At 72.2% G+C, this 57,482-nt stretch carries 47 protein-coding genes, 1 pseudogene and 1 riboswitch (2 of these 49 only partly in view); of the genes and pseudogenes, 20 read left to right on the forward strand and 28 right to left on the reverse strand.

Annotated features, from left to right (window positions below):
* Positions 1–396, forward strand: partial view of a PepSY-associated TM helix domain-containing protein gene (locus ACZ6BB_RS05455; RefSeq protein WP_471613986.1) — the end only. Its footprint begins 1,014 nt before the window's first position; only the last 396 of its 1,410 coding nucleotides appear in the window; the start codon falls outside the window, past its left edge; the stop codon is at positions 394–396.
* A 163-nt stretch (positions 397–559) separates the two neighbouring features.
* Here the strand turns inward: ACZ6BB_RS05455 and ACZ6BB_RS05460 are convergent, their stop codons facing one another.
* Positions 560–907, reverse strand: a complete 348-nt coding sequence (locus ACZ6BB_RS05460) for a tetratricopeptide repeat protein (protein WP_471613987.1) — start codon at positions 905–907, stop codon at positions 560–562.
* 121 nt (positions 908–1,028) lie between these two features.
* Between ACZ6BB_RS05460 and ACZ6BB_RS05465 the strand changes: the two genes are divergently transcribed.
* Entirely contained in the window at positions 1,029–1,994 is a 966-nt protein-coding gene (locus ACZ6BB_RS05465) for a pirin family protein (RefSeq protein WP_471613988.1), read from the forward strand.
* Between the two features lie 778 nt (positions 1,995–2,772).
* Here the strand turns inward: ACZ6BB_RS05465 and serA are convergent.
* The 6 genes from serA to ACZ6BB_RS05495 all read right to left on the reverse strand — a co-directional run bounded on the left by serA (position 2,773) and on the right by ACZ6BB_RS05495 (position 10,723).
* Positions 2,773–4,365, reverse strand: a complete 1,593-nt coding sequence (gene serA, locus ACZ6BB_RS05470) for a phosphoglycerate dehydrogenase (protein WP_471613989.1) — start codon at positions 4,363–4,365, stop codon at positions 2,773–2,775.
* A gap of 343 nt (positions 4,366–4,708) precedes the next feature.
* Positions 4,709–6,007: an MDR family MFS transporter gene (locus ACZ6BB_RS05475; protein WP_471613990.1), complete on the reverse strand. Its 1,299-nt coding sequence runs from the start codon at positions 6,005–6,007 to the stop codon at positions 4,709–4,711.
* Positions 6,004–7,218 (reverse strand): PLP-dependent cysteine synthase family protein, encoded by a 1,215-nt coding sequence (locus ACZ6BB_RS05480; protein ID WP_471613991.1) that lies wholly within the window; start codon positions 7,216–7,218, stop codon positions 6,004–6,006. Before ACZ6BB_RS05480 ends, ACZ6BB_RS05475 begins: the two co-directional genes overlap by 4 nt.
* Before the next feature lie 758 nt (positions 7,219–7,976).
* Positions 7,977–8,441 carry a DUF6153 family protein gene (locus ACZ6BB_RS05485; protein WP_471613992.1) on the reverse strand — a complete coding sequence of 155 codons (465 nt, stop codon included), beginning with the start codon at positions 8,439–8,441 and terminating at the stop codon, positions 7,977–7,979.
* Positions 8,442–8,798: 357 nt separating this feature from the next.
* Entirely contained in the window at positions 8,799–9,767 is a 969-nt protein-coding gene (locus ACZ6BB_RS05490) for a glycoside hydrolase family 113 (protein ID WP_471613993.1), read from the reverse strand.
* Positions 9,761–10,723 carry a hypothetical protein gene (locus ACZ6BB_RS05495; protein ID WP_471613994.1) on the reverse strand — a complete coding sequence of 321 codons (963 nt, stop codon included), beginning with the start codon at positions 10,721–10,723 and terminating at the stop codon, positions 9,761–9,763. The genes ACZ6BB_RS05490 and ACZ6BB_RS05495 overlap by 7 nt, the downstream gene beginning before the upstream one ends.
* A gap of 418 nt (positions 10,724–11,141) precedes the next feature.
* Here ACZ6BB_RS05495 and ACZ6BB_RS05500 point away from each other — a divergent pair, with 418 nt between their 5' ends.
* Both ACZ6BB_RS05500 and ACZ6BB_RS05505 read left to right on the forward strand, forming a co-directional pair.
* Positions 11,142–11,342: a hypothetical protein gene (locus tag ACZ6BB_RS05500; protein WP_471613995.1), complete on the forward strand. Its 201-nt coding sequence runs from the start codon at positions 11,142–11,144 to the stop codon at positions 11,340–11,342.
* 448 nt (positions 11,343–11,790) lie between these two features.
* Positions 11,791–12,651: a hypothetical protein gene (locus tag ACZ6BB_RS05505; protein WP_471613996.1), complete on the forward strand. Its 861-nt coding sequence runs from the start codon at positions 11,791–11,793 to the stop codon at positions 12,649–12,651.
* Here the strand turns inward: ACZ6BB_RS05505 and ACZ6BB_RS05510 are convergent.
* Positions 12,644–15,565 carry a helix-turn-helix transcriptional regulator gene (locus ACZ6BB_RS05510; RefSeq protein ID WP_471613997.1) on the reverse strand — a complete coding sequence of 974 codons (2,922 nt, stop codon included), beginning with the start codon at positions 15,563–15,565 and terminating at the stop codon, positions 12,644–12,646. The genes ACZ6BB_RS05505 and ACZ6BB_RS05510 overlap by 8 nt on opposite strands.
* Positions 15,566–16,020: 455 nt before the next feature.
* Positions 16,021–16,317, reverse strand: a complete 297-nt coding sequence (locus ACZ6BB_RS05515; protein WP_471613998.1) for a DUF2218 domain-containing protein — start codon at positions 16,315–16,317, stop codon at positions 16,021–16,023.
* A 221-nt stretch (positions 16,318–16,538) separates the two neighbouring features.
* Here ACZ6BB_RS05515 and ACZ6BB_RS05520 point away from each other — a divergent pair, with 221 nt between their 5' ends.
* The 6 genes from ACZ6BB_RS05520 to ACZ6BB_RS05545 all read left to right on the forward strand — a co-directional run bounded on the left by ACZ6BB_RS05520 (position 16,539) and on the right by ACZ6BB_RS05545 (position 22,965).
* The gene (locus ACZ6BB_RS05520) at positions 16,539–17,504 is read left to right on the forward strand and encodes a D-2-hydroxyacid dehydrogenase family protein (protein WP_471613999.1); all 966 of its coding nucleotides are present in this window, start codon (positions 16,539–16,541) and stop codon (positions 17,502–17,504) included.
* Between the two features lie 158 nt (positions 17,505–17,662).
* Positions 17,663–18,940: a precorrin-6y C5,15-methyltransferase (decarboxylating) subunit CbiE gene (cbiE, locus tag ACZ6BB_RS05525; protein ID WP_471614000.1), complete on the forward strand. Its 1,278-nt coding sequence runs from the start codon at positions 17,663–17,665 to the stop codon at positions 18,938–18,940.
* Positions 18,937–19,686, forward strand: a complete 750-nt coding sequence (gene cobM / locus ACZ6BB_RS05530) for a precorrin-4 C(11)-methyltransferase (protein ID WP_471614001.1) — start codon at positions 18,937–18,939, stop codon at positions 19,684–19,686. Before cbiE ends, cobM begins: the two co-directional genes overlap by 4 nt.
* A 389-nt stretch (positions 19,687–20,075) precedes the next feature.
* Positions 20,076–21,131: a FecCD family ABC transporter permease gene (locus ACZ6BB_RS05535; RefSeq protein ID WP_471614002.1), complete on the forward strand. Its 1,056-nt coding sequence runs from the start codon at positions 20,076–20,078 to the stop codon at positions 21,129–21,131.
* A 1-nt stretch (position 21,132) separates the two neighbouring features.
* A complete protein-coding gene (locus tag ACZ6BB_RS05540; RefSeq protein ID WP_471614003.1) occupies positions 21,133–21,900 on the forward strand; it encodes an ABC transporter ATP-binding protein in 768 nt (255 codons plus the stop codon).
* Positions 21,901–21,957: 57 nt separating this feature from the next.
* The gene (locus tag ACZ6BB_RS05545) at positions 21,958–22,965 is read left to right on the forward strand and encodes an ABC transporter substrate-binding protein (RefSeq protein WP_471614004.1); all 1,008 of its coding nucleotides are present in this window, start codon (positions 21,958–21,960) and stop codon (positions 22,963–22,965) included.
* On the opposite strand, the gene ACZ6BB_RS05550 is transcribed toward ACZ6BB_RS05545, so the two are convergent.
* Positions 22,962–24,113 (reverse strand): cobalt-precorrin-5B (C(1))-methyltransferase, encoded by a 1,152-nt coding sequence (locus ACZ6BB_RS05550; protein ID WP_471614005.1) that lies wholly within the window; start codon positions 24,111–24,113, stop codon positions 22,962–22,964. The two genes, ACZ6BB_RS05545 and ACZ6BB_RS05550, sit on opposite strands and share 4 nt — an antisense overlap.
* Before the next feature lie 18 nt (positions 24,114–24,131).
* Between ACZ6BB_RS05550 and ACZ6BB_RS05555 the strand changes: the two genes are divergently transcribed.
* Positions 24,132–24,875 carry a cobalt-precorrin-6A reductase gene (locus ACZ6BB_RS05555; RefSeq protein WP_471614006.1) on the forward strand — a complete coding sequence of 248 codons (744 nt, stop codon included), beginning with the start codon at positions 24,132–24,134 and terminating at the stop codon, positions 24,873–24,875.
* 31 nt (positions 24,876–24,906) lie between these two features.
* On the opposite strand, the gene ACZ6BB_RS05560 is transcribed toward ACZ6BB_RS05555, so the two are convergent.
* The 3 genes from ACZ6BB_RS05560 to cobG form a co-directional block, all read right to left on the reverse strand.
* Positions 24,907–26,397: a precorrin-2 C(20)-methyltransferase gene (locus ACZ6BB_RS05560; protein WP_471614007.1), complete on the reverse strand. Its 1,491-nt coding sequence runs from the start codon at positions 26,395–26,397 to the stop codon at positions 24,907–24,909.
* A complete protein-coding gene (locus tag ACZ6BB_RS05565) occupies positions 26,394–27,026 on the reverse strand; it encodes a precorrin-8X methylmutase (RefSeq protein ID WP_471614125.1) in 633 nt (210 codons plus the stop codon). The genes ACZ6BB_RS05560 and ACZ6BB_RS05565 overlap by 4 nt, the downstream gene beginning before the upstream one ends.
* 112 nt (positions 27,027–27,138) lie before the next feature.
* Positions 27,139–28,467 (reverse strand): precorrin-3B synthase, encoded by a 1,329-nt coding sequence (gene cobG / locus ACZ6BB_RS05570; RefSeq protein WP_471614008.1) that lies wholly within the window; start codon positions 28,465–28,467, stop codon positions 27,139–27,141.
* Positions 28,468–28,556: 89 nt separating this feature from the next.
* A riboswitch (cobalamin riboswitch) is annotated at positions 28,557–28,633 on the forward strand.
* A 91-nt stretch (positions 28,634–28,724) separates the two neighbouring features.
* On the opposite strand from cobG, the gene cobN reads away from it, so the two are divergent.
* Entirely contained in the window at positions 28,725–32,351 is a 3,627-nt protein-coding gene (cobN, locus tag ACZ6BB_RS05575; protein ID WP_471614009.1) for a cobaltochelatase subunit CobN, read from the forward strand.
* Between the two features lie 36 nt (positions 32,352–32,387).
* Here cobN and ACZ6BB_RS05580 read toward each other — a convergent pair whose 3' ends face one another.
* The 10 genes from ACZ6BB_RS05580 to ACZ6BB_RS05625 form a co-directional block, all read right to left on the reverse strand.
* The gene (locus tag ACZ6BB_RS05580) at positions 32,388–33,089 is read right to left on the reverse strand and encodes a gamma-glutamyl-gamma-aminobutyrate hydrolase family protein (protein ID WP_471614010.1); all 702 of its coding nucleotides are present in this window, start codon (positions 33,087–33,089) and stop codon (positions 32,388–32,390) included.
* The gene (locus ACZ6BB_RS05585) at positions 33,086–34,579 is read right to left on the reverse strand and encodes an aldehyde dehydrogenase (RefSeq protein ID WP_471614011.1); all 1,494 of its coding nucleotides are present in this window, start codon (positions 34,577–34,579) and stop codon (positions 33,086–33,088) included. Before ACZ6BB_RS05585 ends, ACZ6BB_RS05580 begins: the two co-directional genes overlap by 4 nt.
* Positions 34,580–34,696: 117 nt before the next feature.
* A complete protein-coding gene (locus ACZ6BB_RS05590; protein ID WP_471614012.1) occupies positions 34,697–36,154 on the reverse strand; it encodes an APC family permease in 1,458 nt (485 codons plus the stop codon).
* A 205-nt stretch (positions 36,155–36,359) separates the two neighbouring features.
* Entirely contained in the window at positions 36,360–37,010 is a 651-nt protein-coding gene (locus tag ACZ6BB_RS05595) for a TetR/AcrR family transcriptional regulator (RefSeq protein WP_471614013.1), read from the reverse strand.
* Positions 37,011–37,067: 57 nt separating this feature from the next.
* The gene (locus ACZ6BB_RS05600; RefSeq protein ID WP_471614014.1) at positions 37,068–37,913 is read right to left on the reverse strand and encodes a fumarylacetoacetate hydrolase family protein; all 846 of its coding nucleotides are present in this window, start codon (positions 37,911–37,913) and stop codon (positions 37,068–37,070) included.
* An 11-nt stretch (positions 37,914–37,924) separates the two neighbouring features.
* The gene (locus ACZ6BB_RS05605; protein ID WP_471614015.1) at positions 37,925–38,830 is read right to left on the reverse strand and encodes a 3,4-dihydroxyphenylacetate 2,3-dioxygenase; all 906 of its coding nucleotides are present in this window, start codon (positions 38,828–38,830) and stop codon (positions 37,925–37,927) included.
* Entirely contained in the window at positions 38,823–40,283 is a 1,461-nt protein-coding gene (locus ACZ6BB_RS05610) for an aldehyde dehydrogenase (protein ID WP_471614016.1), read from the reverse strand. Before ACZ6BB_RS05610 ends, ACZ6BB_RS05605 begins: the two co-directional genes overlap by 8 nt.
* A 122-nt stretch (positions 40,284–40,405) precedes the next feature.
* Positions 40,406–41,218: an acetoacetate decarboxylase family protein gene (locus ACZ6BB_RS05615; RefSeq protein WP_471614017.1), complete on the reverse strand. Its 813-nt coding sequence runs from the start codon at positions 41,216–41,218 to the stop codon at positions 40,406–40,408.
* Between the two features lie 14 nt (positions 41,219–41,232).
* Complete coding sequence (locus tag ACZ6BB_RS05620) at positions 41,233–42,423, reverse strand: NAD(P)/FAD-dependent oxidoreductase (RefSeq protein ID WP_471614018.1); 1,191 nt, start codon at positions 42,421–42,423, stop codon at positions 41,233–41,235.
* Between the two features lie 5 nt (positions 42,424–42,428).
* Positions 42,429–42,617, reverse strand: coding sequence for a ferredoxin (locus tag ACZ6BB_RS05625; RefSeq protein WP_012998879.1), 189 nt, complete (start codon positions 42,615–42,617; stop codon positions 42,429–42,431).
* Positions 42,618–42,828: 211 nt separating this feature from the next.
* Here ACZ6BB_RS05625 and ACZ6BB_RS05630 point away from each other — a divergent pair, with 211 nt between their 5' ends.
* Together ACZ6BB_RS05630 and ACZ6BB_RS05635 are read left to right on the forward strand one after the other, a co-directional pair.
* The gene (locus tag ACZ6BB_RS05630; RefSeq protein WP_471614019.1) at positions 42,829–44,184 is read left to right on the forward strand and encodes a glutamine synthetase family protein; all 1,356 of its coding nucleotides are present in this window, start codon (positions 42,829–42,831) and stop codon (positions 44,182–44,184) included.
* Between the two features lie 20 nt (positions 44,185–44,204).
* On the forward strand, positions 44,205–45,509 hold the full coding sequence (locus tag ACZ6BB_RS05635) for a cytochrome P450 (protein WP_471614020.1): 1,305 nt from the start codon (positions 44,205–44,207) through the stop codon (positions 45,507–45,509).
* A 186-nt stretch (positions 45,510–45,695) separates the two neighbouring features.
* Here ACZ6BB_RS05635 and sigJ read toward each other — a convergent pair whose 3' ends face one another.
* The gene (gene sigJ, locus ACZ6BB_RS05640) at positions 45,696–46,631 is read right to left on the reverse strand and encodes an RNA polymerase sigma factor SigJ (RefSeq protein WP_471614021.1); all 936 of its coding nucleotides are present in this window, start codon (positions 46,629–46,631) and stop codon (positions 45,696–45,698) included.
* Between the two features lie 113 nt (positions 46,632–46,744).
* On the opposite strand from sigJ, the gene ACZ6BB_RS05645 reads away from it, so the two are divergent.
* From ACZ6BB_RS05645 to ACZ6BB_RS05655, 3 genes are all read left to right on the forward strand, one after another.
* Positions 46,745–47,119 carry a hypothetical protein gene (locus ACZ6BB_RS05645; RefSeq protein WP_471614126.1) on the forward strand — a complete coding sequence of 125 codons (375 nt, stop codon included), beginning with the start codon at positions 46,745–46,747 and terminating at the stop codon, positions 47,117–47,119.
* A 94-nt stretch (positions 47,120–47,213) separates the two neighbouring features.
* Positions 47,214–48,080: an AraC family transcriptional regulator gene (locus ACZ6BB_RS05650; RefSeq protein WP_471614022.1), complete on the forward strand. Its 867-nt coding sequence runs from the start codon at positions 47,214–47,216 to the stop codon at positions 48,078–48,080.
* A gap of 154 nt (positions 48,081–48,234) precedes the next feature.
* A complete protein-coding gene (locus ACZ6BB_RS05655; protein ID WP_471614023.1) occupies positions 48,235–48,408 on the forward strand; it encodes a hypothetical protein in 174 nt (57 codons plus the stop codon).
* Positions 48,409–48,528: 120 nt separating this feature from the next.
* Here the strand turns inward: ACZ6BB_RS05655 and ACZ6BB_RS05660 are convergent, their stop codons facing one another.
* Positions 48,529–49,194, reverse strand: coding sequence for a DUF6215 domain-containing protein (locus tag ACZ6BB_RS05660; RefSeq protein ID WP_471614024.1), 666 nt, complete (start codon positions 49,192–49,194; stop codon positions 48,529–48,531).
* Between the two features lie 242 nt (positions 49,195–49,436).
* Between ACZ6BB_RS05660 and ACZ6BB_RS05665 the strand changes: the two genes are divergently transcribed.
* Positions 49,437–50,498 carry a Gfo/Idh/MocA family protein gene (locus ACZ6BB_RS05665; protein ID WP_471614025.1) on the forward strand — a complete coding sequence of 354 codons (1,062 nt, stop codon included), beginning with the start codon at positions 49,437–49,439 and terminating at the stop codon, positions 50,496–50,498.
* 156 nt (positions 50,499–50,654) lie between these two features.
* Positions 50,655–52,868, forward strand: coding sequence for an alpha-L-fucosidase (locus tag ACZ6BB_RS05670; RefSeq protein ID WP_471614026.1), 2,214 nt, complete (start codon positions 50,655–50,657; stop codon positions 52,866–52,868).
* A 7-nt stretch (positions 52,869–52,875) separates the two neighbouring features.
* Here ACZ6BB_RS05670 and ACZ6BB_RS05675 read toward each other — a convergent pair whose 3' ends face one another.
* Together ACZ6BB_RS05675 and ACZ6BB_RS05680 are read right to left on the reverse strand one after the other, a co-directional pair.
* Positions 52,876–53,916, reverse strand: coding sequence for an L-idonate 5-dehydrogenase (locus tag ACZ6BB_RS05675; protein WP_471614027.1), 1,041 nt, complete (start codon positions 53,914–53,916; stop codon positions 52,876–52,878).
* 26 nt (positions 53,917–53,942) lie between these two features.
* Positions 53,943–54,380: pseudogene (locus tag ACZ6BB_RS05680) on the reverse strand (SDR family oxidoreductase); the annotation flags it as partial.
* 203 nt (positions 54,381–54,583) lie between these two features.
* On the opposite strand from ACZ6BB_RS05680, the gene ACZ6BB_RS05685 reads away from it, so the two are divergent.
* Positions 54,584–55,357 carry an SDR family oxidoreductase gene (locus tag ACZ6BB_RS05685; RefSeq protein ID WP_471614028.1) on the forward strand — a complete coding sequence of 258 codons (774 nt, stop codon included), beginning with the start codon at positions 54,584–54,586 and terminating at the stop codon, positions 55,355–55,357.
* 305 nt (positions 55,358–55,662) lie between these two features.
* On the opposite strand, the gene katG is transcribed toward ACZ6BB_RS05685, so the two are convergent.
* Positions 55,663–57,482 carry the 3' portion of a catalase/peroxidase HPI gene (gene katG, locus ACZ6BB_RS05690; RefSeq protein WP_471614029.1) on the reverse strand. 397 nt of this gene lie beyond the right edge of the window, so the window shows 1,820 of its 2,217 coding nt (coding positions 398–2,217); its start codon lies beyond the right edge, outside the window; it ends in the stop codon at positions 55,663–55,665.

Genomic DNA, 57,482 nt, shown 5'->3' on the forward strand with positions numbered 1-57,482 from the left:
GTCACCGACACCCTCCGGTTCGCCGACTTCCCGGTCCTCGCCAAGCTCTCCCGCTGGGGCATCGACGGTCACACGGGCGTGCTGTTCGGGCTGGCCAACCAGCTCCTGCTGATGGCCCTGGCGGCCTCCCTGGTCGTCCTGATCATCTGGGGCTACCGGATGTGGTGGCAGCGCGGCCGTGCCTCGTCGTTCGGCCGCCCGATCCCGCGCGGGGCCTGGCAACAGGTGCCGCCGCAGATCCTGGTCCCGGCCCTCGCCCTCGTCGCCGTCCTCGGCTACTTCGTCCCCCTCCTCGGCATCCCGCTCGCCGTGTTCATCGCGGTGGACGTCGTCCTGGGCGAGATCGCGCACCGGCGCGGCAAGCGGTCGTACGGCGGCCGGGCGGAGGCGAAGTAGGGCGCTCGGCGCGGTCGGGCGCCGTAGGCGCGGCCATCGCGGCCGGCGCAGACATGACGCGGCGCCCGGGGGTGGCGAAGCGATGGAGTGAGGGGGCGCGTCCGGTCCGGACGCGCCCCCTCACTCCATGTGTACGTGTACGTCGCCCGAATCCCCGCGTTCCCTACGGCTGCTCGAAGTCGCCCGCGAGCGCCGAGGCGATCCGCAGGTGGGACTCCGCCTCCTGGTACCGGGACTGCCGCTCCAGCGTGCGGCCCAGCATCAGCCGGGCGTACTGCTCCACCGGGTCCCGCTCCACGAGCACGCGCAACTCGGCCTCGGCCCTGCGCAGTTGGGCCGAGTGGTAGTAGGCGCGGGCCAGCAGCAGCCGCGGACCGGTCTGCTCCGGAACCTCCTCGACCAGCGGGCCGAGGACGCGCGCCGCGGCGGCGTAGTCCTTGGCGTCGAAGAACATCCGGGCGCGCTCCCAGCGCTCGGCGGGTGTTCCGTGGTCGTAGTACGTCGTGTCCACCGGTGCCTCCTTCGAGGCGCACAACCCCCGCTTGCTGTTGAATATTCCACTACTTCCGGGTGGGTGCATGGCTGACGGGGATGGCTGACGAGGGGAGCCGGACGGGTCTAGGTTGTGCAGCATGAGCAATCTTGATCGCGAGCCGGTGCCGGCGGTGTGCGGCGGCCGGGGCTTCGTGGTGGCCGAACCGGTGCGTGAACTCCTCAGCCCTCGACGGGTGAAGCTCGGTGAGTCCACCGAGGTGCGGCGGCTGCTGCCCAACCTGGGCCGCCGCATGGTCGGCGCCTGGGCCTTCGTCGATCACTACGGTCCCGACGACATCGCCGACGAGCCCGGAATGCAGGTGCCGCCGCACCCGCACATGGGCCTGCAGACGGTCAGCTGGCTGCACCAGGGCGAGGTGCTGCACCGCGACTCCACGGGCAGCCTGCAGACGATCCGCCCGCGCGAACTGGGCCTGATGACCTCCGGGCGGGCCATCAGCCACTCGGAGGAGAGCCCGCGGTCGCACGCCCGCTACCTGCACGGCGCCCAGCTCTGGGTCGCCCTGCCGGACAGCCACCGGCACACCGACCCGCGCTTCGAGCACCACGCCGAACTGCCGGTCGTCACGGCCCCCGGCCTGAGCGCCACCCTCATCCTCGGCACCCTGGACGGGGCCACCTCGCCCGGCACGACCTTCACACCGATCGTCGGCGCCGACCTCACGCTGGCCTCCGGCGCCGACGTGCGCCTCCCGCTCGAACCCGACTTCGAGTACGCCGTCCTCGCCATGGCCGGCGAGGCCCATGTCGACGGAGTCCCCGTCCTCCCCGGTTCCATGCTCTACCTCGGCTGCGGCCGCACCGAACTCCCCCTGCGCACCGACGCGGACGCCTCCCTCATGCTCCTCGGCGGCGAGCCTTTCGAGGAGGAGCTGATCATGTTCTGGAACTGGATCGGGCGGTCCCAGGAGGAGATCGAACAGGCCCGTCGGGACTGGATGGAAGGGACGCGGTTCGGCGAGGTGAAGGGGTACGACGGTGCTCCGCTGCCCGCTCCGGAACTGCCGCCGGTGGCGTTGAAGCCACGGGGAAGGGTGCGCTGACCTGCGGAAACGCGTGGGCATTGGTGGCCGCGGGTCGGAAGACGGTCGGGCCGTTCTCGCTGTCTTCCACCTGTTGCCGGAAGGCGTCCAAACAGCCGGCTGGCTCAGGCCGGTGCGGTTGGCGATTCCACGGTGTGGCCGTCTGTGGGTGGCTGTGGCAGGACTCTTGCTGACCTGATGCTGACTTTGCTGACGCCTTGTCAGGCTGGGATGCGAGGTCCTCCTTTTCCCAGCTTCAGCGCATGTGTAGGCGTTTGCAGGTTCGGTGGTGTCCAGACCGATGCTGACCCGGCCGGCGGCCGAGTCGGGCGTTGCGGAGGGACGGCGTCGCTCACACTGCCGCCTTGTTGAGATTCCACAAGGTTCCGATGTCATCGCTTTCTGTCGGCAGTGCCGCTCGTGTCCGTCCGAAAAGCGCTGCGCCGGAGAGGGGCTGGCAGGTTCTCGGTCTGACGGTCGTACGCCCGGCATGGTGATCTGACCAGGTAGGCGCTCAGCTCAGGGACGTGAGCGCTCAGTGGCAGCTGCGGGTGTTCGGCCAGCATGCCGGAGACAGCTACGTCGCTGGGGAGACCGAGGCGGCACATGCTTCGCGGGAACGTTTCATCCGCACGCTTTCCGCGGAACCCGACCGTCACTCAGTCGCGGATGACTTCGTGGGCCTCCGGCCTCGTGCCCGGGCTGTCCGTCTTCGGGTACTCCCGCGGGACGGCACTCAGGCCGAGCTCACCGCTGCGGCGGTGCGCCCGGGCCCGAGTCCGTTCGGTTGTGCTGTCAGTCAGTTCTCCAGGCTGACCGAATGCGCCGAGGTGGCACCGGTCTCTTGGGCGATCTCGGCAAGGACGTCAGCCGGGACGTTGCTGTCGACGTTCAGGACCACCAGAGCCTCGCCGCCAGGAGCCGCCCTGGAGACCTGCATTCCGGCGATGTTCAGGTCCGCCTCGCCGAGTACGTGACCGATGGTGCCGATGACACCGGGGCGGTCGGTGTAGCGCACGAGAACCAGGTGGTCGGACATCGTCAGGTCGGTGTCGTGATGACCCACCGACACGATTTTCTGCACGTGCTTGGGGCCGACGAGGGTGCCGGAGACCGAGACCTCCTCACCATCTGCGAGTGTTCCGCGGACGGTCATCATGTCGCGGTGGTCAGTGGACTTGGAGCTGGTGGTCACGCGGAGTCCGACGCCGCGCTCCTGCGCGAAGAGTGGGGCGTTCACGTAGGAGACCGTCTCGTCGACGACGTCCCGGAAGACACCCTTGAGCGCGGAGAGTTGGAGGACCTTGACGTCGTGCCGGATGATCTCGCCGTACACTTCGACGTCGAGTCGGATGGCAACCTCCCCCGCCAAGGCGGTGAAGATCCGGCCGAGTTTCTCAGCGAGTGGCAGCCAGGCCCGTACGTCTTCCGCGATGACGCCGCTCTGTACGTTGACCGCGTCGGGGACCGGCTCGCCCGCGAGCGCGAGCCGGACAGAACTGGCGACGGCGACGCCCGCCTTCTCCTGTGCCTCGTCCGTGGAGGCGCCGAGGTGCGGGGTGCACACGACCTGGTCGAACTGGAAGAGCGGCGAGTCCGTGCAGGGCTCGTGCGCGTACACGTCCAGGCCCGCGCCCGCGACCCGGCCCTCCTTCAGCGCGTTGAACAACGCCTGCTCGTCCACAATGTCACCGCGCGCGGCGTTGACGATCCGGACGTGCGGCCGGACCTTGTGCAGCGCCTCCTCGCCGATCAGGCCCAGCGTCTCGGGGGTCTTGGGCAGGTGCACGGTGATGAAGTCCGAGACCCCGAGCAGCTCGTCCAGTGAGAGCAGCTTGACGCCCATCTGTGCCGCCGCCGCGGGCCGTACGTACGGGTCGTAGGCGACGATCTTCATGCCGAAGGCGGACATGCGCTGGGCCACCAGGGCACCGATGCGGCCGAGGCCGACGACGCCGAGAGTCTTCTCGCTCAGCTCCACGCCCGTGTACGTGCCGCGCTTCCACTCGCCGTTCTTCAGGGCCGTGTTCGCCTGCGGGATGTTGCGGGCCGTGGCGATCAGAAGCCCGCAGGCGAGCTCGGCGGCCGTGACGATGTTGGACGTGGGGGCGTTGACCACCATCACGCCGGCCTTGGTCGCGGCGGAGACGTCCACGTTGTCCAGGCCGACACCGGCGCGGGCGACGACCTTCAGTTTCCTGGCCGCGGCGAGGGCCTCGGCGTCCACCTTGGTCGCGCTGCGCACGAGGATGGCGTCGGCGTCGGCGATCGCCGGGATGAGTTCGGCTCGGTCAGCGCCGTTGCAGTGCCGGATCTCGAAGTCCGGACCGAGTGCGTCGACGGTGGCGGGCGACAGCTCTTCAGCGATCAGTACGGTGGGTTTCGGGCTCACTTGGTCTTCAGTCCTTACCTATTGCTTCGCGGACGGCCGTCTCTGTGGCCGAAGGCGGCGGTGACGTGCGATGTGGTTCTGCGGGTTCTGGAGGAGTGCGGCCGACAAGGAGATGCGATGCGTGCGCGCCTCACGCACTGGCCGGCTTTCGCGTGATGACGCGGGTGCGTCCTGACGGCAGGTGAAGTGCGGGCCGGACGGTCGTGGCACGGGCGAGTGTCCGGCCGATGCCGATGCCGATGCCGATGTCCGTGGGCGCACACGCCCAGCCGTCGACGTGGGCGTGACCGACCGGAGGGGACGGAAGTCGACTCGTCCGCCCCCTCCGGCACAGGGCGTCGTGTTACGCGTTCGCGGGCTCCGGCTGCGCCTCGCGCACTGGTGGTGCCAGCCGGCCCGTGCGGTGGAGCCCGTAGAGGGCGGCCGCGCACGCCAGGCCGAGTGCCGACAGCGCCACCCACGGCAGCGCGGACATCCCGGCGGCCCGGGCGGCGTCGAGCGCCGCACCTGTCAGCAGGTTTCCGAGGGTGATGCCGATGCCACAGACGGTGTTGTACAGGCCGTAGTGGGTGGCGACGAGGCGGTTGCCGGAGAGGCGGACGATGGTGTCCATCTCGAAGGGGTACGCGATCATCGTGCCGATCGCGAGGAGCAGCGCGGAGAGTGCCGGTGGCACTGCCGCAAGCAGCCACAGCCCCACCCCGCCGTCCGGTACCGGGACCGCGGTGGCCACCAGCAGCGGAACAAACCCCAGCCCCATGGTCAGCAGCCCCCAGGTCAGTGCGCGGCCCGGTTCCATGCGGGCCTTGCACCAGGCGGTCACCTTGGTCTGGAAGAGGATGGTGCTCAGGCCCGAGACGGCGAACAGCACGGCCACCGCCCCCGTGCCGAAGGTCCCGTCGCCGCCCAGGCGGCGCACCTCCAGCGGCAGTGCGAGATAGACCTGGAACTGCATGACGTAGAAGCCGATCATGGCGACCGAGAACAGCAGGAACGGCCGGTTGGCCACGATGCCCCGCCACTGGGACAGCACGCCCTCCTGGCCCTGGCCGCGCTCGGCGTCGTCGCCCCGACGGGCGGGCAGGGCCCTGATCTGGACGATGCTCAGCAGAGCGAAGATTCCCGCCGCGACAAGGCATGTGACGCGGAAGCTCACGCCGGTCAGCAGCATGCCCACCAGCGGGCCGAGCAGGATCCCGGCCTGGTAGAAGACGTTGAACAGCGCGAAGGCCTCGACCCGGCGTTCACCCGCGTCCGCCGCGACATAGGCGCGTACGGCGGGATTGAACAGCGCTCCGGCCAGGCCCGTAGCCGCCGAAGCGGCCAGCAGGGCGGGCACGGACTCCGCCAGCCCGAGGGTCGCGAAGCCGATGATGCGCAGCATCAGCCCGGCTATGATCATGGGCTTGTATCCGAGCCGGTCGGCCAGCGTTCCGCCGAGCAGGAACATGCCCTGCTGGCTGAAGTTGCGTACGCCGAGGATCAGCCCGACCAGCCAGCCGGCCAGCCCCACGGGACCTGCCAGATGCGCGGCCAGGTACGGCATCAGCATGTAGAACCCGAGGTTGATGGTGAACTGATTCACCATCAGCAGCTGGACGCTGCGTTCGTAGGAACGCACCTGGGCGATGGTCGTCCTCACTGGTTCCCCTCCGCGAGCACATCGCTGCCGTCAAGCCGTTCGGCGGCGTCGCTGTCCACGGACACGTCGGCTTGCGCGTCGTATGCGTCGAGTGGACCGGCCGTGCCGGACCGCGGTTCCGAGCCTGTCGGCGCGAGCGGGTCGACGACGTTCTCGCACCGCGTCCAGCGGGTGACCTCCTTCTCGTCCAGGCGGCCGATCACCTCCGGTTCGAGTGCGGGAGGGGCGTCGAGCAGTCCGTGAGCCGCGCAGTAGTCGTCGTCGTAGACCGTGCCGAGGTAGCGCTGCGGGCCGTCGGGGAAGATCGCCGCGATCCGGGTGTCGGCGGGCAGCGTGCGGGCCAGCCAGCCGGCGACCATCGCCACCGCGCCGACGCTCCAGCCGCCTGTGGCGTAGTGCGAGGCAGCCAGCCGGCGGCAGTTCCACACTGCCTCCACCGGGGCGACCCAGTGCACCTCGCTGAAGTTGTCGTAGGCGACATTGCGCGGGTAGATGCTGGAGCCCAGGCCCCGCATCAGGCGGGGACGGGCGGGCTGGCCGAAGATCGTCGACCCGATGGTGTCGACGCCGACGAGTTTGAGGTCCGGGTAGAGCTGCTGCAGTACGCGGGAGACTCCGGCGGAGTGTCCGCCTGTTCCCACGCTGCACACCAGTACGTCGATGTGGCCGAGTTCGGTGGCCAGTTCGAGGGCGAGCGGGGTGTAGGCGGTGGTGTTGTCGGGGTTGTTGTACTGGTCCGGGCACCACGAGCCGGGGTGCTGATGCATCAGCTGGGTGACCCGGTCGCGGCGGGCCTGCTGCCAGCCCCCGGTGGGGTGCGGTTCGGAGACGAGATTGACCTGAGCCCCGTACGCGGTCAGCAGACGGGTCATGGACATCTCCAGACCCGGGTCGGTGACCAGCGTGACGGGGTGCCCGTGGACCATCCCGGCCAGGGCGAGCCCCAGGCCGAGGGTGCCGCTGGTCGACTCGATGATCCTGGCACCCGGCTGGAGTTCGCCGCGGGCGCGAGCGCGCTCGACCATGTGCAGGCCCGGACGGTCCTTGATGCCGCCGGGGTTGAAGCCTTCCAGCTTCGCCCAGAACCCGCGGTCCGGCTCGGTGAAGGGCTGGGAGACGCGGAGGAGCGGGGTGTTGCCGACAAGCCCCCGTAAGGCGGAGCCCGAGCCGGAGCCGGCGGGAGTGAGGTCACTCTTGGTCATGGAGTGCATGTTGTCTTCGCTCTCGAATCGGTATGGATGTGTGCGGATGCTCATCTCGCGCGACGGGTTGAGCCGCGCGGCGGGGCGACCAAAGGCAGCCCGTGGGTGGCTCCTATATGCGCCACCTGCAGTTGGCCGTGAGAGCGGTCCGACCGCCGCTCGGCAGCGGTCTTCGGACGGCGCCAAGGAGTGGGCGCACGGATGCCGCCGTGTCGTCCGTCAGCGACAGCACGGCGAGGGCGCGCGGTGGGAGCCGAGGACACGACTGCGGGAAGACGGCCTTCCCGTGGCAAGGGTCGAGGCAGCGATCGGGGGGCTCGGACGGGTCAAGATTCCCGCAGTCGGAGCTCTCCGCAGGCAGCGGGGCATCAGTCGACGCAGCGGCTGAACGAGCGGACGACTCCAGTGCATCGCGGTGATCACCAAGGCACGTCAGCAGTACGAACAGCAGAGCGTACAGCGTGCTCCGGGCGAACAGACTCCTCCGGAGTGCGCGTACACATGGGACATCGGCATGTGAAAGGGCAGGGGTGGGCGGCACAGTTCCTCCGCGCGGCGGTCACTGCCCGTGCGGGAATTCTCCCGGTCCGGGCAGCGATCGGTTGGGGGGTGGGGAAGAGAGCCGTCGACCGTCTCCGCGCCACGCTGTGGGGCGGTGCGCGCAGGAGGTCAGACGCCATGGACCGGTCGCCGGGAGGAGGCGTGACACGGCCTTGGGCCGAGTCAGAAGTCCCGGGAAGGGGCGACCGGTTCGGGAACGCGCTGACCTAGATGCGAAGAATCGCGGAGTCCGCCGCCTGCGTTCTTGGAGCCGCGGAATCGCGTGCCGCGGTGGCGAGCCGGGCGGGCGCGGCGCCGGGCGCCTCGTCGCCGCTCTCAGAACTCAGCGGAGACAGGCAGGGCACAGCCACAGCGGGGCCCTGGGAGGGCTGCCCGACCGCACAGGTTTCACCTGCGTGCGGCTGTCCGTGGCTGTCGTTATGGCCTTCCGGCCCCCCTGCCGACTGCCGCGACGTGGCACCCGCAACGTTTTCGTGTTCGGCAGTTGGCTCGAAATGCTCGCCCGCCGCCACGACGCCCTTGTCGGAGGCGAGGTGACTCACCGTCGTGTCAGGGCTGACGGCATGCGTATACAGCAGGCCGAAGAGGAGCAGACCCAGCCCCAGCACACGCACCAGAGCCGCTGATGAGCGGCTCCTCGGCGTGTAGGAAGGAGACCAGGTCGTCATCATGTCGTGATCCTAACCCGATCGCCGAGCCCCGGCGCGCCACCTCAGGAGAACATCGCGTGAACCCAGCCACATGACAGATCAGAGGCGCCAGGTGGCGCCAACTATCCCGAACGGCCGAGGACTTCAACGTTCGCAAACGCCTTTGGTGGGCTCTGCACGACCGCTGCGAAGAACGGGGAACGGTGCGGCCGGGCCGCAGTCCGCACCGCCCGGCCGCACCACTTCTGTCGCTGGTCAGCTCTTGCCGAGCGTCTCTTGCGGGGTGGTCTCGGATCCGCGTCGTCGGTTCATGGTGCGATGTTTGCGTGGCTGGTTCGGGGGTCCGGTGTGGGATGCCTGGCTGCTCATCTCGCTCGGTCATTCCTCCACGGCTATGTCGCCGTAGCGCCGCGCGACCTCGTGGAACGCCTCCTTGGGTGTGCACGCACCGTCGCCGGTCACCGCCACGACCCCGAAGCCGGCCTTGTCGAGGTCGAGACGAGGATCGTCGTGGTGCGGGAAGCCGGGCATGGCGAAGGTGAACACGAAGCAGCCGTGCACGCCCTCCGTGTCGTACTGGTCGATGAGTTCACCGAGGTAGCGGGCCTGAACGGCCTCGTCGCGGGGGTGGTCGCCGCGGATGCGCGGGGGTACGGCGAACCAGTTGACGATCCAGAAGGAACCGGCTCCCCGCTGGTCGGCTCCGGTGAAGGCACCACACCCGAACTCGGTGATGACGACGGGCTTGTCGTGATCGCGAACCAGTCTGCGCAGGCGGTCCGCGTAGGTGGTGCGGTTGCGGCGGGAGCGGTAGAAGCTGACGCCGACCAGGTCGAACAGCGACCAGTCGACGTGTTCCCACCCGGCCGCGGAGTAGGTGACCGGCCCGCCGAAGCGACGCCGCGCCGTGGTCACGGCGATGGTGAGCAGCCTGTGGAGCCGCCGGTCGATTCTTCGCCGCAGCACGCGGTGGAAACGCACGATGAGCTTCAAGCGCAGGAACGACCGAGGTCCGGGGACGATGCCGGGCACGGTGTGGGAGAACTCGCTGCCGACCAGAAGCGTCACCCGGTCCGGGTGTTCCCGGCGAAGTTCTTCGGCCGCCTCGGCGACGGCGTCCAGGTGCTCCAGCAGCTTCGGCTGAGGCAACTCGGAAACGCTGGGCCGGATGTAGACGCCGAGACCGATCTCGAGGGCCGTGCGGGCGGCATCGATCAACCGCTTGCCGTCCCCGATGAGCATCACCGTGGTGCAGTGCAGATCCCGGGCGATGACCTCCAGGTCCCGCCGCACGTCATCGGTGCCTGCCTCGCCGACCAGGTAGGAGATTCCGCGGACGGTCAGCATGCGCTCGGTTCCTGTCGACGTAGACGATGGGAGGCCATGAGAAGAAGGGCGGCGACACCACTGAGCATCGCGGCGTTGACCGCGTACTTCACCGTGAAATCCACGTTGTCGCCGAGCGGTTCGACCAGGAAGGACAGCCCGGCACGGACGACGAGGGCACTGCCCGCGGCGGCCAGTACGTGCCGACGGCTCCAGCCCCGGCGGCGCGACCAGCGCAGCAGCAGCCAGGCCAGTGCGACCATGGCGACGACGTTCACCGCCACCCCCGCCCAGGTCGCCGGCAGCAGCTGATTGGCACACCATGCGACTCCCGTGACAGCGCCGACCAGCCACCACGACGGCGCCTTCGCAGACAACCGGGTCCTCGCGGGCCGGACAGTGAACGCGGCGGCGATCAAGGCAACGGCGACCACTGCGGCGCCGATCAGCTGCGCCGGGCTGGCGGTGGAGTCCGGCGCTGCCGTGTCGTTGTGGACCAGCGCGGCGCTCAGCGCCCACAGCAGCACCATGACGCCGACGCCGACCGAGCCCAGCCACCGCCGGTCCGCTATGCGCGGGGCACAGGATTCGACCACCGCGATCGGAGCGGCGAAACTCCAGATCACATGCCCCCCGACATAGTTGAGCAGGTTCGCCGCGTCGACCCCCAGGCCCGGGATGATGGTGACCAGCGCCTGGGTCGCCCAGTCGGGGCCATCGGCGTCGACCTCGATGTCGAACAGGGTCTGGTCGATCAAGCCGGCCTGGATCACCCCGAAGGCCGCGCTCAACAGCAGGATCGTCGGCCAGCCGCGCCCCGTGCGCCGAGTGATCTCGCGGATGAGCACCGCAACGGTTCCGTAGAGCGGCGCGAGGATGAGCAGGCCCGCCACGAGCTCCAGCGGCCGACCAGTGCTGTCGCCGTAGCCGATGAGGTACTCCGCGCTGATCGGGGAAAGCACCAGCAAGCCGGCCACGGCGCCCCAGCGGAGCCGAAACCGCGGCAGTGCGGCAGGGGCGGACGGTGCGGGCATGAGAATCCTCCGCGTGGTGGTCCAGGAAGGCCGGGTCGTCACCGGTCCGGTCGACACTAGAGAGACCGCCGACAGCCGGACATCCGTCTTTCGTCCACGAGCGCATGACTTCCGTCTAGAAGTGCGCAGCCTTCCGGCCACACTCACTCCAACTCCGCTTCGCCGTGCGGAATCTGACACCGTGCTCGCGCATCAGGGCGTGACCTTGGCCTTCGGTGGCGCCCATCGCACCCTCATCCCGCGGAGCGCATCATCGAGCCCTCGCGCACGTAGCGCTCGCAGGACCAGGCGTAGGAGGTGTAGGAGAGCCCGATTCCGTGGCGGCGTCCGACAGTGTCCAGGAGCGGCGATCCTGGAGGGCGTGCTGGAACGGCCCGTTGAGATCACCGACACGAATGCGCTCGACCACCTGCCGGCCGGGATGAGCACGGGCATCGGCTGGGCACGCGCCGGCGGTGCGGCCTACGTCACCGATCACGTGCGGCACGTGCTCGGCCGACCCGCGGGGACGTTCGAGCAATGGGCACGCGACCATCGGGAGGCATTTACGACAACGCCTTAGGACTCCTCACGACGCGCCGCTGACACCTGCGCGCAGGGAACGTCGACGACATGTACGTACCTGGAATACGTACTCCTACCGACGCGCCCTCGACAACCGTGCCGTTTCCTTGCGTTCATGACGACAGCGGGCGGGGAAGCGCGGACGCCGGGGAACGCCGGGCGGGCGGTGGTGGGGGCGGAGGGGTGGGCCGTGCCGGCCTCGACGGTCGGTGTACCGCCGGGCTTCGGACTCGCCCACGCCCGGCCGCGGGGGCTCGTTCCCGCCGCAGCCGGCGGGCGGTTCGAACAGTGAGGTGGTGAACACGCCGTACCGGGCCGCGGCCGACGGCCTCCACCCGGCACCCGGCCACCGCTCCGCAGGCGAACCGGCCCGCGCGTCACATCAACAGGCCCCGCCACCACGGCAGTCCCGCAGGGGCCGTCCGACCTCATCCTGGGGGAATCACATGCGCGTACACAGCATCGCGGCCACCGTCGTCTCCGGCGCGGCCGTCCTCTCGACCCTCGTTCTTCCGGGCACCGCCCAGGCGGCGGAGCACTCCGGGGCGGCGAGGGATCTCAGAGCCTTCACGTCGGAGCGCGTCCGGCCGCAGGACGCGATCGGCGGCACCACCTTCAAGAACGGGGTCGTCAACAAGGGCAGGGACATCGTGCTCGGCGTGACGGGCAAGAAGGCCGTCCCCGTCACCTTCACCGCCTTCGACGAGGAGGGCGTAGCCCTCACCCAGGCCTTCCTCTGGCAGGGCACCGACAGTTCGGACACGGACACCATCACCGGCGCCCTGGGGACGGACGACTACCCCGCCTGCACGGAGACACCGGTCCAGAACGGCTACAGCTACAGCTGCCGGACGGTCTTCACCATCGACCCCGCCGTCGACTTCAAGGACGGCAACGGCACCGCCGGGACCTGGAAACTCTTCCTGGGTGCCTACGACCTCTACGCGAACGTCAGTGTCGACGACGACGTCGCCCGGGCCAAGATCAAGCGTGCGGCCAAGCTGACCACCGACGCCTCCCCGGAGCCGGTGACGGCAGGCAGGAACATCAAGGTCACCGGCAAGCTGAGCCGCGCCAACTGGGCCACGGGCAAGAACGCGGGATACGCGGACCAGCCGGTGCAGCTGCAGTTCCGCAAGCGGGGCACCAGCACCTACACCACCCTCAAGACGGTCAGGACCAGCAGCAGCGGCACCCTGAGCACCACCACCCGGGCCCGCTCCGACGGCTACTTCCGCTTCGTCTTCGGCGGCACCACCACGACCGGCTCCGCGACCGCCCCCGGCGACTACGTCGACGTCAGGTAGCCGGCCCGGCGTCCCCGAATCGGCCCCCGGCACGGCGGCGGGCCATCAGCGCGGCCAGGGCCGTGCGCGAGGAGACCCCGGTCTTGCGGAAGGTGCGGGAAACATGGGTCTCGACGGTACGCCGGCTGACGAACAGCAGGTCCGCGATGGCCTGGCTGGTGAGCCCCCGCGCCACCAGTTCGGCTATCTCCAGCTCCCGGGCGGTCAGGGTGGCCAGCCGTTCGGTGAGTTCGGCGCGGTCCGGGGAGCCGTACGGCGCCACCGGGCCGCCGCCGGGCGGACGGGTGGCGTCGGCGAGGCCGACCAGCATGCCGCTGCCGCCCGTCTCGGCGAGCCGGCGCCCCCTGAGCCAGGCGTGCGTGCCGGCCCGGCCGCGGCCCGCGGCCGCTTCCAGAGGGGCGCCCAGCAACAGGGACTGGGCCTCCCAGAAGACCGCGCCGCAGCGGGCGCTCTCCGCCGCGGCCTCCGCGAACAGGTCCGCCGCCGCCGCGATGTCCCCCTGCGCCAGCGGCAGATGGGCGGCGCTGCGCAGCGCGGACGCCCGCTGCATCGGCAGCCCCAGCTGTTCCGCCTCCTTCCGGGCCCGCTCGGCCCAGCCGCGGGCCTCCTCCGGCATCCCCGTCAACAGAGCGGCCGTGACCAGGATCTCCAGGTAGAGCGGCCGCATCGAGGGCTGGATCCGCTGCAGTTCGGGGCCACCCGCCTGGAGCATCGCGTCCCGGGCCCGGACCGGATCGCCGGCCATGAGCGCGGCCCAGCCGAAGATGCACCAGGCCGTGGAGGCCCACCAGTCGACCCCGCTGCCGGCCGCGGCCACCGCCTCCTCGGCGACGGCCAGGGGGCGCGGATCGCCCGGCGGGCAGCCGGCGACGAGCGCCGCGGCCCTGCTCGCCAGGACGAACGCGAGCAACTGGTCGCTGCCGATCCCGCGCGCGATGTCCTCGGCCCGGTCGGCGAGTTCCAGCGCGGAGGGGATCCGGCAGGTCTGGACCCGGACATGGGAGAGGCACAGCAGCAGGTGGGGCACGACATAGAGCTGACCGCTGCGGCGGGCGATGTCGAGGCCGCGTTCGGCGTGCCGCTCCGCGTCCGGGTAGTGCTCCAGGAACGCCTCCGCCCAGCCGAGCCGGGCCAGTGGTTCGCACAGCGCGGTGAGGTCGTTGTCGGGCAGGGAGTCGACCAGGGCGGCGGCCTGCCGGGCGAGCCGGTGTGCCGCGCTCATGTTGCCCTCGTACGCCTCTCCGAGGGCCGCGACGGCGAGGACACCCGCCTCCCCGACCTCGTCCCCCGTGGACCGGGCCGCCGCGAGGGCCGCCTCGACCTCGGTGCGCACCCGGGCGTAGGAGGTGTCGCTGTCCAGGGGCGCGGCCGAGCCGAGCTCCAGGCCGAGCCGTACGACGTGGGCCGGTGCGGGGTCGCGGGCCAGTTCGCGGCGCAACACCGCGACGGCCTCGGTGGAGCGCCCCAGATGGCGTTCCACCACCGCGCACAGGACGACCGCGCGCATTCTGAGGCCCTGGTCCTCCTCGGCCGTCGGCCCGTCGGCCGACCGCCGCGGGGTGGCGATCAGCTCCTGGAGCAGGTCGCGGCTCTCGCGCAGGCCACCGCACGCCGCGAGCGCACGAGCCCGTCTCAGGGTCAGCTCCCTGCGCCGAGCGGCGTGTTCGGAGGTGTGCGGGAGATGGCGCAGTGCCACGTCGAGCCAGTGGGCGCAGCTCGCCGGGGCTGTTCGGGCCGTCTGGGCGGCGGCCTCGTCGAGTACGGCCACCGCCGCCGGGTCCCAGGCGGTCAGCGACCGTTCCACGTGATGGGCCCGCTCGGCGGCCGAGGCGCCGACGCGGGCCAGTTCCCGCGCGGCGAGCCGGTGGATCTCGGCGCGTCTCAGGAAGGGCGTGCTCTCGTGGACGAGGGTGCGCACGACCGGATGCCGCAGGGTCAGCAGGCCCTGCGGAGTGGTGCGCAGCAGGTCGCGGCGGGTGAGCGCGTGGACGTCGTCGGCGAACGCGGTGCCGGCCCGGTCCGTCACCTGGCTCACCATCGCGGGGATGGCGTGCTCGCCCAGGACCGCCACGGCCTCGACGATGCCGCGCCGGGAAGGGGCGAGCACGGTCAGCTCGTCCAGCAGCAGGGTGCCGAGCCCGGGCGGTGCCGAGGAATCGGGCGTCGTACCGTGCCGGCGGGCCTGGAGGAGGGTCAGGAAGTAGAACGGATTGCCCTCGCTCGCGGCGTGCAGCGCGGCGCTCTCGGCGGGCGGCAGGCCGGGGCCGGCCAGTTCGGCGCAGTCGCCCGCGCTCAGCGGTCGCAGGCCGAGCCTGACGACCGTGCCGGTGTCGACTCCCCGGGTGAGCCCGGCGGCGAGGGCCTCGGGCCCCTGCCGGTCACGACGTGTCACGGCCAGGACGACGGGGGCGTGCGGGGGATGGCGTACGAGGTGGTCCAGCAGCTCCAGTGACGCGGGGTCCGCCCAGTGCAGGTCGTCGAGAGCCAGCAGCAGCCCGGACGGGGCGGCGAGCCGGGCGAGCAGGGCGGCCGTGGACCGGTGCAGTCCGAAACGGTCGACCGCGCCGCTCCGCCGGAGCAGGGGAGCCACCGCGTCGGTGTCCCGGATGCCGTCCGGGGTGTCCTGGGCGTGCGGGTCGAGGTGGGCGAGCGCGTCGGCGAACACCTGGAAGGGCACCCGCCGTTCGTACTCCGTGGCCCTGCCGCGCAGGACCGTCATCCCGCGTCGGCGCGCCCGTGCGCAGACCTCGCCGAGCAGGCGGCTCTTGCCGATACCTGCCTCGCCGGTGATGTCGACGAGCCGGGAACCTCCGCCGTCACGGGACTCCTCGCCCGCCGCCGTACCGCGCGCGTCGGCTGCCGCACGGTCGAGCAGCGCGTCGAACCGGGCGAGTTCGGAGGAACGGCCCAGCAAAGGAGTTCCGTTCCCGCCCGCCCCAACTGCCGCGTCGGCTCCCACAGTTGCCCCCTCTTCTTTACATCCCCCTCGCAAGTCATTCTCTCTCCGAACCTGGCCTCGACGGTCGCGTTGGTCCCGTAGGCGCGATTGCCGGCCAGCCGGGTCAGCGCGGTGGCCGTGAGAGTGAGCCGGTTGCATGGGTGTCCCTGAACAAGAGTTGTGTCAGGGAAGGAGTGCTCGGACAGTTTCGTCCGCCCGTCCTGCCGCACCCCGTCCTGCCGCGTCGACGATCAGCTGCCGAAGCCGTCGAAGCCGTCGAAGCAGTCGAAACTGCCGAAGCGCTTCACTTGTCCTCCGGAACCAGTAGGCCGCAGGCGCCACGCGCGGGTGGGCCCGACGGACATTCGGTCGGGCCCACCCGTGGCTCGGCGCCGGTGCCCCCTTCGGGGCGGGACGCGCCGGTCGGCGTGTCAGTCGTCGGAGGGCTCGTCCCAGGTGACCGACAGCTCGTTGCTCCGGCCGAAGCGTTCGAGGTGGCTGCCCACGACCTCCCTGATGGTGGTGAGCGCGGACGCGTCCGGCGCGGTCACACGGATCAGGAGGTGGTCCGCGGCGGGCTGGAGCAGGACGTCGGTCTGCTGGAACGTGAGGCGCCGGCCGCCGTCGGGGGTCTCCTCGCTGGGAATCTTCCGGCCGAAGTGCGAGGCGAGTTGCTTGGCGTAGCGGGGGGCGGCGTCGGTGGAGGCGCGACCGAGGGAGGTGGGCATGGGGGAACTCCTGGGTGCGAGCGAAGGAGGCCGCCTGCCGGTGCGGTGGACACGGCTCCGCCTCGCCGATCGGCTGCCCTTGCTTCAAATTTCAATCCAAACAGTGGTGCCGACCCTAGTCCGGTCTGATTCAAATTTGAAGCAAGCGTGGTGTCGCGTGGCTCACACCCGCTGCCCGCCCCGCATCCACCCCGCGCGCCGGGCAACGGCACACTGCCCGTATGACCCTCCACTGCGCAGTGCTGGACGACTATCAGGGCGCCGCCCCGGCCATGGCCGACTGGAGCCCCCTCGCCGACCGGGTCGAGGTGCGCACGCTCCGCGAGAACATCGCCGACCGCGACGCGCTCGTGGCCGAACTGGACGACTGCGAGATCGTCGTGGCCATGCGGGAACGCACCCCCTTCGACGCCGCCTTGCTGCGCAGGCTGCCCCGGCTGCGCCTGCTGGTGACCACCGGCATGCGCAACGCCTCCATCGATCTCGCCGCGGCGCGCGCCCAGGGCGTCACCGTGTGCGGTACGGCGAGCAGCCCCACCCCGCCCGTCGAACTGACCTGGGCGCTCCTCCTCGGCCTGGCCCGCCACATCACCACCGAGAACCGGGGTCTGCGGGAGGGCGGCCCGTGGCAGTCGACCGTCGGCCAGGATCTGCACGGTCGCACCCTGGGCCTCCTCGGACTCGGCAAGATCGGCACCCGGGTGGCCCGGGTGGCCACCGCCTTCGGCATGGAGGTCCTCGCCTGGAGTCAGAACCTCACCGCCGAACGGGCGGCCGAGGCGGGAGCGCGACTCGCCGACGGCAAGGAGGACCTGCTCGCCCGCAGCGACTTCGTGTCCGTCCACCTCGTGCTGTCCGACCGCACCCGCGGCCTGCTCGGCGAGCCGGAACTGCGTGCCATGCGCCCGCACGCCCACCTCGTCAACACCTCCCGCGCCGCCGTCGTCGACCGGGCCGCCCTCGTCCGCGCCCTGCGCGAGGGCTGGATCGCCGGCGCCGGCCTCGACGTCTTCGAGACCGAACCGCTCCCCGCCGAAGACCCCCTGCGCTCGCTGCCGAACGTGCTCGCCACCCCGCACCTCGGCTACGTCACCGAGCGCAACTACCGCACCTTCTACACGGAGGCGGTCGAGGACATCACCGCCTTCCTCGCCGGCACGCCGGTCCGGACGCTGACCCCCGCCTGAGTGGGTACGGTCGGGGGCCGGCACGGTCGTGTGCGACGAGGGGAGCCGTCGGGCGGCCGGTTCCCGCGCACCCGGGCACGGGCGCGCAGGTCACCGCCCAGTAGAGTGCGCCTTCGTCGTCCCCGAGAGCCGCCCCCGATCCGCCGAGGTACCGCGCAGTGACCCCCGCACGACCAGGACCGCCCCACGCCGTCACCGTCGTCGGGCTCGGCGCCGACGGCTGGCCGGGCCTGCCCGACGCCTCCCGGGCGGCCCTGCGCGAGGCCGAGGTCCTCATCGGCGGCCCCCGGCAGCTCGACCTGCTCCCCCCGGAGTGCGCGGGCGAACGGATCACCTGGCCCTCACCCCTGCGGCCCGCGGTCCCCGCCCTGCTGGCCGCGCACGCCGGCCGCCGGACCGCCGTACTGGCCAGCGGCGACCCCATGTTCTACGGAATCGGCCGCGCTCTCGCCGAGGAGGCCGGTGACCGGCTGCGCGTCCTGCCGCACCCCTCCTCCGTCTCCTACGCCGCCGCCCGCCTCGGCTGGCCGCTGGAGGACGTCGAGGTCGTCACGCTCGTCGGCCGCCCCACCGCCCGGCTGGCCGCCGCCCTGCACGACGGCCGACGGCTCCTCGTCCTCAGCGCGGACGCCGGCACGCCCGCGGAGGTCGCCGCCCTGCTGCGGGACCGGGGCTTCGGACCGAGCCGGATGCGGGTCCTGGAACAGCTCGGCGGCGAGAAGGAACGGACGGGCGACGCCGGCACCGCCGACGGCTGGGAGCCCGCGCACCCGCCCGGCGACCCCCTCAACATCGTCGCCGTCGAGTGCCGGCGGGCCCCGGACGCCCTCCGCCTCGGCGCCGGGCCCGGCCTCCCCGACGAGGCGTACGAGCACGACGGCCAGCTCACCAAGCGCTATGTGCGCGCCGCCACGCTGGCCGCGCTGGCCCCGGCACCCGGCGAACTCCTCTGGGACGTCGGCGGCGGGTCCGGTTCGATCGCGATCGAGTGGATGCGCACGCACCCCTCCTGCCGGGCGGTCACCGTCGAACGCGACCCCGTGCGCGCCGCGCGCATCGCCCGCAACGCCGAGCGGCTCGGTGTGCCCGGTCTGCGGGTCGTCACCGGGGCCGCGCCCGCCGCGCTGGCCGAACTGCCGCCGCCGGACGCCGTGTTCATCGGCGGCGGGCTCACCGCGCCCGGCCTGCTCGACGCCTGCCGGCAGGCCCTGCCGGTGGGCGGACGGCTGGTCGCCAACACCGTGACGCTGGAGTCCGAGGCCGTCCTCGCCGCCGCCCACCGCCGCCACGGCGGGGAACTGGTACGTCTCGCGGTGGCGCACGCCGTGCCCGTGGGCGGTTTCACCGGGTGGCGGCAGGCGATGCCGGTGACCCAGTGGGCCGTACGCAGGACCAGCCTCGACACCGCCGACACCTCTTCGGGAGAAGACAGATGACCGTGTACTTCATCGGCGCCGGCCCCGGTGCCGCCGACCTGATCACGGTCCGTGGCGCCCGTACGCTGGCCGCCTGCGGGGTCTGCCTGTACGCGGGCAGCCTCGTCCCGCGCGAGCTGCTGGCCGAATGCCCGCCGGGCGCAAGGCTGGTGGACACCGCCCAGCTGGATCTGGACCGGATCACCGCCGAGTTGGTGCGCGCGCACGAGGAGGGTCACGACGTGGCCCGGCTGCACTCCGGGGACCCGTCCGTGTTCAGCGCGGTCGCCGAGCAGATGCGGCGGCTGGACGCGGCCGGGGTGCCGTACGAAGTGGTGCCGGGGGTGCCCGCGTTCGCCGCGGCGGCGGCCGCGCTGAAGCGGGAGCTGACCGTGCCGACGGTCGGCCAGACCGTGATCCTCACGCGCGTCGCCCAGCAGGCCACGCCCATGCCGGACGGTGAGGACCTCGCCACCCTCGGGCGCAGCGGGGCGCTCATCGTGCTGCACCTGGCCGTCCGTTACGTGGACCGTGTCGTGGAGGAACTCCTGCCGCACTACGGGGCGGACTGTCCGGCCGCGGTCGTCGCGTACGCCTCGCGGCCCGAGGAGCTGGTACTCCGGGGGACGCTGGAGGAGATCGCCGGACAGGTGAAGGAGGCGGGTGTGCTGCGCACGGCTGTGATCATGGTCGGGCGGACGCTCGGTGCGCGCCAGTTCCGGGACAGCCACCTGTACTCGCCCGAGCGGGACCGGCACGAGTGTTGAGGAGCGGGTGCGTTGTCGGGTGCGGGTTCGGTGAGGGCTTCTCGCGCAGTTCCCCGCGCCCCTGAAAGACCGGGCCCCCGCGCGAAGCCCCACCGGAGCCGCCGCAGTCGCCCACGCACCCGCACCCCCGAGCCCGAAGGCGCCCCGGCACCCGGTGCTACGCTCCCCTTGCCTCCCGCGGGGGAAGTCCGGTGAGAGTCCGGCGCTGACCCGCAACGGTGTGCGTGACGGCCGGACAGCCGTCGCGCGAGCCCGATCGCCCGAGGGTGGTGCGACCCGTTGAACGCTCGCCGTGGACTGCGAGAGGGGACCGCACGGCCCCCGTGCCGTACGGGCCGTTCCTCGACCGACGTCCGTCAGGCGGCCCCAGGCGAAGGACCGCCCCGACCGTGCGCCGCAGCCCCGCCCCCAGCCGAACACCCCTGCCCCCACTGATACTCGGCCTCGCCCTGCTCCTGCTGCTGTCGCTCGTGGGCGGCACCGGGCTGGGCGCCGCCGGCATCGGATGGCCGGACGTCCTGCGGTTCCTGTGGGCCGGGCTCACCGGCGGCACCGTGCACGCCGGGGACGCCGCCGCGTACACCATCGTCTGGGAGATCCGGCTGCCGCGCGTGGTGCTCGGAGCGGTCGTGGGCGCCGGGCTCGCCTCCGTCGGGGTGGGCGTCCAGGCGATCGTGCGCAACGCCCTCGGCGACCCGTTCGTGCTCGGCATCTCCTCCGGCGCGGCGGTCGGCGCCAACGCGGTCATCCTGCTCGGCGCGTTCGCCGCGCTCGGGATCTGGGCGCTCTCGGTGTCGGCGTTCCTCTCCGCCCTGGCCGCCATGGCCCTGGTGTACGCGCTGGCCCGCTCACCCCACGGGCTGTCCCCGCTGCGGCTGGTCCTGACGGGGACGGCGCTGGCGTACGGCTTCGAGGCGGTCACCACCCTCATGGTGTTCGGTGCCGCCCGCGGCGAGGCGGCACGGTCGGCGCTGATGTGGCTCCTCGGCAGCCTGGGCGGGGCGACCTGGGCACAGGTCCCGCTCGTCGCCGTGACCGTGGCCGCGGGCTGGGCGTGGCTGCGCCGGCGGGCCGAGTCCCTCAACGCCCTCGCCATGGGCGACGAGACCTCGGCCGCGCTCGGCGTCCGCCCGGAGCGGCTGCGCCGGGAGCTGTTCCTCGTCACCGCCGCCGTGACCGGGACCGTCGTGGCGGTCAGCGGGGCCATCGGCTTCGTCGGGCTGATGGTGCCGCACGTCGTGCGGATGCTGGTCGGCGCCGACCACCGGCGGGTGCTGGCGGTCGCCCCGCTCGTCGGCGCCGTGCTCCTGGTGTGGGCGGACGTGCTGTCCAGGCTGCTGCTCGCCCCCGCCGAACTGCCCGTCGGCGTGATCACGGCCGTGGTCGGTGTGCCCGCCTTCCTGCTGCTGATGCGGCGCGGCGGCTACGCGTTCGGGGGCCGCTGACATGCGACTCGACATCGACGGTGTGACGGTCGAGGCCGCGGGTGCCCGGCTGGTCGACGACATCCGACTCACCGCCGGCAGCGGGGCGTTCGTCGGGCTCGTCGGCCCCAACGGCAGCGGCAAGTCGACGCTGCTGCGCTGTGTCTACCGGGCGCTGCGCCCGGCCGCCGGGGCGGTGCGGCTTGACGGCGAGGACGTGCACGCCCTGCCGCCCCGGGCCGCCGCCCGGATGCTGGCGGCGCTGCCGCAGGAGTCGTCCGCCGAGTTCGACTTCACGGTCACCGAGGTGGTCGCCATGGGGCGGCTGCCGCACCGGGACCGGACGGCCGCCTCCGACACGGAGATCTGCGCGCGGGCCATGGTCCGCACCGGCGTGGACCACCTCGCCGACCGGGGGTTCACGGCCCTGTCCGGCGGCGAGAAGCAGCGCGTCCTGCTCGCCCGCGCCCTCGCCCAGCAGCCGCGGGTGCTCGTCCTCGACGAACCCACCAACCACCTCGACATCGCCCACCAGCTGGACGTGCTGTCCCTGGTCCGCGACAGCGGCGTCACCGTGCTCGCCGCCCTGCACGATCTCAACCTCGCCGCCGCGCACTGCGACGTCCTGTACGTGATCGCGGGCGGCCGCATCATCGCCTCCGGCCCGCCCCACGACGTCCTCCGACCCGACCTGCTCGCCGAGGTGTTCGGGGTCCGCGCCCATCCCGTACGGCATCCGGTCACCGGCGCCGTCCAACTCCTGTTCGACCTGCTCCCCTCCGCCACCTGAAGCCCCCGGCGCTCCTCCTCACCCGAAGCCCCGGCCCCTCCACCCCTGAGGACCCTCATGCGCAAGCTGCTCGCCGCCGCCCTCTGCCTCGCCGCGACCGCCGCGGTCACCGGATGCGGTGCGACCGTGGAACCGGCCGCCGACGGCAGGTCCGCGTCCGCCGAGAAGACCGTCACCCTCACCAACTGCGGCCGGCAGATCACCTTCGACAAGGTCCCCGAGCGCGTGGTCACCAACGACGTCGGGATCACCGAGCTGATGTTCGCCCTCGGTCTGGAGGACCGCATGGCCGGGTACGCGATGCCCGACGACAAGGGCGATCTGAGCGGGGTGCCCTGGAAGGACGGCTACGGCAAGGTGAAGTGGCTGTCGAAGGACCAGCTCACCAAGGAGAACGTGCTCGACGCCGAGGCGGACCTCGTCTTCGCCGGCTGGAACTACGGCTTCCGCGAGGACGCCGGCTTCACCCCCGACGCCCTGAAGAAGCTCGGCGTCCCCTCGTACGTCCTCACCGAGTCCTGCCGCAACGGCCGGACCGAGACCTCGCGCGGCATCATGCCGCCCCTCGACGCCCTCTACACCGACCTCACCAACCTCGGGAAGCTGTTCGGCGTCGAGAAGCGGGCGGCCACGCTGATCGCCGGGTTCAAGAAGGAGATCGCCGCCGTACACGCGAAGGCGCCCGCGAAGAAGCCCAAGGTCTTCCTCTACGACAGCGGCCAGGACCAGCCCTTCACCTCCGGCCGTTTCGCCGCACCCGAGCAGATCATCACCGAGGCCGGCGGCGTCAACGTCATGCACGACGTCGAGGACTCCTGGACCACCGTCGGCTGGGAGAGCGTCGTCCAGCGGAACCCGGACGCCATCGTGATCTGCGACTACGGCGACGTCGGCGCCGAGCAGAAGAAGAAGTTCCTGCTCTCCTACGCCCCGCTGCGCGACGTCTCCGCGATCAGGCACAGGCGGATCTTCGTCCTCGACTACGCCGACCTCGTCGAGAGCCCCCGCAACCCGTCGGCCGTCGCCCGCCTCGGCGCCTACCTGCGGACCGTCGCGAGGGGCTAACGCACCCCGCTCCGGCCCACGATCGTGCCCGCCCGGTCGATGCAGATGACGTCGACCGCGACGGGCGCGCCCCGCAGGACGGCGAGGGCCTCGTCGCGTGCCGCCACCGCGACCAGGTCGCCGAGCGGCACCCCGGCCGCCATGCACAGCTGGAGTGCGGCGAGCCCGGTGTTGGCGCCGGCCACCTCGGCGGCCAGCGTCTCGTCCGCGCCGCCGCGCCGGGCCAGCTCGGCGAGGAAGCCCTTGTCGACCTGGGAGCGGGCGGAGTGCAGGTCGAGATGGCCGGCGGCGAGCTTGGAGAGCTTGGCGAAACCGCCGCAGACGGTCAGCCGGTCCACCGGATGCCGGCGCACGTACTTCAGGACCGCGCCCGCGAAGTCGCCCATGTCGAGCAGCGCGTCATCGGGCAGCGCGTACTCGGCGACCACCGTCTTCTCCGACGTGGAACCCGTGCACCCGGCGACATGGGTGTGCCCGGCCGCCCGGGCCACGTCGATGCCCCGTCGGATGGAGTCGATCCACGCCGAGCAGGAGTACGGGACGACGATCCCGGTCGTGCCCAGGATGGAGAGACCGCCGAGGATGCCCAGGCGGGGGTTCCAGGTGGAGCGGGCGATCTCCTCGCCGTGGTCCACGGAGACGGTGATCTCGACGTCACCGCCGCCGCCGTGGCGGGCGGCGACCTCGGCGACGTGGTCCCGCATCATCTGCCGGGGGACCGGGTTGACCGCCGGTTCGCCGACGGCGAGGGGCAGGCCCGGACGGGTGACCGTCCCGACCCCGGGACCGGCGCGGAAGACCACCCCGGACCCGGCGGGCAGCGGCCGTACCGTGGCCCGGACCAGCGCGCCGTGCGTGACGTCCGGGTCGTCGCCCGCGTCCTTGACGATCCCGGCCGTCGCGCTGTCGCCGGTCAGCTCCTCGGCCGCCAGTGCGAACGCCGGGGTCTGCCCCTTCGGCAGGGTGATCGTCACCGGGTCGGGGAACTCGCCGGTCAGCAGCGCGGTGTACGCGGCCGTGGTGGCGGCGGTCGCACAGGCACCGGTGGTCCATCCGGGACGCAGACCGGTGTGCTTGAGTTGGGCCGCGCGACCGCCCGCCGCCGTACCGGCGCCCCCGCCGGCACCCTGCTTCTCGTCACTGCTCATGATCGGACCCGGACTTCCATGCACGTACTGATACTCGGCGGAACCACAGAGGCCCGCCGCCTGGCCGAGCTGCTGCACGACGCCCCCGGCCTACGGCTGACCAGCTCGCTCGCCGGGCGGGTCACCAGCCCCCGGCTGCCCCCGGGCGAGGTCCGCGTCGGCGGCTTCGGCGGGGCCGAGGGGCTGGCCGCCTGGCTGCGCGAGCACGGGGTGGACGCGCTCATCGACGCCACCCATCCTTTCGCCGGGACCATGAGTTTCCACGCGGCACGGGCGGCCGCCACCACCCATGTTCCCCTGCTCGCGCTCCGCCGGCCCGGCTGGGTGCCGGGCCCCGGCGACGACTGGCACGACGTCGGCTCACTGGCGGAGGCGGCGCGGCTGCTGCCCACGCTCGGCCACCGCGTGTTCCTCACCACCGGGCGCATGGGTCTGGCCGCGTTCGCCGACCTGGACGACCTGTGGTTCCTCGTCCGGTCCGTCGACCCGCCCGAGGCCCCGTACCCGGCCCGGACGGAGCTGCTGCTCGACCGCGGCCCGTTCACCCTCGAAGGGGAGCGGGAACTGCTGCGCCGACATCGCGTCGACGTCGTCGTGACGAAGGACAGCGGGGGAGCGGCCACCGCGCCGAAGCTGACCGCCGCGCGGGAGGCCGGGGTGCCGGTCGTCGTGGTGCGCCGGCCCCCCGTGCCGGAAGGTGTCAGCGTGGTGGGGGATCCGGACGCGGCGGCCCGCTGGGTGCGCGAGCGGCTTCCTCGCTGACTCCCGGCCGCCGTGCCCGGCCGCACCCCGCTCACCCCTCCGGATACCGGCGGGGCGTCCACACGATCTGCTCCCCGTCCCCGCGCCTGACCACCTGGGTCTGCGAGGAGCCGACCAGCAGGATCGTCCGCATGTCGACCTCGGCCGGGTCCAGGTCGGCCAGCCGTACGATCCGTACGCGCTCGCCGGAGCCGCCCACGTCCCGCGCGACCACGACCGGGGTGTCCGGCGCCCGGTGCTCCAGGAGCAGTTCACGCGCCTTGCCCACCTGCCAGGTACGGCTGCGCGAACCGGGGTTGTACAGCGCCAGCACCAGGTCCGCCGAGGCCGCCGCGCGCAGCCGCTCGGCGATGACCTCCCACGGCTTGAGCCGGTCGGAGAGGGAGAGCGTGGCGTAGTCGTGGCCGAGCGGGGCGCCCGCGCGGGCGGCGGCCGCGTTGGCCGCCGTCACCCCCGGCAGCACCCGCACCGGCACGTCCGCGTACTCCTCCTGCGCGGCGACCTCCAGCACGGCCGTCGCCATGGCGAAGACCCCCGGGTCGCCGCCGGAGACGACCGCGACCCGGCGCCCGCGCCGGGCCAGATCGAGCGCGAACTCGGCGCGCTCCGACTCGACCCGGTTGTCCGAGCCGTGCCGCACCTGCCCCGCCCGCCGGGGCACCCGGTCCAGATAGGTGGTGTAGCCGACGAGGTCGTCGGCGGCGGCGAGCGCCCCCCGCGTCTCGGGCGTCAGCCACAGCGGACCGGCGGGTCCGGTGCCCACCACGACGACCTCGCCCCGCTCCCGCGCCGCGGGCCGTTCGGCGTCGACCTGGCTGGGCAGCACGGCCACCGAGAAGTACGGCACCGACTCCGGGTCCACGTCCGCCAGTTCGCCGATGCGCTCGCCGGGCATGGTGGCCCGCTCGACATAGCGGGCCTCGCTCAGCCGCCCCGAACTCTCCAGCGCGCCGCGGACCTTGGTGAAGGTCCGCCCCAGCTTCATCACCACGGCCACGTCGGTCGCGGCGAGCCGTGCGGTCAGCTCCTCCTCGGGCAGGGTGCCCGGCAGGATCGTCAGCACCTCCTCGCCCTCGACGAGCGGTGTGCCCAGGCGGGCCGCGGCCGCCGACACGGACGTGACACCGGGGATCACCTCGGTGTCGTAGCGGTCGACCAGCCGCTTGTGCATGTGCATGTAGGAGCCGTAGAAGAGCGGGTCGCCCTCAGCGAGGACCGCGACCGTGCGCCCCGCGTCGAGATGCGCGGCCAGCCGAGCGGACGCCTCCGTGTAGAACTCCTCCATCGCGCCCTTGTAGCCGCCCGGATGGTCGGTGGTCTCCGTCGTCAGCGGGTAGACCAGCCGCTCCTCGATGTGGTCGGCGCGCAGATGCTTCGCCGCGATCGAACGCGCGATGGAACGGCCGTGCCGGGCGCTGTGATACGCGATCACATCCGCCTCGGAGATCACCTCGACGGCCCGGACGGTCATCAGGGACGGGTCGCCGGGGCCGAGCCCGACGCCGTACAGCTTGCCGCTCACTCTTCCTCACTCGCGATCGCGTTGAGCGCGGCGGCGGCGATGGCGCTTCCGCCCCGCCGGCCGCGTACGACGATGTGCTCCAGGCCCGACGGGTGCGCGGCGAGCGCGTCCTTGGACTCGGCGGCGCCGACGAACCCGACCGGCACACCGATGACGGCGGCGGGCCGGGGAGCGCCCTCCTCGATCATCTCCAGCAGCCGGAACAGCGCGGTGGGCGCGTTGCCGACGGCCACGACCGCCCCCTCGAGCCGGTCCCGCCACAGCTCCATCGCGGCGGCGCTGCGCGTGGTGCCCAGCTTCGCCGCCAGCTCGGGGACGCCCGGCGCGGAGAGCGTGCACAGCACGTCGTTGTCGGCGGGCAGCCGCTTGCGGGTCACCCCGCTGGCCACCATCTGCACGTCCGTGAAGATGGGTGCCCCGGCCCGCAGGGCCTCGCGGGCGCGGGCCACCACGTCGGGCGTGTACGCCAGGTCCCGCACGAGGTCGACCATTCCGCAGGCGTGGATCATCCGTACCGCGACCTGGCTGACGTCGGCGGGCAGCGCCGCGAGGTCCGCCTCCGCGCGGATGGTGGCGAAGGACTGCCGGTAGATCGCCGGGCCGTCCTTCTCGTAGTCGTAGGTGGTCACGGTGGTCTTCTCGCTGCTCTCGGTCGGCGTACGGGGCAAGGTCGTGCGGGCGTTGCTCGTGCGGGTGTCGTTCACACGGGTGTGGTTCGGGCGGGTCACGTTCATGTCCGGCCTACGAGGTGATCTCCCCCAGGGCGGCGGCGAGTCCGGTGGGATCGGCCAGGGGCGTGGTCCGCGCATCCCGGCCGGGAGTGGTGCGGGCGAGCCGGTAGCCGCCGTCCGGCACGGCCACCACGTCGACGCGCTCGCCCCGGGGGTGGCCGCAGCGGCGCTCGCAGCCGGACCAGTACAGGGGAAGGCCACCGCCGTGCCGGGCCGCGTCGAGACTCGCGGTCGCGTCCGCCCGTACGTCCGCCAGGGACTTGGCGCAGCCGGGCCGCCCGATACAGGCGCCGACGCGGAGCCAGGGGGAGGCGGGGTCGGTGACGAGGCCGGTCACGGAGAGCCGGGCGAGCGCCTCGGCCGCCCGCTCCTCGCTCAGGCCCGGCACCGGGACCACGACTCCACGCCAGGGAGTGAGCCGCAGTTCCCGGCGGGCGGTCGTGGCCGCGAGACCGGTCAACTCCCGCCACTGGAGGGTGGTGAGGCGGCCGAGCGGGGCGTGTACGGACAGGGCGTCGCCGACGGCTCCGGGGGGCGGCCCCTCGGCCCCGGCCGCTTCCGTCGTCGTACCCGCCCGGCTCACCGCCTCGATCCCGGCGGCGGTCAGCCGGTCGTGGACCAGGGGGAGCAGCCCGTCCTGGGACGGGAGTTCGGTCACGCGCCAGACCCGCGCCCCGCTGTCCCGCGCCGCCGCCAGGAAGGCCGCGGCGGCCGTCAGCGCGGCCCGGGGCGCGTCCTCGCCGGAGACCGACAGGGCCCCCTCGGCCGTGCCGAGGCTCAGCAGCGCGCCGCCGCCCGCCTCCGCGCGGACCGTCACGTCGGGGTCGAGCCCGGCCACGTCCCCCCGCCCGTCGTCGAGCGCGAACAGGAAACGGCCGGACAACTCCCGCGCCGCCGCGCTCGCGCACAGCGCCGCGTCGAGGCCCGACAGCCAGGGCCGTACGTCCCGCAGGCCCCGCCCGTCGAGACCGGACAGGGGGGAGGCGACGATGTTGCGCACGCGTTCGTGCGCGGGGGAGGGGAGCAGCCCGGCCGCGTCCAGCGACTCGGCCAGCGCGCCCCCGCAGCCGTCGGCGAGCCCCCGCAGTTGCACGTTGCCGCGAGAGGTGAGGTGAAGATCACCGTCGCCGAGCCGTCGCGCCGCCTCCGCGAGCGCCTCGGCCTGGCGGACGGTCAGCACCCCACCGGGCACCCGGACCCGCGCCAGCGCCCCGTCGTCCGCCGTGTGCAGCCGCAGCGTCCCCGGGCAGGCGTCACCACGGTCCCGTGTGACCGCTGTGGCCTGGGACGATGATCGGACGGGAGGCGTGGGCATGGCCGCGAGCATACCCACCGGCATCCGGGACGTATGCTCCGCCCTTTTGAGGCGACCCTTACTATGCTGCTAGGCGGATCATCCGGTCCGCCGACGCCACCACGGCGCCAGGGGAGGAAGCCCGGTGTGAGTCCGGCGCGGTCCCGCCACTGTGAGTCCGTCCCAGGAGGGGCGGGCGAGTCAGGAACTCCCTTCCCCGTACCCCTCGGTCCGTCCGAGCAGGGGAGACTTCCGATCCGACACCGCCCGGGGCGCGGACCCCGAGGAAGGCCAGCAGCCGCATGCAGCCATCGCCCGGGGAGCGCTCGACGCAGCCCCGCATCCTGCTCCTGTCGACCTCCGACACCGACCTGCTCAGCGCCCGAGCGGCGGCCGGCCCGGTCCCGTACCGCTTCGCCAACCCCTCCCGGATCGCGCTGGAGGACCTCCCCGACCTCCTCGACGGCACCGGCCTGGTCGTCGTACGCCTCCTCGGTGGCATCCGCGCCTGGCAGGACGGCCTGGACCTGCTGCTCGCCGACGGCCGCCCGGTCGTCGTCCTCACCGGTGAACAGGCCCCCGACGCCCAGCTGATGGCCGCCTCCACGGTCCCGGTCGGCATCGCCGCCGAGGCCCACGCCTATCTCGCCCACGGCGGCCCCGCCAACCTGGAGCAGCTGGCCCGCTTCCTCTCCGACACCGTCCTGCTCACCGGGCACGGCTTCGACGCCCCCGCCCCCGCGCCCTCCTGGGGGCCGCTGCCCCGGGAGGCCGCGGACACCGACGGCCCGACCGTCGCCGTGCTCTACTACCGGGCCCACCACATGAGCGGCAACACCGCCTTCGTGGGCGCCCTGTGCGAGGCGATCGAGGACAAGGGCGCCCGTGCGCTCCCGCTGTACGTGGCCTCCCTGCGCGCCCCCGAGCCCGAACTGATCGAGGAACTCCGCGCCGCCGACGCCATCGTGACCACCGTCCTCGCCGCGGGCGGCACCAAGCCCGCCGAGGCGTCGGCCGGCGGCGACGACGAGTCCTGGGACGCGGGCGCCCTGACCGGCCTCGACGTGCCGATCCTCCAGGCCCTGTGCCTGACCGGTTCGCGCGCCGCCTGGGAGGAGAACGACGAGGGCGTCTCCCCGCTCGACGCGGCCAGCCAGATCGCCGTCCCCGAGTTCGACGGCCGGCTGATCACCGTCCCGTTCTCCTTCAAGGAGATCGACGAGGACGGCCTCCCCGCCTACGTCGCCGATCCCGAGCGCGCCGCCCGGGTCGCCGGGATCGCCGTACGGCACGCGCGACTTCGCCACATCGCCAACGCGGACAAGCGCCTCGCACTCGTCCTGTCCGCCTACCCGACCAAGCACTCCCGCATCGGCAACGCGGTCGGCCTGGACACCCCGGCCAGCGCGGTCGCCCTGCTGCGCCGCCTGCGCGAGGAGGGCTACGACTTCGGGGGCGCCGACGTCCCCGGACTGGCCTCCGGCGACGGCGACGAGCTGATCCGCGCCCTCATCGAGGCCGGCGGCCACGACCAGGACTGGCTGACCGAGGAGCAGCTGGCCCGCAACCCGGTCCGTATCCCGGCGGCCGACTACCGCCGCTGGTACGCCGAACTCCCCGAGGAACTGCGCACCTCCGTCGAGGAGCACTGGGGCCCGGCGCCCGGCGAGATGTTCGTCGACCGCAGCCGCAACCCGGAGGGCGACATCGTCCTCGCGGCCCTGCGCTTCGGCAACCTGCTGATCCTCATCCAGCCGCCGCGCGGCTTCGGCGAGAACCCGATCGCGATCTACCACGACCCCGATCTCCCGCCCTCGCACCACTACCTGGCCGCCTACCGCTGGATCGCCGCCCGCGCCGACGACGGCGGTTTCGGCGCCGACGCGATGATCCACCTGGGCAAGCACGGCAACCTGGAGTGGCTGCCCGGCAAGAACGCGGGCCTGTCCGCCGCCTGCGGCCCCGACGCCGCCCTCGGCGACCTTCCGCTGATCTATCCCTTCCTGGTCAACGACCCCGGCGAGGGCACCCAGGCCAAGCGCCGCGTCCACGCCACCCTCGTCGACCACCTCGTGCCGCCGATGGCCCGCGCCGACTCCTACGGCGACATCGCGCGCCTGGAGCAGCTCCTCGACGAGTACGCCCAGATCTCCTCCATGGACCCGGCGAAGCTCCCCGCGATCCGCGCCCAGATCTGGACCCTCATCCAGGCCGCCAAGCTCGACCACGACCTGGGCCTGGACGACCGCCCGGAGGACGACGGCTTCGACGACTTCCTGCTGCACGTCGACGGCTGGCTCTGCGAGGTCAAGGACGCCCAGATCCGCGACGGCCTGCACGTCCTCGGCGCCCCGCCGGCCGACGCCGACCGCGTCAACCTGGTCCTCGCCATCCTGCGCGCCCGCCAGATCTGGGGCGGCACCACCGCCCTGCCCGGTCTGCGCGAGGCCCTCGGCCTCGACGAGTCCGCCGCCACCCGCACCACCGCCGACGAGGCGGAGGCGAAGGCGCGCGCGCTGGTCCAGACGATGGAGGACGCGGGCTGGGACCCGGCCGCCGTCCCCACCGGGCACGGCGAACAGGTCGCCGCGATCCTGGAGTTCGCCGCCCGCGAGGTCGTGCCCCGGCTCGCCGCGACCACGGCCGAGATCGACCACAGCGTGCACGCCCTCAACGGCGGCTTCGTCCCGGCGGGCCCCTCGGGCTCCCCGCTGCGGGGCCTGGTCAACGTCCTGCCGACCGGCCGCAACTTCTACTCCGTCGACCCCAAGGCCGTCCCCTCCCGCCTCGCCTGGGAGACCGGCCAGGCCCTCGCCGACTCCCTGCTGGAGCGCTACCGCGCCGACAACGGCGAATGGCCCACCTCCGTCGGCCTCTCGCTGTGGGGCACCAGCGCCATGCGCACGGCCGGCGACGACGTGGCCGAGGCGCTCGCCCTGCTCGGCGTCCGCCCGGTCTGGGACGACGCCTCCCGCCGCGTGACCGGGCTGGAGGCCGTCCCGGCCGAGGAGCTGGGCCGTCCCCGCGTCGACGTCACCCTGCGCATCTCGGGCTTCTTCCGCGACGCGTTCCCCCACACCATCGGCCTGCTCGACGACGCCGTACGCCTCGCCGCCTCCCTGGAGGAACCGGCCGAGGCCAACCACGTCCGCGCCCACGTCCAGGCCGACCTGGCCGAGCACGGCGACGAACGCCGGGCCACCACCCGGATCTTCGGCTCCCGCCCCGGCACGTACGGCGCCGGACTGCTCCAGCTCATCGACTCCCGCGACTGGCGCACCGACGCCGACCTCGCCGAGGTCTACACGGTGTGGGGCGGCTACGCCTACGGCCGGGAACTGGACGGCCGCCCGGCCCGCGAGGAGATGGAGAGCGCGTACAAGCGGATCGAGGTGGCCGCGAAGAACACCGACACCCGCGAGCACGACATCGCCGACTCCGACGACTACTTCCAGTACCACGGCGGCATGGTGGCCACCGTCCGCGCCCTGCGCGGCACCGCCCCGGAGGCGTACATCGGCGACTCCACCCGCCCCGAGACGGTCCGCACCCGCACGCTGGTCGAGGAGACCTCCCGGGTCTTCCGCGCCCGCGTGGTCAACCCCAAGTGGATCGAGGCGATGCGCCGCCACGGCTACAAGGGCGCCTTCGAACTCGCCGCCACCGTCGACTACCTGTTCGGCTACGACGCCACCACCGGCGTGATCGCCGACTGGATGTACGACAAGCTCACCGAGACCTACGTCCTGGACGAGACCAACCGCGAGTTCCTCCAGCAGGCCAACCCCTGGGCCCTGCACGGCATCGCCGAGCGGCTGCTGGAGGCGGAGTCGCGCGGCATGTGGGAGAAGCCCGACCCGGCGGTGCTGGAGGGCCTGCGGCAGGTGTACCTGGAGACCGAGGGCGATCTGGAGGGCGGCGAGGACTGACGGCGGCGCGGCTCGGGCCGTCGTGGACGGCCCGATTCAGCGTCCTTCGCCGGCGGCCCGGACGAGGGCGTCGAAGAGGGCCTGCTGTGCGGGATCCTCCTCGGCGGTGTCCTCGGGGTGCCACTGGACGGCGGTGAACCAACCGGTGGCACCCGGGAGTTCGAGTCCTTCCGCGGTGCCGTCGGCGGCGCGGGCGGTGACCTCCAGCCCCTCGCCCAGCCGGTCCACCCGCTGGTGGTGGTAGCAGGACGCCTCCACCTTCTGCGCGCCCGTGACCCGCTCCAGCAGCGTGCCGCGCCGGAGCGCCACCGGGTGCACGAGGTGGCGGTGTTCGCGCTCCGGGCCGCCCATGTCCTGTTCCAGGGTGCCGCCGAGGGCGACGTTGACGACCTGGAGGCCCCGGCAGACCGCCAGCAGCGGGATGCCCGACTCCAGGGCGGCGCGGGCGACGTCGAGGTCGAAGGTGTCCTGGACGTCGTCGACGTCGTACACGCTGGCGTGGGTGTCCCTCGCGCCGTAGCGGTGCGGGGCGAGGTCGCCGCCGCCCGGGAGGAGGACGCCGTCGAAGCGGGCCAGGCGGGCGGCCGCGTCGCTGTCGGCCGGGTGGATGCTCGCGGGTTCGCCGCCCGCCCGCCAGACGGCCTCGATCAGGGCGCGGGCGTTGACCTCGGCGGCGTACCGCAGCGCGGAGGTCGTGGCGGCGAAACGGGCGGGGACCGCTATCAGGGGCCGGGTCACAGCTGGATCCAGGTGGTCTTCAGTTCGGTGTACTTCTCGATGGCGTGGGCGGACTTGTCGCGGCCGTTGCCCGACTGCTTCATGCCGCCGAAGGGGACGGTCAGGTCGCCCTCCTCGTAGCAGTTCACCCAGACCGTGCCGGCCCGGAGCGCGCGGGAGACCCGGTGGGCGGTGGACAGGTCGGAGGTCCACAGGCCGGCGGCGAGGCCGTACTCGGTGTCGTTGGCGAGCGTCACGGCCTCGTCGAGGTCGTCGAAGGTGAGGACGGACAGGACGGGGCCGAAGATCTCCTCACGGGCCAGCCGCATACCGGGGTCGACCCGGTCGAAGACGGTGGGCCGCAGATAGCTGCCGCCGGTTTCGGTCAGTGCGCGTTCGCCGCCGGCCCGCAGCCGCGCGCCGTCGTCGACGCCCGTGGCGACATGGCCGAGGACCCGTTCGAGGTGGGCCTCGCGGACCAGGGCGCCCATCTCGGTGTCCGGGTCGAGCGGGTCGCCGACGCGCAGCTCCCGGGCGCGGGCGACGACGGCCTCGGTGACGCGTTCGGCGACCGAGGAGTGCACCAGCAGCCGGGAGGGGGCGGTGCACATCTCGCCCTGGTTGAAGAAGATGCCCCAGGCGGCGGTGGCGGCCGCCTTCTCCAGGTCGGGGGCGTCGGGAAGGATGATGTTCGGCGACTTGCCGCCCAGTTCCAGCCAGACCCGCTTGAGGTTGGAGTCGGCGGCGTAGTGCAGGAAGTGCCGGCCGACCGCGGTCGAGCCGGTGAAGGCCAGGACGTCCACGTCGGGGTGGAGCCCGATGGCCCGCCCGGCGGTCGGCCCGTCGCCGGTGACGACGTTGAGGACGCCCGGCGGCAGTCCGGCCTCGGTGGCGATCCGGCCCAGCAGCAGGGCGGACAGCGGGGAGTTCTCCGAGGGCTTCAGGACGACCGTGCAGCCGGCCGCCAGTGCCGGGGCGACCTTCCAGCCGGCCAGGGTCAGGGGGAAGTTCCACGGCACCACCGCGCCCACGACACCCGCGGGTTCGCGGGTGACCAGGGCCAGGGCGTCGGGGGAGGTGTGGGGCGACTCGTCGGTGAGTTTGTCGGCCAGCTGCCCGTACCAGCGGAAGGTGGTGATCGCGGCGCGCAGTTCGATGTCGTGCGCTTCCTTGAACGGCTTGCCCATCTCCAGGGTGATGGTCAGGGCCAGCTCCTCCCGCCGTTCCTCCAGGAGGTCGGCGACGCGCAGCAGGATCCTGCCGCGGTCGGCGGGGGCCATGCGGGGCCAGGGGCCGGAGTCGAAGGCGCGGCGGGCGGCGGCCACGGCCAGGTCGACCTCGGCGCCGTGCGCGTCGGCCACCTCGACGAGGGTCCTGCCGTCCCGGGGCGACACGACGGAGAAGGAGGCGCCCCCGCCCGGTTCGTCCGCCCCGTCGATGTGGTGCCGGCTGGGGAGGTCCAGCTCCTTGGCGCGACGGAGCAGGTCGTCGTGGGCGAGGGCGGCGGCCATCGGGCTCTCCTCATTCCTTGTTCGGTGTGCGGGGTGTTCGGTGTGCGGGGCCGGAACCGGTGACGGCGGGCCCCGGGCCGGTGGCGGCGGGCGGGACCGGCCCGTGGCGGGCGGGGATCAGTCCGTGGCCGGCTGCCGGTTCCGGGTCACCGTCGCCGCGACGAGACCGAGCACCAGGACAGCGGGCACGGTCAGCTGCAGCCACACGGCGGTGGTCCGGTCGCCGCCGATGAGCGTGGTGAAGTTCTCGATGATCAGCCAGATCGCCCAGGCGATGCCGAGCGCGCCCAGCACCGGGGCGATCAGCGTGTTCCAGGGCCGGGTGTCGGCACGGGAGCGGCGGAAGAAGACGACCACGGACACGGACGTGAGGAAGTACAGGAGCATCATCGCGAGCACGGCCACCCCGCTGAACCAGGAGAACAGCGTCAGCACGGGATCCTTGCCCAGCAGTGCGAACGGTATGACCAGGGCCACGGCGATCACGGTCTGGACGATGCCGGCCGCCCAGGGGGAGTGACGCCCGTTGAGCGAGGTGAGACCGCGCGGCAGCAGTCCTTCGCGGCCCAGGGAGAACAGATAGCGGTTGGCGCTGTTGTGGAACGCCAGGATGCCGGCGAACAGCGAGGTGGCCAGCAGGACGGGCAGCACGTCGCCGGTCCAGGCGCCGAACTCCGCCGCGATGGGGGCGAAGACCCAGCCCGCCGCGTCGCCGCTCTCCAGGGCCTTGCCGGCCTCGGCCGTCGCCCGGGAGGCGCCGTGCGCGGAGACCAGCATCCAGGAGGTGAAGGCGAAGAAGCCGGTGACCACCGCGACCGACAGATAGGTGGCGCGCGGCACCGTCTTCCTCGGCTCCTTGGCCTCCTCGCCGTAGATGGCGGTCGCCTCGAAGCCGAACATCGACGCCACGGCGAACATCAGCGCCACTCCGGGAGCGCCCTGGAGCGCCGCGTCCGGCGAGAAGCTGTCGGCGAGGCCGAGCCCCTCGGGGCCGCCGCCCTTGAAGAAGGTCACGAAGGCGAAGGCGATCAGGATGCTGAACTCCGCGAGGACGAACACCGCCAGCAGCTTGGCGCCCATCTCGATCCCGGCGGCGCCGAGGACCTGGACCACCACCATGGTGACCAGCGCCCACACCCACCAGGCGACCGTCACGTCGGCGTAGTGCTCGACGAGGCCGCTCACGGTCGCGCCGTAGAGGCCGTACATCGCGGCCTGGATGGCGCAGTACGCGAAGAGCGCGACGCCGGCGCTGCCGGAGCCGGTCGAGCGGCCCAGGCCCTTGCCGATGTACGTGTAGAAGGCGCCCGCGTCCACGACGTGGCGGCCCATCGTGACGAAGCCGATGGAGAACAGCAGGATCACCACGCCGGCCGCGATGTACGCGGCGGGGACACCGGCCCCGTTGCCGATGACGACGGCGATGGGCACGGCTCCGGCGATACCGGTCAGCGGGGCCTGGGCGGAAAGGACGAAGAAGAGGATGCCCAGGACGCCGAGGGAATCGGGCTTGAGCCTGCCTGCCGTGGATGGATCTTGCGAGCTGTGCGGGGCGACCGCCGTCTGACTGTCCACTCGGATCACCTGTCGGGGACGGGGAGGGATGGGATTCGTTTAGACCCAAACGAGTTGCCTCATCGTGAGCCCGAACTATCCGATTGGCAAGGGGTCTCGTGAAGATTTTCGGCGGGCTTCCCGGGGCCTTCCGGCATGCCCGCGCGGGCATGCCGGAAGGCCCCGGATGCGGCACGTCCGGGGCCATGACCGCTCAGGTCGGCGGCTATGCGCCGGCTTCGCCGGCCTCGTCCGTGTCGCGCCCGCCGGACCCGCCGCCGTCGGCGTGGAGCAGCCGCAGCAGGGCGCGCAGCTCCTCCACGGCCGCCTCCGTGACGTCCGGCTCGTCGAAGACGAGCTGGTGCAGGACGAGACCGTCCAGCGCGGCGAAGACCAGCCGGGCCAGCGCCTTGTCCGCGCCGGCCGGCAGTATCCGGCCCAGCTCGCGCCGGGCCGCGTCGAAGTACTCGTCGTACAGCTCGCGGATCTGGGGCAGCAGCTCCGGCCGGCGCCGGGACTCCAGCAGCAGCTCGTACTGGAACGCCTGGGTGTCCGGGTCGGCCGTGACCATCTCCGACAGCCCGATGGAGAAGTCGGCGACCGCGCCGGTGCCCGGTTCCAGGGAGCTGGTGTCGAGCGAGGAGCGGATGGTGTGGGCGAGGGCCTCCTCGATCAGGGCGTCGCGCGAGCCGAAGTGGTGCACGACCAGCCCGTGGGTGACCCCCGCCTCCTCCGCGACGGCCCGGTAGGTGAGCCGGCGCAGCCCGCCCCGCGCCACCACGTGCACGGCGGCGTTCAGCAGGGCTTCCCGCCCCTCGCCGTAGTGGAGGCGCTTGCGTGGCCGTCGGCTCGCGGGGACGTCGGCGGAGTCGGTCATGCGCGTGACCCTACCCGCCTGCCTTCCGCCCGTCGCCGGCCCGTCGGTGCGCCGGGATCACCGCCGGGGCGGGCGGATGCCACGGAACTCCCAGTCGCCGCCGAGCGCCGTGGACAGCACTTCCTCGGACTCCGTGGGCTGTGCGCCGACGTCGGAGCGGACGGGGGTGGGGCCGGTGACGATGTGGTTGGTGAGCCGGCCGAGGCCCTCCACCTCCACCTCGACGACGTCGCCGGGCTGCACGGGCCGGGAGTTGGCCGGGGTGCCGGAGAGCAGGACGTCCCCCGGGTACAGCGTGATGGTGCGGGCGATGTCGGCGACGAGGTAGTGCATGTCCCACTTCATCTCGTCCGTCGTACCGTCCTGGACGACCTCGCCGTTGACGTACGTCCGCAGCCGCTTGCCGTGGAAGTCCCAGTCGGTGACGAGCCCGGGGCCGAGCGGGCACAGGGTGTCGGCCCCCTTCACCCGCAGCATCGAACCGGCGTCGGTGTCACGGAAGTCGTGCAGACCGTAGTCGTTGGCGATCGTGTACCCGGCGATGTACGCGCCCGCGTCCTCGGGCGCGATGTTCCGCGCGGTCCTGCCGATGACGATGGCGACCTCGCCCTCGTAGTTGAGCCACTTGCAGCCCTCGGGGCGGACGACGGCGCCCCGGTGGCTGTTGAGGGAGGAGGTCGGCTTGTGGAAGTAGGTGGGCGTCTCCGGCAGATCGATCCGGAACTCGTCGACCCGGCTGCGGTGGTTGAGGTGGACGGCGATCACCTTCGACGGCACGACCGGCGGGAGGTGGTGCGCCTCCTCGATCTTGACGCGGCGGCCGTCCCCGGCGATCAGTTCGTCGCCGTCGACGGTGACCTCGACGGCGGCCCCGTCGAGGAGGATGCGGCGGTACTCGGGCATGGCTGGCCTTCCTAGGGGAGTCGGTGAGGGGTGCCGGTCCAGCCGGCGGCGGGGCGGTCGAACCACAGATGCACCTGTCCGGTGCCGATGGAGTTCTCGTACTCCCCGTACTGCCGGGCCGTGGCGACACAGTCCTGTTCGCCGAGCGCGCCCGCCATCATCAGGTAGTGGAAGAACCTGGCCTCGGGCTTGTACTTCCAGAACTCGTCCATGGTGTCGAGGACCTTGTCGTGCCGGCCCTCCTTGAACCAGGCGATCCGTTCGAGGTCCGCCGCACGGGCCTCGGGCGTACGGATGTGCACCGGATCGCTGGACTCGTGGTCGCGCAGCTCGCGCAGCGGCCAGAAGGTGTGGGAGAGGGCGCCGGAGGCGATGAGCAGGACCCGCCGGCCGGGGGTGGCGGCGATGCCGTCGGCGAGCGCCCGGCCCAGCCGCAGATGGTCCTCCATGTCGCCGGTCTGGCAGACGCCGATCGTCACCCAGCGTTTGTCGGGCAGCCCCTCGCCGAGGAACTTCCAGAGGTTGATCGTGGCGTAGTAGATCGGCAGGTACTCGTCCTCGATCGCGGTGATCCAGGTGCCGTGCTGGTCCGCGAACCGCTCGATGTTCCGGGCCAGTTCGGGGTCGCCGGGGAAGTCGTACGGCATCCGGCACATCCCGCGCGGCAGCTCCTCGGAGGTGAAGAGACCGGCCCGGCGCTGCTGCGCGGTGACCACGAACTCCACCGTCGTCGCCCAGTGCGAGTCGAGGACCACGACGGTGTCGTAGTCGTCGCGGGAGAAGACGTCCTCGCGCAGCTGCCGCAGACCGGTGACGAGGGTGATCTCCCTGCCCTCGTTCAGCTCCAGCCGGTCGGCCTCCGGCAGGACGATGGTGGGGACGTGGGCGAGGAGCCCCGCCCCGACGATCTCACCCATGGTTGTTCCATCCGTTCGGCGCGGTGACGGTGTTCTTCACGTCGCAGTAGAAGTCGAAGCTCCAGGTGCCGCCCTCCCGGCCGACCCCGGAGTGCCGGGAGCCGCCGAAGGGAGCCTGGAGGTCGCGGACGAAGAAGCAGTTCACCCACACCGTGCCCGCCACCAGCCGTTCGGTCACCCGGGCGGCACGCTCGGTGTCACCGGTGGCCAGGGTGGCGGCCAGTCCGAAGCGGGTGTCGTTGGCGAGCCGGACCGCCTCGTCCTCGTCGGTGAAGGTCTGCAGGGTCAGGACCGGTCCGAAGACCTCCTCCTGCACGATCTCCGAGTCCTGGGCGACATCGGTGAGCAGGGTGGGCGCGTAGTACTGCCCCTCCCCGGGGTGCCCGCCGATGACCACCCGGGCCCCGTCGGCCACGGCCCGGCGCACGAAGCCGTCGATCTTCTCCAGCTGCCGGGGATGGATGTTGGGCCCGATGTCGGTGGTCTCGTCGCGCGGGTCGCCCTGCGTCAGCGCCGAGGCCCGCTCCACGAACCGCCGGGTGAACTCCTCGGCGACCGACTCCTCGACCAGGAACCGGGTGGCCGCGAGGCAGACCTGCCCGGCGTTGTCGTACTGCTCCACCGCGAGGTCCACGGCCAGGTCCAGGTCGGCGTCCGCGAACACCAGCAGCGGTGACTTGCCGCCCAGTTCGAGGCTGAGCGGGGTGAGGTTCGGCGCCGCCGAGGCGGCGATCCGCTTGGCCGTGGGCACCGATCCGGTGAAGCTGATCCGCCGCACGTCCGGGTGCGAGGTGAGGGCGTCACCGATCTCCGAGCCGTACCCCTGGACTACGTTGAGCACCCCGGCGGGCAGACCCGCTTCGGCGGCGATGTCCGCCAGCAGCGAGGCGGTCAGCGGGGTCCACTCGGCGGGCTTGAGGATCACCGTGTTGCCGGCGGCGAGGGCCGGGGCGACCTTCCAGGTGGCCAGCATCAGCGGCGCGTTCCACGGTGTGATCAGCACGGAAGGGCCCGCCGGGTCCCAGCTCACCTCGTTGGTGTGCCCGCGCGTCTCGAAGTCCTCGTGCGCCAGCGTGAGCAGCCAGTCGGCGAAGAACCGGAAGTTGTGCGCCACCCGCGGCATCACGCCCCGCCGGTGCGAGCGCAGCAGCGCCCCGTTGTCGTTGGTCTCGACGATCGCCAGCTCTTCGAGCCGCTTCTCGACCCCGTCGGCGACGGCGTGCAGGACGCGGGCGCGTTCGGCGCGGGAGGTGGCGGCCCAGGCGGGGAACGCCTCGCGGGCGGCGGCGACGGCGGCCTCGACCTCGGCCGCTCCACCGCGCGCGATCTCGCCGAGGACGCGGCCGTCGATGGGGGAGACGTCCGTGAAGGTCTCGGCGGAGGCGACTCGCCGCCCGCCGATCCAGTGCCGGGTGTCGACGGAGACTCCGGCGACGGTGATCTTGTCAGACATCAAAGGGATTCCTTCTCGGGATGGTGGCGGACCCGCTTACCTGGGGGCGCGGGGCTGTCGTGGCGGGCGGTCCGCCGGACGGGCGCGACCGGTCACGGACGACCCGTACGCCGGCGACGGCCCTACTCGGCGAGCGCGCCCGACAACCCGGACTCCAGCAACCGTCCGCCGTCCCAGACGACCCCGACCTGCCGGTAGTACGCGGCGATCGGTTCCTCGACCGACAGCCGGGCCAGTTCCTCGGTCGGCGCCTCGAACAGCTCCAGCTCGGCCTCGCCGACCCACGGCTGTCCGCCCTCGAAGGACGCCGCCCCGGTCTCGATCAGCTCGTCCAGCGCCAGCCCCTTGCCCTTCTCGATCGACGGCAGCCACCGGTGGTGGGCCATCGGGTGGGCGTTCACGAAGCCGTTGGTCTGCGACGGCTCCCGCAGGGTGACGACCGTCTGGGCCAGCCGTCGATCGGCCGCGGCCAGTGTCGCCCCGAACCGGGCGCCCGCCTCGATCCGCGGCGCGGGCCCCAGCGGATGCGGCCGCGTCTGGTGGATGGACCCCAGCTTCTTCGGGTACCCCTGGTGCAGTCCGCGCGCGATGGCGAAGTCCTTGTCGACCCAGATGTAGACGCACCGCGAGTAGGTCCGGCCCTTGTAGCGGCAGCGGACGACCGCGAAGGCCTCCTTGTACTGGGAGAGCACCGGGTCGAGCAGTTCCGCGCCCGAGGCCGAGCAGGACTGCCAGTCGGCCCAGATCAGCGCGACCGCGCCGGGGTCCTCGTCGGCCAGTTCCAGGGGCTCCGGCAGCAGTTCACGCACCCGCGCGGGATCCGTGCGGTACTCGACGGTGAGCAGGTCGCCCGAGTAGCGCCACGGCGGCGAGGGGATCAGCGACGAGGCACCGCTCGCCGTCTTGGGGTGGAAGTATCCACGGACACTGGTCATGGTCAGGGGGATCCTTACGCGGTGAGGGCGGGCTGCTTGAGCAGTTCGGCGCGGTGGCGGGCGGCGGCGGACACGGTGGCGGGGCCGCCGAGCGCGACGACCCCGACCAGCCGGCCGCGGTGGTGGTAGCCGGCCAGGACGTCCCCGGCGGGGTCGCCCTCCAGGACCCGTACGTCGTCCCGGCCGAGGACCGGCGCGCCGAAGGACTGGAGCCGGAAGTCGTGCTGGTCGCTCCAGAACGTCGGCAGCGGCGCGAAGGGGGGCAGCTCGGCGCCGGTGAGGACTTTCGCGGCGTGCTTGGCGGTGTCCGTGGGGATCGACCAGTGCTCGACGCGGCGGGGCACGCCGTCGTAGCGGGCGTTGGGGAAGCGGGCGACATCGCCGACGGCGACCACCTCGCTCCGCCCGCCGACCCGGAGCTGGTCACAGGTGAGCACGCCGTCGGACAGGTCCAGGCCGTTGCCCTCCAGCCACTCGACGTTGGCGACCGAGCCGACCGACTCCACCACCACGTCGGCGGGCAGCACGGTCCCGTCGCCGAGCACCACACCCGTGACCCGGTCCTCGCCCTCGAACCCGGCGACGCCCGTGCCGAGCGCGAACCGCACCCCGCGCTCCTCGTGCCGCCGCAGCAGCGCGCGCCCGAGCAGCTCACCGAGCGGACCGACCATGGGCAGCGGCAGCGGATCGACCACGGTCACCTCGGCGACACCGAGACCCACCGCCGTGGCGGCGACCTCGCAGCCGATGAACCCGGCGCCGATCACGACCACCCGGGCGCCGGGCCGGGTCAGTTCCTCGCGCAGGCCCTGCGCGTCGGCCAGCGTACGGACCGTGTGGCGGCCGGCGAGCGGGCCGGGGCAGTCGAGGCGGCGGGGCCGCATACCGGTGGCGACGACCAGGGCGTCGTACGACAGTGCCGAGCCGTCGTCGAGTTCCACGCTCCGCTCGTCGAGGCGTGCGGCGACGACCTTCGTGCCGAGCCGCCACTCCACGTCGGCCACGCTCGCGCGGGGACGGAACGCCAGCGACTCGAAGGGCGCCTTCCCGGCCAGCACCTCCTTGGAGAGCGGGGGCCGGTTGTAGGGCATGTGCGGCTCGTCGCCGACGACGGTGACGTGCCCGGTCCAGCCCGCCGCCCGCAGCTGCTCGGCGGCGCGCAGACCGGCCATCGAGGCACCCGCGACGACCACGTGTCCTGTCATGGTGCTCAGCCCTCGATCCGGATGGCCTGGAGGGGACAGACGTCGGCGGCTTCCTCGACCTCGTCGAGGAGCGCGTCGTCGGGGTCGCTGACGTAGGCCAGGTGCCCGTTCTCGTCGAGCTGGAAGACGTCGGGGGCGGCGAAGACGCACTGTCCGTGGTCCTGGCACTTGTTCATGTCGACGACGACCTTCATGGCCGGTCCTCCTGGGGATCAGGGCGTCGGGCGGGGTGGGGAGCCGACGGTGAGGCATCTCGTTTGGCTTCAAACAACATAGGAAGCCGTCACCCCCTGGTCAATACCTGTCCAGGTGGATAATTTTTTGTGTCCGACCCCTTGCGGGCCGATCGAGACGTTCTTATCGTTTGGCATCAAACAATCGGCCCCAGTCGTCTAGGAGACAACGGTGAGCGCATCTGAAACGCCGGCCGTCGGGCATTACCAGGAGCGGCTGGCCGCAGAGGGCATCGATGTGGTCCGGGTGACCTACCCCGACCTCATCGGCACCGACCGGGCCCGCGACGTGCTGCTCGAGCAACTGCCCACGGCGTGCGAGCACGGGCTCGCCTTCTGCCGGGCTGTCTACCACACCTCGCCCCAGGGCGATGTCGTCCCCGTCGCCGGAGGGCTGGACGCGGGCCTGCCCGACATCCACGTGCGCCCCGACCTCGACACCCTGGTCGCCCTGCCCTGGGAGCCCGGGGTCGCCGTCTGCCTCGGCGAGACCATCGACCCGGCCACCGGGGCACCCGCCCCCGAGTCCCCGCGCGACCTGCTGCGCTCGGTGCTCGCCCGCTGTGCCGAACAGGGCCTGCGCCCCGTGGTCGGTCCCGAACTCGAATACTTCCTCTGCGACGAGGACCCCGCGTCGCCCAGCGGCTTCAAGCGCTACGCGGGCACCACCGGCGCCGTCTACACCGCCGGCCTGCGCGCCGACCCCGACAACCACCTGCTGCGCACCCTGCGGCACCTGCGCGACCTGCGCATCGGCGTCACCAACGGCAACCACGAGTTCGACGGCGGCCAGTTCGAGATCAACCTGACGCACTCGGAGGCCCTCTCGGCCGCCGACCGCTCCTTCCGCTTCAAGGCCGCCGTCAAGGAACTCGCGCGGCGGGAGGGCCGCCTCGCCACCTTCATGGCCAAGCCCTTCAACGACGCGGGAGGCTCCGGCTTCCACCTCCACCTGTCCTGCGACGACGACCGGGGACGGAACGCCTTCGACGACCCCGCGGGCCGGTACGGACTCTCCGACACCGCCCGTCACGCCGTGGCCGGTGTCCTCGCCCACGCCCCGGCGCTCGCCGCCCTCGCCAACCCCACGATCAACTCCTACAAGCGGTTCGGCCCGGACACCCTCGCGCCCTGGCTGATCGACTGGGGGCTGGACAACCGCAGCGCCATGGTTCGCATCCCGCCCGAGCGGGGTGCCGGCGCCCGTCTGGAACTGCGGCTCGGCGACGCCGGAGCCAACCCCTACCTGCTGATCGCCGGCGCGATCGCCGCCGCGCTGCTCGGCGTCCGCGCCGGCGAGGAGCCCCCCGCCCCGCTGGAGGGCTACGGCTACGACACCGCCCGCTCGGCCGTGCTGCCGACCAGCCTGCCCGCCGCCCTGGACGCGCTGGAGGCGGACACCGCCCTGACCGAGATCCTCGGCAAGGCCTTCACCACCTCGTACCTCTCCTACAAGCGCGATGAGGTCGAACGCTTCCAACGGCATGTCACCGACTGGGAGTTCACCGAGTACGCCTACCACCTGTGAAGCCCAGGAGAACCACCGCCATGACCACTTCAGCCCACCTTCCCCCCGCCCTCGTACGCGAGGCCGTCCAGGAGCCCATGCCCCTGGCCGACGTGGACCTCGCCGACCTCGACAACTTCACCGACGGCGTCACCCCGTGGCGCATGTTCCACACCCTGCGCCACCAGGACCCGGTGCACTGGCAGCCGGAGGAGGCCCCCAACTCCGGTTTCTGGTCGGTGACCCGGCACGCCGACATCGCCCGCGTCGACCGCGACGCCGAGACCTTCACCTCCACCCGCTTCGTCAACCTGGAGGAGGTCGACGACGACCAGATCAAGATCCGGGCCTCCATCCTGGAACTGGACGGCGTCCGCCACCGCGCCCTGCGAAGCGTGATCCAGCGGCAGTTCGGCGCGAACGTCATCAACAGCTACACCGACTTCCTGCGCGGCCTCACCGCCCGCACCCTCGACGCGGCCCTCGCCAAGGGCACCTTCGACTTCGTCGCCGACGTCTCCGCCGACTTCCCCATCAACGTCCTCGCCCGGCTCCTGGACGTGCCCCCGGAGGACAACCAGCGCCTCATCGACTGGGGCAACCGCATCATCGGCAACACCGACCCCGACTACGCCGACGTCCTCCTGCACAGCGCGGAGAGCGAGCGCTACCGCGACCTGCCGTTCCGCTCGCCCGCCTCCCTCGAAGTCTTCGAGTACGGCCGTGAACTGGCCCGGCAGCGGCGCGGCGGCGACGGCACCGACCTGGTGTCCAAGCTGGTCAACACCACCCCGCGCGACGGCGTCCCGCTCTCCGCGCAGGACTTCGACAACTACTTCCTGCTCCTGGTCGTGGCCGGCAACGAGACCACCCGCCACACCATCACGCACTCCATGCTGGCCCTGCTGCAGCACCCGGAGCAGCTCGCCCGCCTCCAGGAGGACCCCTCCCTGATCCCGGCGGCGACCGAGGAGTTCCTGCGCTGGGCGTCCCCCGTCTACCACTTCCGCCGCACCGCGACCCGCGACGTCGAACTCGGCGGCAAGCAGGTCAAGGAGGGCGACAAGGTCGTCATGTGGTACGCCTCCGGCAACCGTGACGAGGCGGTCTTCGGCAACCCGTACGACTTCGACGTCGCCCGCGCCGACAACGACCACGTCACCTTCGGCAAGGGCAGCCCGCACCTGTGCCTGGGCAATCTGCTGGCCCGCACCGAGATCCGCATCATGTTCGAGGAGCTGATCCCGCGCCTCGCCGACATCCGTCTCGTCGGTGACGTGCCGCGCGTCCGCTCCAACTTCGTGAACGGCATCAAGAAGCTGCCGGTCGAGGTGACCCTCGCCTGACACACCCTCGGGCACCGGTGGGGGAGATGCCCGCCGGTGCCCGAGCCGTCTCGCCGTCGGCGGACCCGTTCGGGACGGTGCCGGGGAGACGGCGCCCGGGGACCTACCGTCGCTGTAGCGGACGCAAGCCCCTGAGCCCGGGGTTCCCGGTGGTGCTCGGCGCAGCCGGGCGACGACAGAAGGGCCCTAGTCCTCTCCGGTCCACGGACGGAGCTTCTCCGGGTTGCGGACCGCCCAGATCCGGGTGACGTGTCCGTCGCGGACGTCGAACGCCGCCACCGTCATCACGACCCCGGCCCGCCGGGCCACCAGGCCCGGCACACCGTTGACGGACCGCTCCAGGAGTTCGAGCCCGGGGGCCCTGTCGGCGATGGCGACCAGGTACCGGGCGATGCGCGCGCCGCCCTCGACCGGGCGCAGGACGGCGCCGACCAGGCCGCCGCCGTCGGCGGTCAGCACGGCCGACGGGTCGAGGAGGGCGACGAGGGTGGCGATGTCCTTGGCCTCCCAAGCCTCCTTGACCCGGCGCACCACCTCGGCCCGGCCGGACGCCGTCACGGGGACGGCCGGAGCGGACACGGCCCCCACCCGCCGTCGGGCGGAGGCGGCCAGTTGCTTGCAGGCCGCGGGGGTCCGGCCGAGCACGTCGGCGATCTCGGCGAAGGGGTACCGGAAGACGTCGTGCAGCACGAACGCCACGCGCTCGGCGGGCGTCATCGACTCCAGGACGACGAGGAGGGCCATGTCCACCGATTCGTCCAGGACGATCAGGTCGGCGGGGTCGGCGGGGTCCGCCGAACCGCTGGGGCCGGTGCCGCCCGCACGGTCCGGGCCGGCGCGGTCGGGCAGCGGCTCGGGCAGCCACGCGCCGACGTAGCGCTCACGGCGGGCCCGTGCCGAGCCGAGGAGGTCCAGGCAGATACGGCCGGTCACCGTGGTCAGCCACGCGCCGGGGGAGCGGATCTCCTTCCGGCGGCTCCGCGCCAGGCCGTACCAGCGTGCGTAGGCGTCCTGCACGGCGTCCTCGGCCTCGGTCACCGAACCGAGCAAGCGGTAGGCGACATTGACCAGTCGGCGTCGCTCGCCGTCCACCACGTCCGTGCCGGTCCCGACAGTCGCCATGCCTCCGGCCGCCTCCTCGCCTTACCTTTCACGGGCCCACGTCGTCGAACCGGTGAGACCTTATCGATCCACTGCCCACGGGCGGAAACGGGGACGACGACATGGCCACCGGGATGACGGCGAAGGCGACGGCGACGGGGAACGGGCAGCGGGGCTCCTCGTTCCTGCGGATCGCGATCGCCCTGCAGACCTCGACCATCTTCCTCCAGGCGGTCTCCGCCGGACTGCTGCTGACCTCGTCCTTCGGGGAGACCCTGCACGGCGTCGGCGCCCGAGTGATGTACGGGGCGTCCATGCTGTACGTGCTCGCGGCGGTACTGGCGTGGAAGCCGGGCGGCGGCCCGCTCCGGCCGGTCCTGCACGCCTGCGGCTTCCTCGCCCTCGCCTCGGTCCAGGTCGTGCTGGGCATCGCGCACGTCCCGTCGGTCCATCTCCCCCTGGGCGTGCTGATGTTCGGCCTGAGCCTGCTGGCCCTGGCCAGGCGCTGAGCCATGGCCCGCGCCCGACCGGAGCGGGCACAGGATGTCGGGTGCGGCAGGGTTGCTCCTTCCTAACGTGGCGGGTGAAAGGAAGGAGGCCGGGGTGCTGGAACGGCTCAACCAGGCCATGGAGCACATCGAGGACCGTCTCGATCAGCCGATCGAGGTGGCCGACCTGGCACGGATCGCGGTGACGTCGGAGTACCACCTGCGGCGGCTGTTCTCCGCGCTCGCGGGCATGCCGCTGTCGGAGTACGTCCGGCGCCGACGGCTCACCGTCGCCGGCGCCGAGGTGCTGGCCGGCGAGCGGACCCTGCTGGAGATCGCGGTGCGCTACGGCTACGGCTCCGGGGAGGCGTTCGCGCGGGCGTTCCGCGCCCTGCACGGCGTCGGCCCCGGGGAGGCCCGGCGGACCGGAGCGAGTCTGCGGTCCCAGCCCCGGATGTCCTTCCGCCTCGTCGTCGAAGGGAGCGCAAGCATGCGGTACCGAGTGGTGGAGAAGGAGGAGTTCCGGGTGGTCGGAAGGGGGACCCGGGTCCCGCTCGTGCACGAGGGGATGAATCCGGCGATCGCCGATTTCATCCGGGGCATCGGCCAGGAGACACTGCGACGGATCGAGAGCCTGTCGGACCAGGAACCGCGGGGCGTCGTCTCCGTCAGCGACAATCTCGACGGCAGCCGGGCCGAGGGGACCGAACTCGACTACTTCCACGGGGCGGTGACCCGGGCCGCGGTCCCCGACGACATGCAGGAACTCACCGTCCGGGCCGGGACCTGGGCCGTCTTCGAGAACTCGGGGCCCTTCCCGCAGGCGCTCCAGCATCTGTGGCGGGACGTGTTCACGCAGTGGTTCCCGTCCAACCCGTACCGCAGCCGTCCCGGCCCGGAGATCCTGCGGACCCGGCTGTCGCCCGACGCGGCCCAGGCGGACGCGGAGCTGTGGATCCCGGTGGAGCGGATCCCGCTGTGAGCGCCGGCGCGGCTCGGTGTCGACCGCATCTGGACTCGATGCGCGTCGCCACCAACCTCCGCGGCAACTGCGTTGCGGCCTTCGGCGTCTCCCGCTGGGAGGGCGCGCTCGACACCGCACGTGCGAAGAGGGTGCTGGGGGAGAGCTTCCCTTCGTGGAGGAGGCGGACACGGGAGCGGAGGACGGCGACCGGGTGTCGACCGGGACCGGCACCCAGGCCGAGGCCGTCGCCGGGGTCGTGGCTCCGCGGGAGGCGGTCGTCGGGCCCCGCGAGCCCGTCGAAGCGCGGGACCAGTCGGGCAAGGACCGTCCGGCCCGGACGACCTGAGGAACGTGACCCCGCCCACGGGGCCGGCCCCCGTCGAGAGCGATCGGCGGCGGTCCGCCGGGACGTGCGCGGGGGAGGGCCACGGCGTACGTCTCCTCGGCCTCCGTGGGAGAGGTCCGGTCAGCCGGTCGGTTTCCAGCCCTGGAGTTTCGGCAGGACCTTCTCCGCGACCCGGAACAGCGCGTTGTCGTCGGGGCGCTGGGAGTCCTGGCGCCAGATGACGAGTTCGAAGGTGCTGCCGCTGTCCTTCGGGTCCGTCGCGACCAGCAGCCGGCGGGCGACTCCGCCGGGGCCGGACTCGGCGTCACCGCCGCCGAGTCCGAAGGAGATGGAGATCGTCCGGCCCGAGTAGAGGACCGCCCGGTGTCCCAGGACGGTTCTGCTCTCGGCGTCGGCGCCCAGGTGGTCCTCCGACTCGGCCACCGGGAGATCGTCGAAGGACGCCGAGAGCTTCACGGTGTAGGTGTCCAGTTCGACGGTCGCCTCGGGGGTGACGGTCCTGGTGCCGTCGGCCCACTTCGACTCGCTCTCCCCGCCCGACGCGCTCACCGCCTGCTCGGCCGGTGTGCCGAGGAGCTCGGGCAGGTCGGCACGGTTCAGTGCGGTGCAGAGCCGCGCACCGGAGACCTCGCCCCGTGGGGCCCGCGAGGCGTCGTCCGAGGACGAGCAGACGGCCGGTCCCACGGTCCCCGGCGTCCGGCCGAGGAAGTCGCCGAGCAGCCACAGCCCGCCCAGGACCACCCCGACGGCCGCCACCGCCGAGAACACCTGGGCCCCGGTGCTCATCTCCTTGCGGGAACCCGCACCGGGCCCGGGCTGCGGACCCGCTCCGGGCCCGGCGGCACCCGCTCCCCAAGCCGTTCCGGAAGCCGTACCGGAATCGGTGACGTCGTCGATCATGTCCCCCGTGCCCCCACCTTGATGTGCACACGCCCCCCGTGTGCCGGGGGAGCCTAACCTGTGACCGGACCGAGGGAAAACGGAATTCCGCTTACGGGATCCGTCCGGACACGAACGAAGGGAACGCCATGTCCTCGCAGGGCTCACCCGGTTCTCGGCAGGGCTCGTCCGGCGCGCGCTCGGCTTCGCTCGGCGTCGCCGTCGTCGGCACCGGCCGGATGGGCGCCGACCACGTGCGCCGGCTCACCGAGGTGATCAGCGGCGCCCATGTGGCCGCCGTGGTCGACCTCGACACCGACCGCGCCGAGGCGGTCGCCGCCGGCGTCGAGGGGTGCGTGGCCCACGCCGACATCGCGCAGGCGCTGGCCGCACCGGGGGTCGACGCCGTCCTCGTCGCCTCCCCGGGGCCCGCCCACGAGGCGGCCCTGCACACCGCCTTCGAGCACGACCTGCCCGTCCTGTGCGAGAAGCCCCTCACCCCGGATCCCGCCTCCGCGCTGCGCCTGCTGGAGGCCGAGCGGCGGCTCGGGCACCGCCGGGTGCAGGTCGGGTTCATGCGCCGCTACGACCGGGAGTACCTCAAGCTCAAGTCCCTGCTGGACGGCGGGGAGCTGGGCCGCCCGCTGCTGCTGCACCACCGGCACCGCAACGCCGAGGCGCCGCCCGGGTTCACCGACGCGATGGCGATCAACGACTCCGTCGCCCACGAGATGGACGTCACCCGCTGGCTGCTCGGCCAGGAGATCACGGCCGTCACCGTGCTGCGGCCCCGCCCGTCCGCGCATGCCCCGGAGGGTCTGAGCGACCCCCAGTTCGTCGTGTTCGAGACCGACGGCGGTGCCGTGGTCGACGTCGAGATCTTCCTCACCGCCCGTTACGGCTACCAGGTCCAGGCCGAGGCGGTCTGCGAGAACGGCACCGCACGCATCGGCGACGGGCACGACATGGTCGTCAACACGGCCGGACGCTGGGGCGGCACGGTCACGCCGGGCTATCTCGAACGCTTCGAGGACGCCTACGACCGACAGGTCCAGGCATGGGTCGACGCCACGCGCCGGGGCGAGGTCACCGGACCCGGCATCTGGGACGGATACGCCGTCGCCGCCATCTCCGAGGCGGGCGTCCGCGCCCAGCGGGAGGGCGTGCGTGTCGAGGTGGACCTCGTCGAACGCCCCGCTCGCCAGGACTGACCCCTGACGATGACCTGCCCGCCGATACATGTGATGTTTCCATCGGTTGAAGTAGGGTTACGTCCGGAAAAAGCAGCCAACCCTCTTCCCCTTCCGCAACATTCATCCCTGTACAGTCGTTGACAGCTGCGGTCCGCATGCCTGACGTTCGTGCGTATGTCGCAATCGATCAGCAGGCGCAGGCTTCTGACGGGTGCCACGGCCGTCGTCGTGGCCACCGCCGCCACCGACGTGTGGGCGGCCGGGAGTGCCGTGGCCGGCTCGAAGAACTACAAACCCACCTGGGAATCCGTGAACAGACACACCGCCGCCCCCGAGTGGTTCCGGGACGCCAAGTTCGGCATCTACTTCCACTGGGGCGCGTTCAGCGTCCCGGCGTACGACAGCGAGTGGTATCCGCGCAACATGTACATGTCGGGCCACAAGGCGAACAAGCACCATATCGAGACCTACGGCGACCCGGCCGACTGGCCGTACCACCACTTCATCGACGGGGCCGACGACCTCGCGGGCCACCACACGGAGTTCGCGCCGAAGCTCAAGTCGGCGGGCGGGAACTTCGACCCGGACGAATGGGTGCAGCTGTTCGTCGACGCGGGCGCACGGTTCGCCGGGCCGGTCGCCGAGCACCACGACGGCTACTCGATGTGGGACAGCCGCGTCAACGAGTGGAACTCCGTGGACAAGGGCCCGAAACTGGACCTGCTGGAGCTCTTCACCGACGCCGTCCGGGCGAAGGACCTGAAGCTGCTGGTCGCGATGCACCACGCGTACAACTACACCGGATTCTTCGAGTTCGCTCCCGAGCAGTCGGACCCGAGTCTGCAGAAGCTGTACGGGCAGCTGAGCCCGGAGGCCGAGAACCAGCTCTGGTACGACAAGCTCAAGGAGGTCGTCGACCGGTCCCGGCCCGACATCCTGTGGCAGGACTGGCGGCTCGACCACGTCGACGAGAAGCAGCGGCTGAACTTCCTCTCGTACTACTTCGACGAGGCGAACAAGTGGGGCAAGGAGGTCGTCGCCACCTACAAGGACGGCTTCGACGCCCACAGCTCGGTCTTCGACTACGAGCGCGGCGGCCCCGCCGACATCACCGCGCCGTACTGGCTCACCGACGACAGCATCTCCAACACCAGCTGGTGCTACACCGAGGGCATCGGCTACTACTCCCTCGCGCAGATGCTGCACTCGTTCGTCGACCGCATCAGCAAGAACGGCACCGTGCTGCTCAACATCGCACCGAAGGCCGACGGCACCATCCCGCAGGGCCAGAAGGACATCCTGCTCGGGATGGGCGACTACCTGAAGCGGTTCGGCGAGTCGGTCTACGGCACCCGGGCCTGGACCGTGTACGGCGAGGGGCCGACGAAGATGGGCGGCGGCGCCTTCACCCGGCCCACCGCCGGTACCGCCCGGGACATCCGGTTCACCCGCGACAAGGAGGGCACCGTCCTCTACGCGACCGTCATGGGCTGGCCCGGCGACTCACTGACCCTGAAGACGCTCGGCTCCGACCGGATCGACCTGGACTCGCTCACCTCGGTGGAACTCCTCGGATCCGAGCCCGGCACCTACCTCGGCCTCGACGCCCCGGACCAGAAGGCGGCCGGGCTGAAGGTGACCCTCCCGGCGAAGCCCTTCGACGCTCCCGCGTACGTCCTCAGGTTCCGTTTCTCGGGCGGGATCCCCGTGCTCCAGCCCCATCTGGGCGCGCTGGTCTTCGAGGACTCGCGCTTCCGCGGCGACGGCGTCGTGCTCTCCCTGGGCGACCACACGGCGGATCAGCTCACCCTCGCCGGCATCGAGCCGCGCAAGCTCTCCTCGCTGAAGCTCGCCCCGGCCCACCGGCTGGTCGGCTACTCCGCCGACGACTTCACCGGCACCGCCTGGACGTTCACCGCCGACAGCCCAAGGGTCCGGGAGAAGATCACCTCGCTGCGGGTCGTGCTCGATCCCGCCGCCCGCTTCCGGATCACCAATGTCGTCAACGGCCTCTCCCTGGACAGCGGGGGAGCTGTGCCGAGCGGTTCGCCGCTCAAGCAGTGGGCGTGGGACGACTCCGCGAACCTGCAGTGGTACGCCGTCCCCCTCGGCGACGGCCACTACAAGCTGGAGAACCGGGCCAACGGCATGGTCGCAGACGGCTGGGGCGCCACCGCCGACGGTTCCCCCGTCCGGCAGGCGGCGTGGAAGAACTCCACCGACCAGCAGTGGCTGATCACCCACCGGGGCGACGGCCGCTACACCCTCGCCAACCGCACCACGGGGCTCGTCCTCGACGGCGGCGGCAACGTCTCCGCCGGATCGGCCGCCAAGCAGCGGACGTGGGACTCCAGCACCAACCTGCTGTGGACGCTGGCCCAGGTCTGACGTCCCCTCACTCCTCCCCTGACAGATCCAGCAGCACCTTGGAGGCGATCGTGCGGTCCTGAGCCGTGTCGAACGCGTCGACGGACCGCGCCAACGGGAAGGTGTGCGTGACGACCGCGTCGACCGGGAGGCCCTGGGCCAGCAGGGACAGGGCCTCGTCGAACTCGGTGTCGAAGCGGAAGGACCCGCGCAGTTCCAGCTCACGGGTGACCGCGACATTGCCGAGCAGTCCGATCTCGCCCGGTGGCAGCAGGCCGAGCATCACCACGACGCCGCCCCGCCGTACCCGCTCCACACAGCTGCGCAGCCCGGCCGGTGCCCCGGACGCCTCCACGGCGAGGTCGAAGACACCGGCCCAGGCGGGATCGGCGGGCCGGTCCGCCCGCACGGTGGCGGTGGCGCCGACCTCGCCGGCGATCCGGAGCGGCTCCTCGTGGAGGTCGCTGACGACGACCTCGGCGGCGCCCGCGTGCCGCAGCGCGGCCACGACCAGCAGGCCGATCGGACCGGCCCCGGTGACCAGCACCCGCCTGCCGCTCACCGCACCGGCCCGGCGTACGGCGTGCAGGGCCACCGCCAGCGGCTCGGCGAGCACGGCACGTCGCATACCGAGCCCCGGCGGCAGCTCCCGCACCTGCCCCGCCGGCACGGTGATGTGCTGCGCGAACCCGCCCTGCACATGCGGGGTGTGGGCCGCGCTGCCCAGGTAGCGGGTGTGCGCGCAGACGTTGCGGGTGCCGCGGGCGCACTCGGGGCAGACCCCGCAGGGCGTGGCGGGGTGGATCGCGACGGCGGTGCCCACCGCGGGGGCGTCCGGACCCTCGACGCCGGCCCCGAGCGCGGCGACCCGGCCCACCACCTCGTGGCCGAGCACCATGGGCTCGCTCAGGGCGAAGTCGCCGACCCTGCCCCGGTGGTAGTAGTGCAGATCGGAACCGCAGATCCCGCCGAGGGTGACGGCGACCGCGATCTCACCGGGCGCGGGACCGTCCGACGGCCGCTCCTCGATGCGGAGGTCGCCGGCTCCGTGGACAACACACGCGTGCATGGGGGCTCCTTGAGGGGTCGGCCGGGTCACAGGACAGACAGCATGCCGCCGTCGACGTACAGCAGCTGCCCGTTGACGAAGTCGGAGGCGGGGGAGGCGAGGAAGAGCAGGGCGCCGACCAGGTCCTCCACCCGGCCCCAGCGGCCGGCGGGGGTCCGCCCCCGCACCCAGGCGCTGAACTCCTCGTCCGTGACCAGCGCGGAGCTGAGTTCGGTGTCGAAGTAGCCGGGGCCGATGCCGTTGACCTGGATGCCGTGCGGCCCGAGGTCGGCGCACATGCCCTTGGTGAGCGTCTTCAGGCCGCCCTTGGCCGCGGAGCAGGGCGCGATACCGGGGCGCACCGCCTCGCTCTGCAGCGAGCAGATGTTGACGATCTTGCCGTGGCCCCGGGGGGCCATACGGCGGGCGACCTCGCGGCCCACGAGGAAGGCGCTGGTGAGGTTGGTGTCCAGCAGCGCGTGCCATGGGTGATGCCGTGCGGGTGCTCGCCGACCAGAACGAGCAGCCTGATCGTCCGTCCGACGGACGATCTCGTCGCCCTGGTCCCGCTGCTGCGGTCGGCGGCGGACGAGCTGGGGGTCCGGCTGCCGGCCCGTTGACCCGCCCTCCCCGTTCGCGGTGAACTGCCCTGCATCGGCGGCGAGTTCACAGCGGAGAGGCTGACGACATGGGCGACCCGGACGGGACCCGCGCGAGACCGCTCGACGGGAGGACCGCACTGGTCACCGGGGCGGGCACCGGAATCGGCCGGGAGACGGCCCTGATGCTCGCCGGGGAGGGCGCGAGGGTGGTCCTCGTCGGGCGGCGCAGGCACGTCCTCGACGAGGTCGCCGCCGCCGTCACGCACGCCGGGGGTACGGCCTTCGCCCGCTGCGGGCATGTGGAGAACGCCGACGAGGTGCGGGAGCTGATCGCGTGGGCCCGGGAGGCCGCGGGCCCCGTGGACATCCTCGTCAACAACGCGGGCGGTGCCGGTCCGACCGGCGACGTCCGCGGGCTCGGCGAGGATGAGTGGAACGCCGTCATGGGCGTCAACCTCACCGGGGTGTACCTGCTCACCCGGGCCGTCCTCCCCGACATGCTGGAGCGCGGCGGCGGCACGATCATCACGATCTCCTCGCTCGCCGCGCTGCGTCCCACCCCGCTCGGCGGCGCCCCGTACGGCGCGGCCAAGGCGGGCGTGCGCAACTTCATGGCCTATCTGCGCACCGCGTTCCGGGACGCACACGTCCGGGCGACCTGCATCCTGCCCGGCGAGGTCGACACCCCCGCCCACGACGGCCGCGCCGTGCCGCCGAGCCAGGAGCGGCGGGCCGCCATGGTGCGCCCGGAGGACGTGGCACGGGCCGTCCTGCTGTGCGTCACGCTCCCCGCGCGCACGGTGATCGAGGAACTGGTCATCGCGCCCACCGTGAGCGCCCCGCCCCGGCGGCCGTCCTGAACAGGGACTGTCCGCAGGCGGGGTTCCAGGCGGCGAGCACGAACAGCAACCCGGGGCCGTACGTCCGTGAGCCGCAGCCGCCTCTGCGGGGTGCTCCGGCGCGCGCGGACCTCGACCGTCTCGCCCTCGCCGCAGCCGAGCCGCTCGGTGTCGCCCGCCGACATCTCCCCCCACAGCTCGGGGGCCGCCGCGGCGAGCCGCGGGGCCGACTGCCGGTTCCGGCCCGGACCAGGACGGCCGGCGCGGACGCAAAGACGTCCGGGCCGGCCCCTGAGGGGCCGGCCCGGACGCCGTGAGCCGGAGGATCAGACCAGGTCGAAGCGGTCCAGGTCGGAGACCTTGGCCCACGCCGCGACGAAGTCCTTCACGAACTTCTCCTTGGCGTCGTCGCTCGCGTAGACCTCGGCGAGGGCGCGCAGCTCGGAGTTCGAGCCGAACACGAGGTCGGCACGGGTGCCGGTCCACTTGACCTCGCCGGTGTCCGCGTCACGGCCCTCGAAGAGGGTCTGGTCGGCGGAGGTGGACTTCCAGGTCGTGCCCAGGTCGAGCAGGTTGACGAAGAAGTCGTTGGTGAGGACACCCGGGGTGGCGGTGAAGACACCGTGCGAGGACTGGGCGTGGTTGGCGCCCAGGACCCGCAGACCGCCGACGAGGACCGTCAGCTCGGGGGCGCTCAGCGAGAGCAGGTTCGCCCGGTCGATCAGCAGGTACTCGGCGGGGAGGCGGTTGCCCTTGCCCTGGTAGTTGCGGAAGCCGTCGGCCGCCGGCTCCAGCGCCGCGAACGACTCGGCGTCCGTGTGCTCCTCCGTCGCGTCCACGCGGCCCGGGGTGAAGGGCACCTCGACGTCGACACCGGCGTCCTTGGCGGCCTTCTCGACCGCGGCGGCTCCGCCGAGGACGATCAGGTCGGCCAGGGAGACCTTCTTGGCACCGGCGTTGAAGTCCGCCTGGACGCCCTCCAGGACGCTCAGGACGTGACGCAGGTCGTCCGGGTTGTTGACCTCCCAGCCGCGCTGGGGCTCCAGGCGGATACGGGCGCCGTTGGCACCGCCGCGCTTGTCGCTGGACCGGAAGGTGGAGGCCGACGCCCACGCGGTGGACACCAGCTGCGAGACGGTCAGACCCGAGGCGAGCAGCTTGGTCTTGAGCGCCGCGATGTCGGCGGCGTCGATGACCGGGCCCTCGGCCTGCGGCAGCGGGTCCTGCCACAGCAGGGTCTCCGCCGGGACCTCCGGGCCGAGGTACAGCGACTTCGGGCCCATGTCACGGTGGGTCAGCTTGAACCAGGCGCGGGCGAAGGCGTCCGCGAACTGGTCGGGGTGCTCGTAGAAGCGACGCGAGATCTCCGCGTAGATCGGGTCGAAGCGGAGCGACAGGTCGGTGGTGAGCATCGTCGGGAGGTGCTTCTTCGACGCGTCGTGGGCGTCGGGGATGATCGCCTCGGCGTCCTTGGCCACCCACTGCTTGGCGCCGGCCGGGGACTCCGACAGCTCGTACTCGTACTCGAAGAGGTTCTTGAAGAACCCGTTGCTCCACCGGGTCGGCGTGGCGGTCCAGGTGACCTCCAGGCCGGAGGTGATGGCGTCGCCGCCCTTGCCGGTGCCGTAGGTGGACTTCCAGCCCAGGCCCTGCTCCTCCATGGAGGCGGCCTCGGGGTCGTCGCCCACGTTGTCCGCGGGGCCGGCGCCGTGCGTCTTGCCGAAGGTGTGACCACCGGCGATGAGGGCGACGGTCTCCTCGTCGTCCATCGCCATGCGGCGGAACGTCTCACGGATGTCGCGGGCCGCGGCGAGCGGGTCCGGGTTGCCGTTGGGGCCCTCCGGGTTGACGTAGATCAGACCCATCTGGACGGCGCCGAGCGGGTTCTCCAGCTCGCGGTCGCCGGTGTAGCGCTGGTCGTCCAGCCAGGTGGTCTCGGGACCCCAGTACACGTCCTCGTCGGCCTCCCAGACGTCGGCGCGGCCGCCGGCGAAGCCGAAGGTCTCGAAGCCCATCTGCTCCAGGGCGACGTTACCGGTGAGGATCATGAGGTCGGCCCAGGAGATGGACTGGCCGTACTTCTTCTTGACCGGCCACAGCAGACGGCGGGCCTTGTCCAGGTTGCCGTTGTCCGGCCAGCTGTTCA

This window comes from Streptomyces sp. NPDC041108, from assembly GCF_055592645.1.

Coding starts and splice junctions, on each gene's coding strand:
- ACZ6BB_RS05605 (WP_471614015.1), bottom strand. CDS start 38,830: ATGGGTGAGATCGTCGGGGCGGGGCTCCTCGCCCACGTCCCCACCATC.
- cobG (WP_471614008.1), bottom strand. CDS start 28,467: ATGCCGGTGGGTATGCTCGCGGCCATGCCCACGCCTCCCGTCCGATCA.
- sigJ (WP_471614021.1), bottom strand. CDS start 46,631: ATGGCGACTGTCGGGACCGGCACGGACGTGGTGGACGGCGAGCGACGC.
- ACZ6BB_RS05675 (WP_471614027.1), bottom strand. CDS start 53,916: ATGCACGCGTGTGTTGTCCACGGAGCCGGCGACCTCCGCATCGAGGAG.
- ACZ6BB_RS05595 (WP_471614013.1), bottom strand. CDS start 37,010: ATGACCGACTCCGCCGACGTCCCCGCGAGCCGACGGCCACGCAAGCGC.
- ACZ6BB_RS05550 (WP_471614005.1), bottom strand. CDS start 24,113: ATGAGCAGTGACGAGAAGCAGGGTGCCGGCGGGGGCGCCGGTACGGCG.
- ACZ6BB_RS05545 (WP_471614004.1), top strand. CDS start 21,958: ATGCGCAAGCTGCTCGCCGCCGCCCTCTGCCTCGCCGCGACCGCCGCG.
- ACZ6BB_RS05665 (WP_471614025.1), top strand. CDS start 49,437: ATGTCCTCGCAGGGCTCACCCGGTTCTCGGCAGGGCTCGTCCGGCGCG.
- ACZ6BB_RS05490 (WP_471613993.1), bottom strand. CDS start 9,767: ATGCTGACCGTCCGCGGAATCTCCTACCTGGTCGGCGAGGCAGGCACC.
- ACZ6BB_RS05600 (WP_471614014.1), bottom strand. CDS start 37,913: ATGCCCGAGTACCGCCGCATCCTCCTCGACGGGGCCGCCGTCGAGGTC.
- ACZ6BB_RS05620 (WP_471614018.1), bottom strand. CDS start 42,423: ATGACAGGACACGTGGTCGTCGCGGGTGCCTCGATGGCCGGTCTGCGC.
- ACZ6BB_RS05480 (WP_471613991.1), bottom strand. CDS start 7,218: ATGCACTCCATGACCAAGAGTGACCTCACTCCCGCCGGCTCCGGCTCG.
- ACZ6BB_RS05610 (WP_471614016.1), bottom strand. CDS start 40,283: ATGTCTGACAAGATCACCGTCGCCGGAGTCTCCGTCGACACCCGGCAC.
- ACZ6BB_RS05635 (WP_471614020.1), top strand. CDS start 44,205: ATGACCACTTCAGCCCACCTTCCCCCCGCCCTCGTACGCGAGGCCGTC.
- ACZ6BB_RS05645 (WP_471614126.1), top strand. CDS start 46,745: ATGACGGCGAAGGCGACGGCGACGGGGAACGGGCAGCGGGGCTCCTCG.
- ACZ6BB_RS05625 (WP_012998879.1), bottom strand. CDS start 42,617: ATGAAGGTCGTCGTCGACATGAACAAGTGCCAGGACCACGGACAGTGC.
- ACZ6BB_RS05555 (WP_471614006.1), top strand. CDS start 24,132: ATGCACGTACTGATACTCGGCGGAACCACAGAGGCCCGCCGCCTGGCC.
- ACZ6BB_RS05685 (WP_471614028.1), top strand. CDS start 54,584: ATGGGCGACCCGGACGGGACCCGCGCGAGACCGCTCGACGGGAGGACC.
- ACZ6BB_RS05520 (WP_471613999.1), top strand. CDS start 16,539: ATGACCCTCCACTGCGCAGTGCTGGACGACTATCAGGGCGCCGCCCCG.
- ACZ6BB_RS05485 (WP_471613992.1), bottom strand. CDS start 8,441: ATGATGACGACCTGGTCTCCTTCCTACACGCCGAGGAGCCGCTCATCA.
- ACZ6BB_RS05515 (WP_471613998.1), bottom strand. CDS start 16,317: ATGCCCACCTCCCTCGGTCGCGCCTCCACCGACGCCGCCCCCCGCTAC.
- ACZ6BB_RS05505 (WP_471613996.1), top strand. CDS start 11,791: ATGCGCGTACACAGCATCGCGGCCACCGTCGTCTCCGGCGCGGCCGTC.
- ACZ6BB_RS05660 (WP_471614024.1), bottom strand. CDS start 49,194: ATGAGCACCGGGGCCCAGGTGTTCTCGGCGGTGGCGGCCGTCGGGGTG.
- ACZ6BB_RS05540 (WP_471614003.1), top strand. CDS start 21,133: ATGCGACTCGACATCGACGGTGTGACGGTCGAGGCCGCGGGTGCCCGG.
- ACZ6BB_RS05465 (WP_471613988.1), top strand. CDS start 1,029: ATGAGCAATCTTGATCGCGAGCCGGTGCCGGCGGTGTGCGGCGGCCGG.
- ACZ6BB_RS05670 (WP_471614026.1), top strand. CDS start 50,655: ATGTCGCAATCGATCAGCAGGCGCAGGCTTCTGACGGGTGCCACGGCC.
- cobM (WP_471614001.1), top strand. CDS start 18,937: ATGACCGTGTACTTCATCGGCGCCGGCCCCGGTGCCGCCGACCTGATC.
- ACZ6BB_RS05615 (WP_471614017.1), bottom strand. CDS start 41,218: ATGACCAGTGTCCGTGGATACTTCCACCCCAAGACGGCGAGCGGTGCC.
- ACZ6BB_RS05585 (WP_471614011.1), bottom strand. CDS start 34,579: ATGGCCGCCGCCCTCGCCCACGACGACCTGCTCCGTCGCGCCAAGGAG.
- cobN (WP_471614009.1), top strand. CDS start 28,725: ATGCAGCCATCGCCCGGGGAGCGCTCGACGCAGCCCCGCATCCTGCTC.